The 57,671-nt window shown below is 29.2% G+C and carries 46 protein-coding genes, 4 tRNA genes and 1 riboswitch (2 of these 51 running past the window's edge); of the genes, 24 read left to right on the forward strand and 26 right to left on the reverse strand.

The features are described 5' to 3' along the window. The 13 genes from BMUR_RS07590 to BMUR_RS07645 all read right to left on the reverse strand — a co-directional run. Positions 1–528: the 5' portion of a PIN/TRAM domain-containing protein gene (locus BMUR_RS07590; RefSeq protein ID WP_013114019.1), read on the reverse strand. Its footprint begins 468 nt before the window's first position; the window shows 528 of its 996 coding nt (coding positions 1–528); it begins with the start codon at positions 526–528; the stop codon falls past the left edge of the window. 89 nt (positions 529–617) lie between these two features. After that, on the reverse strand, positions 618–1,193 hold the full coding sequence (locus tag BMUR_RS07595) for a CarD family transcriptional regulator (RefSeq protein WP_013114020.1): 576 nt from the start codon (positions 1,191–1,193) through the stop codon (positions 618–620). Between the two features lie 174 nt (positions 1,194–1,367). Continuing rightward, on the reverse strand, positions 1,368–1,463 hold the full coding sequence (locus tag BMUR_RS14635) for a MetS family NSS transporter small subunit (protein WP_013114021.1): 96 nt from the start codon (positions 1,461–1,463) through the stop codon (positions 1,368–1,370). A gap of 26 nt (positions 1,464–1,489) precedes the next feature. Beyond that, positions 1,490–2,983, reverse strand: a complete 1,494-nt coding sequence (locus BMUR_RS07600) for a sodium-dependent transporter (protein ID WP_013114022.1) — start codon at positions 2,981–2,983, stop codon at positions 1,490–1,492. A gap of 526 nt (positions 2,984–3,509) precedes the next feature. Next, positions 3,510–4,319, reverse strand: a complete 810-nt coding sequence (locus tag BMUR_RS07605; RefSeq protein ID WP_013114023.1) for a hypothetical protein — start codon at positions 4,317–4,319, stop codon at positions 3,510–3,512. Between the two features lie 253 nt (positions 4,320–4,572). Further along, positions 4,573–5,442: a hypothetical protein gene (locus BMUR_RS07610; RefSeq protein WP_013114024.1), complete on the reverse strand. Its 870-nt coding sequence runs from the start codon at positions 5,440–5,442 to the stop codon at positions 4,573–4,575. 445 nt (positions 5,443–5,887) lie between these two features. After that, positions 5,888–7,087 carry a bifunctional 3,4-dihydroxy-2-butanone-4-phosphate synthase/GTP cyclohydrolase II gene (locus BMUR_RS07615; protein ID WP_013114025.1) on the reverse strand — a complete coding sequence of 400 codons (1,200 nt, stop codon included), beginning with the start codon at positions 7,085–7,087 and terminating at the stop codon, positions 5,888–5,890. Positions 7,088–7,160: 73 nt separating this feature from the next. Further along, on the reverse strand, positions 7,161–7,814 hold the full coding sequence (locus BMUR_RS07620) for a riboflavin synthase (RefSeq protein WP_013114026.1): 654 nt from the start codon (positions 7,812–7,814) through the stop codon (positions 7,161–7,163). A gap of 176 nt (positions 7,815–7,990) precedes the next feature. Next, positions 7,991–9,097: a bifunctional diaminohydroxyphosphoribosylaminopyrimidine deaminase/5-amino-6-(5-phosphoribosylamino)uracil reductase RibD gene (ribD, locus tag BMUR_RS07625; protein ID WP_013114027.1), complete on the reverse strand. Its 1,107-nt coding sequence runs from the start codon at positions 9,095–9,097 to the stop codon at positions 7,991–7,993. A 142-nt stretch (positions 9,098–9,239) separates the two neighbouring features. Continuing rightward, a riboswitch (FMN riboswitch) is annotated at positions 9,240–9,379 on the reverse strand. A 55-nt stretch (positions 9,380–9,434) separates the two neighbouring features. Further along, complete coding sequence (locus BMUR_RS07630; protein ID WP_013114028.1) at positions 9,435–9,860, reverse strand: very short patch repair endonuclease; 426 nt, start codon at positions 9,858–9,860, stop codon at positions 9,435–9,437. A gap of 18 nt (positions 9,861–9,878) precedes the next feature. Further along, entirely contained in the window at positions 9,879–11,042 is a 1,164-nt protein-coding gene (locus tag BMUR_RS07635; RefSeq protein ID WP_013114029.1) for an NgoFVII family restriction endonuclease, read from the reverse strand. 18 nt (positions 11,043–11,060) lie between these two features. Further along, positions 11,061–11,996 carry a DNA cytosine methyltransferase gene (gene dcm, locus BMUR_RS07640; protein WP_013114030.1) on the reverse strand — a complete coding sequence of 312 codons (936 nt, stop codon included), beginning with the start codon at positions 11,994–11,996 and terminating at the stop codon, positions 11,061–11,063. 148 nt (positions 11,997–12,144) lie between these two features. Next, positions 12,145–14,085, reverse strand: a complete 1,941-nt coding sequence (locus BMUR_RS07645; protein ID WP_013114031.1) for a fructose-bisphosphatase class III — start codon at positions 14,083–14,085, stop codon at positions 12,145–12,147. Positions 14,086–14,233: 148 nt separating this feature from the next. Between BMUR_RS07645 and BMUR_RS07650 the strand changes: the two genes are divergently transcribed. The 6 genes from BMUR_RS07650 (at position 14,234) to BMUR_RS07675 (ending at position 16,714) form a co-directional block, all read left to right on the forward strand. Then, a tRNA-Pro gene (locus BMUR_RS07650) sits at positions 14,234–14,307 on the forward strand. Positions 14,308–14,309: 2 nt separating this feature from the next. Then, positions 14,310–14,383: transfer RNA gene (locus tag BMUR_RS07655), tRNA-Arg, on the forward strand. 82 nt (positions 14,384–14,465) lie between these two features. Continuing rightward, positions 14,466–14,541, forward strand: a tRNA-His gene (locus tag BMUR_RS07660). A gap of 82 nt (positions 14,542–14,623) precedes the next feature. Further along, a complete protein-coding gene (locus tag BMUR_RS07665; RefSeq protein WP_013114032.1) occupies positions 14,624–15,337 on the forward strand; it encodes an outer membrane beta-barrel protein in 714 nt (237 codons plus the stop codon). A 45-nt stretch (positions 15,338–15,382) separates the two neighbouring features. Next, positions 15,383–15,456 (forward strand) — tRNA-Arg (locus BMUR_RS07670). A 73-nt stretch (positions 15,457–15,529) separates the two neighbouring features. Further along, on the forward strand, positions 15,530–16,714 hold the full coding sequence (locus tag BMUR_RS07675) for a tetratricopeptide repeat protein (RefSeq protein ID WP_013114033.1): 1,185 nt from the start codon (positions 15,530–15,532) through the stop codon (positions 16,712–16,714). Between the two features lie 6 nt (positions 16,715–16,720). Here the strand turns inward: BMUR_RS07675 and BMUR_RS07680 are convergent, their stop codons facing one another. From BMUR_RS07680 to BMUR_RS07690, 3 genes are all read right to left on the reverse strand, one after another. Further along, complete coding sequence (locus BMUR_RS07680; protein ID WP_013114034.1) at positions 16,721–17,899, reverse strand: AAA family ATPase; 1,179 nt, start codon at positions 17,897–17,899, stop codon at positions 16,721–16,723. Positions 17,900–18,195: 296 nt separating this feature from the next. Beyond that, positions 18,196–18,864 carry a DUF4405 domain-containing protein gene (locus tag BMUR_RS07685; RefSeq protein WP_013114035.1) on the reverse strand — a complete coding sequence of 223 codons (669 nt, stop codon included), beginning with the start codon at positions 18,862–18,864 and terminating at the stop codon, positions 18,196–18,198. Between the two features lie 291 nt (positions 18,865–19,155). Continuing rightward, positions 19,156–21,432, reverse strand: coding sequence for a heavy metal translocating P-type ATPase (locus BMUR_RS07690; RefSeq protein ID WP_013114036.1), 2,277 nt, complete (start codon positions 21,430–21,432; stop codon positions 19,156–19,158). An 806-nt stretch (positions 21,433–22,238) separates the two neighbouring features. Between BMUR_RS07690 and BMUR_RS07695 the strand changes: the two genes are divergently transcribed. Further along, positions 22,239–22,634 carry a DUF4234 domain-containing protein gene (locus tag BMUR_RS07695; protein ID WP_013114037.1) on the forward strand — a complete coding sequence of 132 codons (396 nt, stop codon included), beginning with the start codon at positions 22,239–22,241 and terminating at the stop codon, positions 22,632–22,634. Between the two features lie 122 nt (positions 22,635–22,756). Then, positions 22,757–23,929: a peptidase M30 gene (locus tag BMUR_RS07700; RefSeq protein ID WP_013114038.1), complete on the forward strand. Its 1,173-nt coding sequence runs from the start codon at positions 22,757–22,759 to the stop codon at positions 23,927–23,929. Between the two features lie 282 nt (positions 23,930–24,211). Here BMUR_RS07700 and lon read toward each other — a convergent pair whose 3' ends face one another. The 3 genes from lon to BMUR_RS07715 form a co-directional block, all read right to left on the reverse strand. After that, the gene (gene lon, locus BMUR_RS07705) at positions 24,212–26,689 is read right to left on the reverse strand and encodes an endopeptidase La (RefSeq protein ID WP_013114039.1); all 2,478 of its coding nucleotides are present in this window, start codon (positions 26,687–26,689) and stop codon (positions 24,212–24,214) included. 863 nt (positions 26,690–27,552) lie between these two features. Then, positions 27,553–28,149, reverse strand: a complete 597-nt coding sequence (locus BMUR_RS07710) for an L-threonylcarbamoyladenylate synthase (protein WP_013114040.1) — start codon at positions 28,147–28,149, stop codon at positions 27,553–27,555. A gap of 6 nt (positions 28,150–28,155) precedes the next feature. After that, positions 28,156–29,178, reverse strand: coding sequence for a GGDEF domain-containing response regulator (locus BMUR_RS07715; RefSeq protein ID WP_013114041.1), 1,023 nt, complete (start codon positions 29,176–29,178; stop codon positions 28,156–28,158). A 177-nt stretch (positions 29,179–29,355) separates the two neighbouring features. Between BMUR_RS07715 and BMUR_RS07720 the strand changes: the two genes are divergently transcribed. From BMUR_RS07720 to BMUR_RS07730, 3 genes are all read left to right on the forward strand, one after another. Then, the gene (locus BMUR_RS07720) at positions 29,356–30,786 is read left to right on the forward strand and encodes an AAA family ATPase (protein WP_013114042.1); all 1,431 of its coding nucleotides are present in this window, start codon (positions 29,356–29,358) and stop codon (positions 30,784–30,786) included. A gap of 2 nt (positions 30,787–30,788) precedes the next feature. After that, positions 30,789–31,391 carry a hypothetical protein gene (locus tag BMUR_RS07725; RefSeq protein ID WP_013114043.1) on the forward strand — a complete coding sequence of 201 codons (603 nt, stop codon included), beginning with the start codon at positions 30,789–30,791 and terminating at the stop codon, positions 31,389–31,391. 89 nt (positions 31,392–31,480) lie between these two features. Then, entirely contained in the window at positions 31,481–32,839 is a 1,359-nt protein-coding gene (locus tag BMUR_RS07730) for an aspartate kinase (protein WP_013114044.1), read from the forward strand. Between the two features lie 350 nt (positions 32,840–33,189). On the opposite strand, the gene BMUR_RS07735 is transcribed toward BMUR_RS07730, so the two are convergent. From BMUR_RS07735 to BMUR_RS07765, 7 genes are all read right to left on the reverse strand, one after another. Continuing rightward, positions 33,190–34,419, reverse strand: coding sequence for an NAD(P)-dependent alcohol dehydrogenase (locus tag BMUR_RS07735; protein ID WP_013114045.1), 1,230 nt, complete (start codon positions 34,417–34,419; stop codon positions 33,190–33,192). Between the two features lie 233 nt (positions 34,420–34,652). Then, positions 34,653–36,095, reverse strand: a complete 1,443-nt coding sequence (locus BMUR_RS07740) for a nucleoside-diphosphate sugar epimerase/dehydratase (protein ID WP_013114046.1) — start codon at positions 36,093–36,095, stop codon at positions 34,653–34,655. Between the two features lie 1,387 nt (positions 36,096–37,482). Further along, positions 37,483–38,013 carry a hypoxanthine phosphoribosyltransferase gene (hpt, locus tag BMUR_RS07745; RefSeq protein WP_013114047.1) on the reverse strand — a complete coding sequence of 177 codons (531 nt, stop codon included), beginning with the start codon at positions 38,011–38,013 and terminating at the stop codon, positions 37,483–37,485. Positions 38,014–38,226: 213 nt separating this feature from the next. Next, on the reverse strand, positions 38,227–39,246 hold the full coding sequence (locus BMUR_RS07750; RefSeq protein WP_013114048.1) for an electron transfer flavoprotein subunit alpha/FixB family protein: 1,020 nt from the start codon (positions 39,244–39,246) through the stop codon (positions 38,227–38,229). Between the two features lie 32 nt (positions 39,247–39,278). Continuing rightward, on the reverse strand, positions 39,279–40,064 hold the full coding sequence (locus BMUR_RS07755; RefSeq protein ID WP_013114049.1) for an electron transfer flavoprotein subunit beta/FixA family protein: 786 nt from the start codon (positions 40,062–40,064) through the stop codon (positions 39,279–39,281). Between the two features lie 36 nt (positions 40,065–40,100). Next, the gene (locus BMUR_RS07760) at positions 40,101–41,246 is read right to left on the reverse strand and encodes an acyl-CoA dehydrogenase (protein ID WP_013114050.1); all 1,146 of its coding nucleotides are present in this window, start codon (positions 41,244–41,246) and stop codon (positions 40,101–40,103) included. A gap of 57 nt (positions 41,247–41,303) precedes the next feature. Further along, complete coding sequence (locus tag BMUR_RS07765; RefSeq protein WP_013114051.1) at positions 41,304–42,605, reverse strand: acyl CoA:acetate/3-ketoacid CoA transferase; 1,302 nt, start codon at positions 42,603–42,605, stop codon at positions 41,304–41,306. Positions 42,606–43,231: 626 nt separating this feature from the next. On the opposite strand from BMUR_RS07765, the gene BMUR_RS07770 reads away from it, so the two are divergent. The 13 genes from BMUR_RS07770 to BMUR_RS07830 form a co-directional block, all read left to right on the forward strand. Next, complete coding sequence (locus BMUR_RS07770; protein WP_013114052.1) at positions 43,232–43,846, forward strand: ATP synthase subunit E; 615 nt, start codon at positions 43,232–43,234, stop codon at positions 43,844–43,846. A gap of 11 nt (positions 43,847–43,857) precedes the next feature. Then, a complete protein-coding gene (locus BMUR_RS07775) occupies positions 43,858–44,697 on the forward strand; it encodes a DUF2764 family protein (RefSeq protein ID WP_013114053.1) in 840 nt (279 codons plus the stop codon). Positions 44,698–44,710: 13 nt separating this feature from the next. Continuing rightward, positions 44,711–46,474, forward strand: coding sequence for a V-type ATP synthase subunit A (locus BMUR_RS07780; RefSeq protein WP_013114054.1), 1,764 nt, complete (start codon positions 44,711–44,713; stop codon positions 46,472–46,474). Beyond that, entirely contained in the window at positions 46,467–47,789 is a 1,323-nt protein-coding gene (locus BMUR_RS07785; RefSeq protein ID WP_013114055.1) for a V-type ATP synthase subunit B, read from the forward strand. Before BMUR_RS07780 ends, BMUR_RS07785 begins: the two co-directional genes overlap by 8 nt. Before the next feature lie 21 nt (positions 47,790–47,810). Beyond that, entirely contained in the window at positions 47,811–48,410 is a 600-nt protein-coding gene (locus BMUR_RS07790; protein WP_008721418.1) for a V-type ATP synthase subunit D, read from the forward strand. Then, on the forward strand, positions 48,407–50,275 hold the full coding sequence (locus tag BMUR_RS07795; protein ID WP_013114056.1) for a V-type ATP synthase subunit I: 1,869 nt from the start codon (positions 48,407–48,409) through the stop codon (positions 50,273–50,275). Before BMUR_RS07790 ends, BMUR_RS07795 begins: the two co-directional genes overlap by 4 nt. A 76-nt stretch (positions 50,276–50,351) precedes the next feature. Then, positions 50,352–50,819 carry a V-type ATP synthase subunit K gene (locus BMUR_RS07800; RefSeq protein WP_008721414.1) on the forward strand — a complete coding sequence of 156 codons (468 nt, stop codon included), beginning with the start codon at positions 50,352–50,354 and terminating at the stop codon, positions 50,817–50,819. A gap of 692 nt (positions 50,820–51,511) precedes the next feature. After that, a complete protein-coding gene (gene gap, locus BMUR_RS07805; RefSeq protein WP_013114057.1) occupies positions 51,512–52,561 on the forward strand; it encodes a type I glyceraldehyde-3-phosphate dehydrogenase in 1,050 nt (349 codons plus the stop codon). A gap of 149 nt (positions 52,562–52,710) precedes the next feature. Next, positions 52,711–53,910 carry a phosphoglycerate kinase gene (locus tag BMUR_RS07810; protein WP_013114058.1) on the forward strand — a complete coding sequence of 400 codons (1,200 nt, stop codon included), beginning with the start codon at positions 52,711–52,713 and terminating at the stop codon, positions 53,908–53,910. A gap of 293 nt (positions 53,911–54,203) precedes the next feature. Then, the gene (locus tag BMUR_RS07815) at positions 54,204–54,596 is read left to right on the forward strand and encodes a hypothetical protein (RefSeq protein ID WP_013114059.1); all 393 of its coding nucleotides are present in this window, start codon (positions 54,204–54,206) and stop codon (positions 54,594–54,596) included. Positions 54,597–54,663: 67 nt separating this feature from the next. Continuing rightward, a complete protein-coding gene (locus BMUR_RS07820; protein WP_013114060.1) occupies positions 54,664–55,176 on the forward strand; it encodes a hypothetical protein in 513 nt (170 codons plus the stop codon). Then, on the forward strand, positions 55,169–56,356 hold the full coding sequence (gene argJ / locus BMUR_RS07825; protein WP_013114061.1) for a bifunctional ornithine acetyltransferase/N-acetylglutamate synthase: 1,188 nt from the start codon (positions 55,169–55,171) through the stop codon (positions 56,354–56,356). The genes BMUR_RS07820 and argJ overlap by 8 nt, the downstream gene beginning before the upstream one ends. A 76-nt stretch (positions 56,357–56,432) precedes the next feature. Next, positions 56,433–57,671 carry the start of a PD-(D/E)XK nuclease family protein gene (locus tag BMUR_RS07830; RefSeq protein WP_013114062.1) on the forward strand. Its footprint extends 1,863 nt past the window's final position, so only the first 1,239 of its 3,102 coding nucleotides appear in the window; the start codon lies at positions 56,433–56,435; the stop codon falls past the right edge of the window.

A 57,671-nucleotide genomic window follows, 5' to 3' on the forward strand; every position in this document is an offset into this window, starting at 1 on the left:
TCCTCTTATTCTTTTTTGCGGATCTCTAGCATCGCTTAAGAACTGTATTTCTTTTATTACAAATTCCGGAAGTACAAGAAGTCCGTCAAAAAATTTTTTTTCAGCAATATCATATATCCTTCCGTCTACTATCACAGAAGTATCAAGTATTTTTGCTGTTTTATTTTTATCTGGTTTTGTGAGATTAAGCATATTTGATATATTTGGTATAAATGCTGCTATAATACCAAAAGTCAGATATCCTTCTATAAAAAGAATGATTAATTTTTCATTTGTAGATAGTTTAATTCCTATCATATTAACAGTACTTATAGTGAGAAGAACTGTAAGTATAGTTAGAAAAAATGAAATAAAAAAGGCGAGAGTAATTTTAGAAGATTTCTTTCTTATAAGTAAAAATTCAAATAAAAATATCAAAACAGCACTCAGTAAAAATATCGATACAGTTTTATAATTAAAAGTTTTTGTAAAATAATAATCCATTAATGCTATTAAAAAAGATATAACAAAATATACTATTCTCCACATAATAGTTCCCCCTATAAACTATAATATATTTAGATATATTTATTTTTTTTATTTGAATAAATTTTTAGAAATATTGAAGATAAGAATTATCATTCTTTAGTATCTTTCTTCTTTTTTTTGGCATTGTCTTTATTTTCTTTTACCAATTTTTCTTTTTCTAAAGGTTTGGTTTTGAATTTTTTGGCAGATTTTTCTAAAGCATTAGATACTATATCTTCTATTTCATCTTTGTCTTTTTTTAAAGCTATGCTGATTTCATTAACTATAAACATATAAGCCTTTTCGTATAAACGTTTTTCGCTTGCAGATAGTTCTTTTAATTTGTTTCTAGTAAATAAACTTCTAGCCACTTCTATGGTATCTTTGATATTACCGCTTCTTAATTTTTCTTCATTTTCCTGATATCTTATTTTCCAGTTATTTTCTATATCCTGCGGTTTGGTTTGAAGTACATTAATCAGTTCATCGGCTTCTGCTTTTGAAATTATTTTACGTATACGATATTCTTTAACTCTATTTATAGGGACTTTTAATGTAATATTTTCGCTTTCGCATTCTAATACATAACATTCTACAAGATTAGAATTTACTTTACTATCAGATATACCTATAACTTTACATATACCGTACATAGGATATACAACATAAGTATTTAATTTATACATTACAAGCCTTTAAGTTAATTATTTATTCTCAAAATTTAATAATATACCTCTATCTATTATATATCAAGATTTTAAAAAATCAAGTGTTAGAAAATATTAATATATACTGAAAAAAGGCACAGACTTTTTATAATAAGTCTATGCCTTTATCAAATATTAATTTTATGTGTATTATTACATTTTTCTTAAAGCTATACTAAGAAAGAAAGCAAAACCTCCCCATATAGCTAGTAAACTAAGTCCCATAAATATAGCAGAATCTATTCCCATGATTTATCTCCTTTTTATAAAGATTATTAATTATTTATTTTAGGCTGTCTGTCTTTAAACTTAGCAAATAATATACCTACTATAAATGCTATAACAGGCATAGACCAGCCTAAAGCAATTAAAGCCCAAGTAGGATAGCCGCTGTAAGGGGTTTTAAAATCATTTATCAATTTTAATGAAAGCATTACAGCTAGGAATATAGGAGTTAAGAATTTCAAACAGAAATCCCACCAAACGCCTATTTTAAACTCACTTACAGCATTAATAGTCTCTTTAAATGAGCCAAGTTTATATACCCAAGCAACCAATATAATTTCTATAAGTCCGCTTACTACAATATTGTAATTGTTTACAAAAGCATCTACTATATCAAGTATAGAAAGTCCGCTTCCAGTAGCATATATCATAGATATGGCACCTTGTATTACAATGATGATAATACTTACTTTTTTTCTGTTAAAATGGAATTTATCTATGAATGAAGATATAACTACCTCAGCAAGCGAAATAGCAGAAGTAAGACCGGCAAACGAAAGAACTAAGAAAAATACTAGTCCGAATATTCCATTTAAACCCGGAAGAGAATTAATAGCTTCTGGAAATACTATAAATGCCAAACCTATACCGCCGCTTCCAGCTACATCAGCAACAGCTTTTCCTTGTGAATGAGCCATATAACCTATTATACTAAATACTGTTATACCAGCAAATAAACTAAAGCTAGTATCAGCAAAACCTGTCATAAATGCATTGTTTGCTATATCAGAATCATCTGGAAGATAGCTTGAATATGTTATCATTATACCAAAAGCAACAGACATACTATAAAACACTTGTCCGTAAGCATCTATCCAAATTTTAGGGTTAGTAAGTTTAGAGAAATCGGGCTTAAACATATAATCAAGTCCGGATAAAGCACCAGGTAAAGTTATGCCTCTGATAAGAATAATTACTACTAAAACAGCTAATAAAGGCATAAATATTTTATTCGCTTTTTCTATACCATCTTTAACACCGCCGATAACAGAAATAAGTATTATAACCCAAACAATAATTAGAGGTATTGCAACACCAATATTAAAATTACCAAGTGAGAAACCGCTTTGAAGTTTTAAATATTCATTAGTAAAAAATCCGGCTGTATCAGTTCCCCATTTTAATCCTTGAATAGAAAATAAACCGTAGGATAATGACCAAGCAATAATAACAGAATAATAAATAACTATTGCAAAACAGGTAAATACTTGCAGCCAGCCTAACCATTCCCAAGACGGATTTAATGCTTTTAAAGCACCAGGTGCACTTTTATGAGTTTTATGACCTATAGAAAACTCTAATATCATTATAGGTATGCCTGCTGTAAGCATAGCTATAAGAAAAACTATCATAAAAGCTCCGCCGCCATTAGATGCAACCATATACGGGAAACGCCATATATTACCCAAACCAACAGCGGAACCTATTGCAGCAAGGATAAAACCTGCTCTTGTTCCCCATTGTCCTCTATGATGATGACTCATCTTTTTTCCTCTCCTTTATTTTTATTTATTTCCATATTATATATTAAATTTATATAATATATGAAAATGATTTAAATATCAATACTTTGTATAGAATTTTTTTATTTTATTTTTCACATAAAAAGATATAATATGAATATCACAGTTATAATATTGTTCTTTATATTTTTTGTTTAAAATTATTATTAATCTTTTTTTAAGTGATTTATAATAATAAAAAATTTAGAAATATAATTTTATACTTATTCTTCAATAAATTAAATATTTTACTTATATAACTATTTTAGGATTTAATTATAAATATTTTTTTCTTTAGTAAAAATGCTATAAGTTATTAAATATAGTAATTGGGTTTGCCGAAAGTGATTAAATCAGCAGATAATTAATCATAATGCTTACAAAAAATACTAAATCTTTTATTTGAAGTATTTTTCAAATGCCAGTAAAAAATCAATTAATAGAGATACTAAGGTATGTATATTTTTATATTGCCGAACTTAGTAGGCAGCAGATACATTTTTCATTGCTATTCAAGTTTTATCTGTGAACTATGAACAAAGCCAAGAATCGTACCTTTGCCGTCACTATCATCAGGAGGTAAGTAATACACTTCAATCCAGTTTTTTTTCCAATCACTTAAATTACAGTTACTATCAACTAATAATAAAAGCCCCACATTATTAATCATATCGTTTTTCAAAATTTTTCCTATTATTTTTCCATTTGCTTTATCTCTTATATTCACATAATCATCTTTAGAATTATATTTAAGAATACTATAAATGGCTTCTCCTTTAAATTCATAATTATCCTTAGTAAAATACTCTGTTTTAATATCTCCTAATAGTTTGAAATTTACAAGCTCTCCATAAGCCTCTCTTCCTGCTTCGCCTTCGCCATAAAAAGAATAGTTTCTTATTGTTACCTCCGCTCTTACAGCTGATACTCCTAAAAATGCTTTATTCAAAGGAGATGGTAAATTTACATTTTTATCATCTAATAAAATACCGAAGTCTAATCTTTCAAATTCTTTATAATCATCTATATTATGGGAAGATGTACTAAATAGAAAAGGCAAATCAATATTATTATCAGGATAAAATCTTAAAGCATTATTAGTCTCAAAATCATCAGCTCTTTCAAGTACCCCTGTCAATGTAACCTCACCATCAAAATAAATTTGAGCAGCAGAATAAGTGCCGTCAAGTTTTTTTACTTTAAGTGTATTTTTTGCCATTTTACCATTATCACTTAAAAGTTCATTGAAGTATGCCGCATCAGGCGGAAATGCCCATAAAAAATTAATGCTTAAAAGAAATAAAATAATTTTCTTCATTTAATCCTCCCGTTCGCCTACGCTAATATAAGCCAGCAACTAAAGTTACTGGCTGCTACGGCTCACTTTTTTGTTATATATAGTTTTCAAAATCTTGTAATTTTTTATTTTGTTGTTATGTCACCCGTAATGGTGTCTTGCCTACGCCTTTTTATTATATATAAAAAACTTGTTCGTTACTACACTCACAAGTTTTTTATTTAGTTTACATAGTCTTCAAAGGCTAATAATTTTTTATTATTGCTATGCTCTTTTAATAGCCTCCGTTTTCAAGTTTTACCTGAGAACCATGCACAAAGCCATGAATTGCATTTTTTCCGTTTCCAACCACTGGAGGAAGATAAAATACCTCATACCAATTTTTTTCAAAATTTTCATAATTCATATAATCAATACCTGCTCCATTGATAGATAATAAAACTCCCCCATTATTAATCATATCATTTTTCAAAATCTTACCTATTATTTTTCCATTTGCTTTATCTCTTATATTCACATAATCATCTTTAGAATTATATTGAAGTTCGTTGTAATAAACATTTCCGTCATTATAATTATCTTTACTAAAATACTCTGTTTCTACATCACCTAAAGCCTTAAAACCTACAATATCACCGTAAGCCTCTCTAGATGCTTCACCTTCTCCATAAAAACGATAATTTCTAATTGTAACTTCAGCTCTTACCGCAGCAACGCCTAAAAATCTTTTATTTAAAGGTTCTGGTAATTTTACTTCAATATTTTCTAATAAAACACCGAATTCCAATCTGTCAAATTCAACGCCGCTAAAATCCCAAGAATCACCATATTTAGAAGCACCTTGATTTTTCAAATTCATTTCAGATGAAGCATATAAAAAAGGAAGATTTACATTATTATCAGGATAAAATCTTAAAGCAGTATAATTATCTCCCATATCTTCATTATCAGCTCTTTCAAGAACTCCTGTTAATGTAATCTCTCCATCAAAATAAACCATACCACCACTTTCTACATTATAGGCTTTAAGTGTATTTTTTGTTACTTTACCATCATAGCTTAAAAGTTCAGAAAAATACGCTTCACTAGGTGGAAATGCCCATAATAAATTAATGCTTAAAAGAAATAAAATAATTTTTTTCATTGCAATAGCTCCTTGTTTATAAATAACAATTATTCGATTCTTACTACTGATTAAAATTATAAGAATCAATAAATTTTATATTCTTTACAACTTTTTCCCGCCGCAAAAAGTTGCAAAAAGTGCATATTAAAAACCTATTTATTAAATGTAAAAACTTGTTAGTCTAAAGCTAGTAATTTTTTATTCTGTTGCTATGCCACCCGAAAGGTGCCTTGCCTACACCATAGGTGGACTTCGTCCGGTACGCAGAGTGTTGGTCGCCCACCGAAGTGACTACTTGGTCGCTAATATAAGCCAGCAACTAAAGTTACTGGCTGCTTCGGCTCACTTTTTCATTATATAAAAAACTTGTTCGTTACTACACCCACAAGTTTTTTATTTAGTTTATATAGTCTTCAAAGGCTCGTAATTTTTTATTATTAATTACTATTCTCGTATATATTTTTTAATCTAATATATGTCCCATACGCTCTTTTTTAGTCTTTAAATAAAATGCATCATACTCTGAAGCCTCTATTTGTATAGGCACTCTGTCTTTTATTTCAAGTCCGTAATTATTCAAATACTTTATCTTATCTGGGTTATTAGTCATTATTTTTATGCTCTTAATTCCCAAATTTTTAAGCATTTGATAAGCCTCATAATATTCACGCATATCATCTCTAAAACCCAAAGCTATATTCGCATCTACTGTATCAAGTCCGCTGTCTTGAAGCTCATAAGCTCTTAATTTATTAACAAGTCCTATTCCTCTGCCTTCCTGACGCATATATACCATTATACCTCTGCCTTCAGAAGCAATTTTTCTCATAGCATAATCATACTGCTCTCCGCAATCACATCTTTTAGAACCTAATGCATCGCCTGTCAAACATTCAGAATGCACCCTGCAAAGCACATCTTCTCCGCTTGAAATGTCTCCCATAGTTAAAACTACATGATGTTCTTTTGTTATTTTATTTACGAAAGTAAGTATTTCAAACTCTCCGTATTTAGTAGGCATTTTAGCCTTAGCATAAAGCTCCATCAAGTCTTCATTCTTTTTTCTGTAGTCTATCAAATCAGAAACAGTTATCATTTTAAGATTATGTTTTTTAGCGAAATCAATCAAATCATCTCTTCTCATCATATCGCCGTCATCTCTCATAATCTCGCAGCATAAACCGCATTCTTTAAGTCCTGCAAGTCTCATCAAATCGACAGTAGCCTCAGTATGCCCCATTCTTACAAGTACTCCTCCGTCTTTTGCAAGTAATGGAAACATATGTCCCGGGCGTCTGAAATCTTCTGGTCTTGCATTTTCATCAACTACTTTTAAAGCTGTGATTGATCTTTCTACTGCTGAAATACCAGTAGTAGTTTCAACATGGTCAATAGATACTGTAAAAGCTGTTTCATGATTATCAGTATTTTTTGTAACCATTTGATTTAAATTAAGTTTGTTTGTAAGCTCTTTACTCATAGGCATGCATATTAAACCTTTAGCATAAGTAGCCATGAAGTTTATATTTTCTGTAGTAGCAAACTCAGCCGCACAGATTAAATCGCCCTCATTTTCTCTATCTTCGTCATCGGAAACAACTATTATTTTTCCGTTTCTTAAATCTTCTAAAGCCTCATCAATAGTGCTGTAAATATTTTCCATTTGAATGCTCCTTTTCATTCATTTTTTAATTTTGTGCTTTTCCTAAATATTTTAAGCAAAAACACTAAAAGTATTAAAATCCGTTCTTAAGCAAAAACTCCATTGTGATATTGGATTTTTTACTGTCATTACTATTTTCTTTATCATCTTCTTTAAATGTTAAAAGCCTTTCAACATACTTGCCTATAACATCATTTTCTATATTAACCTTATCACCCTCTTTTTTATAATAAAGTACAGTTTCCTTTAATGTATGAGGAATAACAGCTATAGAAAAAGTATTATCAGTTAAACTTGCCACCGTCAAACTTATTCCATCAACAGCAACAGAGCCTTTCTCTACTATATATTTCATTAATTGTCTAGGTACTTCAATAGTAAGTATAATAGCATTATCATCTTTTTTCATAGACTTAATGCTTCCTACTCCGTCAATATGCCCGCTTACTATATGACCGCCGAATCTTCCGCTTAAAGTCATTGCTCTTTCAAGATTAACTCTGCTTCCGTTTTTTAAACTTCCCAAATTAGTACGGTTCAAAGTCTCCTGAGTAACATCAGCATTGAATATCTTATTATCAAAACTAGACACAGTTAAACAAGTACCATTAACAGCAACACTATCACCCAAATGCAAATCATCAAATATTTTGCTTGCTTCTATTGTAATAACTTTGCTTTGTACCGATTTAACAATTCCTATTTCTTCAACTATACCAGTAAACATTATTTTAATATAATCCTATAAAAAATTTATAAATTATAATCTTTTTGATGTCATTGAATACAAAATGGTCAAATGCAGTCCTTTTGCTTCTCGCCACAGGCGGGCTTCGCCTGGGTCACCAAAAGAAGTAGGGGTCTGGGGACTAGTCCCCAGTAATCAAATATTATATAAATTTATTAATTTATATAATACTCCAAAAATAAATCCTCATCTATTTTTGTTATATCTCCGCCTATAAGTTTAAAAGCATTATTAGGGTCATCTATACCTTCTCCGCCTATAGGGCTTTTTGCTTTAATGCCTCCAAATATCTTTGGTGCTATATAAACTAAAACCTTATTTACCAATCTTTCTTCTATCAAACTAGCATGCAAAGAAGCACCTCCCTCTACATACACACTATCAATATTTTTATCTTCACCTAATATTTTCATTAATTCTTTTAAGTTTACTCTTCCATTATCACTTTCTGTTTTTATTATTTCAATTCCTAAACTTTCAATCTCTTTTATTTTTTTTTCATCATTACTAATAGTAGCTATAAAAGTTTTTATTTCTTTTGCAGTTTTACAAATATTAGAGTTCAAATCTATTTTTAGAGAACTATCTAAAATTATCCTTATAGGGTTTCTAGTATTTGGAAGTCTGCAATTAAGAGTAGGATTATCTTCTATTACAGTATTTATTCCAACCATTATGGCAGAGTACTTATTTCTAAATCTATGAGAATGCTCTCTTGCTTTTTCTGAAGTTATCCATTTTGACTTTCCGCTTGACGATGCAATTTTACCGTCTATAGTCATAGCATATTTCATCACAACAAAAGGTCTTTTATTTGCTATATAATAAAAAAACACTTCATTTAATTTTCTGCACTCTTCTTCAAGTACATTAACTACCACCTCAATTCCAGCATCTTTTAATTTTTTTATACCGTTACCAGCAACTTTAGGATTAGAATCCACGCAGCCTATAATAACTTTTTTTATTTTATTTTTTATAATAGCATCAGCACAAGGAGGAGTTTTACCGTAATGCGAACAAGGCTCTAAAGTTACATATATAGCAGCCCCTTCAACATCTTCTCCTTTTTTTTGGGCATCAAGAAAAGCGTTAATTTCAGCATGATTTTCACCGTATTTTTGATGATAACCTATACCTATAATTTTATCATCTTTCACTATTACAGCACCAACCAAAGGATTAGGACTGGTAAAACCTTCTCCTTTTTTTGCCTCTTCAATAGCCATTCTCATATATTTTTCATGCGTATTTTGCTGCATAATACTTTTATACTCTTAAAAAAATAATTTTTTGTAATCTTTGGACTTTATTTTGGCGTATTTTTGACTATAAACAAAAAAACTCTAAATGTTAAAACATAACAAATAGAGCCTTAATTTTTGATATGTAGTAAGTTTACATTAACATCTTCTACCATCCAGACTTTAACTGTCGGTTTTGGAGTTTCACCAAATCAGCTGTTTCTGAAAAAAGAATAATTTTCAAAAAAGCTCGCGGACTTTACCGCCGGTATGGAATTTCACCTAGCCCCGAAGATTTATTATACTAATATTATAATACAAAAAAAATTCATTGTCAAGTATCAGTAATTTATTATTAATTATTATAATTTATTCTTATTTCTTCACATAATTTTTTAAGTCTTTCTTCTGCAATTTTATTTTTTAATTCACATTCCCAAACCACAATAACCTTCCATCCCATTGATTCAAGGTTCGCTATATTATTTTTATCTCTTTCTATATTACGTTTAATTTTAGGTATCCAGTAGTTTTGATTAGAAAGAGGCATTCTTCCTCTTGAGCAGTTATGCATATGCCAAAAACAGCCGTTTACAAAAATAATTGTATGATATTTTGGAAGTACTATATCAGGTTTTCCTGGGTATCTTTTATCATTCTTTCTATATCTGAACCCATTCTTAAAAAGATATTTTCTTACAATATTTTCGGGCCTTGTATTTTCACTTTTTATATTAGACATATTTTTGCTTCTTTCTTCATGAGTTTTATTATCAGCCATTTCATCCTCTATACAATATTAAATTTCATCTGCATTTAATTTTTCTGCAAATTTTTCATAGCTTCCCCAGCTTTGTACATCTATGGAATACTCGCCTTCTTTTTCTTTAGTAACTATTACAGAATCAATACCTAAAAATTCTAGTTTACTAATTGAAGCAAGCTCAAATTCTTTTAATTTTAACACATCTCTAAGAAGCCAATTGCTTAATGCTTTATTAGGATTTGTCATAAGAGCCTTGTTATTATCCTGACATACTTTAGCATTTAAGACTTCGCCAAGAGGAGTTTTAAGAATAAAAGGAATATCTCTTTCTGGAAAAAAATTTGGAAAATGATTTCTTACCAATGCAGGTATAGCTATATATACTTCATTAGGATCCCTTTTCCTTCCGCATGCATTCCATTGATTAAGTGCAGATCTTTCCTGAACTATTTTTATCTTATTTTTTACCGTATATAAAGGAAGAATAACATATTCTAGTTTTTGTTCTGACTCAATTGAAATTTTATCATAGTCAATTTCATCTATGGAAAGAAGAAGTTTAGCAGGATTTTCAAATATTACAGCTTCTGCTGTATGACAGTTTTGCGGTATATCAAATTTTCTAAACAATGTACTTTTTGAAAAATTAAATTTATACAAATGATTTCCATCTGTAAAATCTAAAGATTTTTCATTTTTACTGCCTTTTTCTTTTTCAATTCTTAAATTTGATATATCAATTTCATCATAATCTGTTTCAAAAAACAGCAGTAAATTTTTTCTTCTAGCTATAATATGATACTGAGACTGAGATATACCGTAAATATCTTTAGCAAGTTTAATTCTTTCATTTCTAAGATTTGCTAAAAACTCAGCAAGATCTTTATCATCTGTTTTCTCTCTAATCATACTTGAATTTTTATTAAATTCTGCTATTTTTTCAAAACTGTAATTCTTGTTTTCTCCTAGAAAAGTTTTTAATCCTATACCTGTATCATATATTTTGGCATCAAATGCAGTATCAGAACGGCTTAAATTTTTAGCATTGAAACAAAAGCAGAATAAATTTTCCATAGCTCTGTAATATATATAGGGACTGCTGCTGTCGCTGTATAGTCTTGAAAGTTTAGATACTGACTGTATTAATTTTACATAATTTTTATTTTCTTTCTTATCCAGTTCAAAAAAATTAATCATTTTATACCTCATTTTTGATTAACAGTCTATAACCTTAAGAATATTATCTGCTATTTTTTTTACTAAAGGATAAACTATTGAATTTCCCGCCTGCTTATATAATTTAGAATTTGATTGTTTAGGAAGTTTAAAATCTTTAGGGTATCCCTGAAAATTGAAGCATTCTCTAGGGGTTAATTTTCTTATACCATAATTGTCACGTATTATTGGAACATTATGTCCTCCTTCTCCCATATTGGCAGTTAAAGTAGGACAAAGATTTGATTTGTTTTCTCTTACATAATGTCTTCTCCATTGGTATACTGTATCTTTATTTATAATATTTTCATTAAAAATTTTATAATATTTTGTGCTGTTATAATAATATATATCATCCTGTTTTTCATGGTCTATAAAATCATGAATAGTTTTAGTAAGTTCTACAGGTTCAGGAAATTTAAAATTAGAATAACTGCATACTTTTTCTTTGCTGAAAGCTGCAATAAATATTCTTTCTCTATTCTGCGGTATGTTTGAATATTCTGCTGAATTTAATACTTTATATGAAACATAGTAGTTTAAATTTCTTAAAGTATTTATTATTGTTTTTAATGTATTTCCGTTATCATGGTTTTCTAAATTTTTTACGTTTTCAAGAAGTATAGCTTTAGGTTTATGATATTTTATTATTCTTGCTATATCAAAAAATAATGTACCTCTTGTATCATCAAAACCTTTTCTATATCCTGCTACAGAAAAAGGCTGGCATGGGAATCCTGCACAAAGTATATCATGTTCCGGAATATTTTTTTCATCTATCTCTGTAATATCTCCTTCAAGTACAGTATCAGGAAAATTTAATTTATATGTCTCTCTTGCATTAATATCTATTTCGCTTGCAAAAACACAATTTTCGGAATTAAAAGCTAAATGAAATCCTCCGACTCCTGCAAATAAATCAATAAATCTGTACATCAAAATATTTCCTACAATAAGTAATTTTTAACTATTCTCGGCTAATTATATTAAATTTGACACTTTATTATATAATCATAAATATTTTTGTCAAAAATTAATCATAAATATAATTATTTTTTATTTATGCAGCAAATATATAATGTTATTACATTTTTTCTTTTACTATACCGCTTCTGTATGCCGATAAAAGCTCATGCAAATCATCAATACGTTTTGAAAGCTCTTTGCCTATATCAGTTTCTCCAACTGTAATACGTCTTATAAAACGCTCTACAATTATAGATTTCGGAGTTAATTTAAATCCAGACTCTACAACCTCATTAAAAGGTCTATGCTCAGCTATCATCATCATATTTGAATTTGATATTAGAGTGTATCCACCTATTCCAGTGCTTTTATGATATGCCTTTGAAAGCCCGCCGTCTATAACTAAAAGATGCCCTCCTCCTTTTATAGGGCTTTCTCCTTTATGAGTTTTTACTGGAACATGCCCATTAACTATATGAGACATTTCTATATCAAGGTCAAATTCTTTTAATATATTTTCGCAGTATTCTTTTTTATCTATATAATAATAGTACGGATTGTAACTTTCTTTATGTATTTCTTTATCATCTATAAAATACCTTTCAAAAGTAGTCATTTTATTTTTACCAAAAAGAGGCGATTTAGGACCGCACCATAAATACCAGCAGTAATCAAGTGCATTTAACTGCTCCTCACTTCCTGCTTCACAGTAGAATGCTTTTCTTACTTTGTCTTCTACCTGTTTTAAATATTTTCTTCCAGATAAATACTGAGCGTCTATATAAACCTCATCAAAAGAGCCGTCATCTTTTGTAGGTATGCATCCATGGTAAAGAAGATTTCCATTAAATATTTTGTATATGCTTCCTTTAGCATACATATAATTAATATGTCTTTGTAAAGTATGGCTGTTCGCAAAAGAAAAAGCAAGAGTTTGTATCAATGTATTTTCGCCTTCACTAAGCTCAAATGGATTATTTTTATCTATAGTAGGGAAATTTTTATCTTTTAGCTCATAAGTTTTTGAGTTTATTGTAATTGTACCTTTATCATAATCAATTTTATCAAGGAGTATTCTGTCATCCATTCCATAATTAGGGTGTCTTTTAATAAGCTGACATTCAAGTTTAAATTGTATTATAGATATAGCCTTATGCATTTTGGCGGCTAAATCTTTATCAACTTCATCATAAATATTTTTGTCTAATGTATTAGGCTTAAATACTTCGCATGGATCATCTTTATAAACATCATTTGCAAAAGAAGATAGAGATCTTAAATTAATTCCATAACTGTATTCAAGCAAATCAAAATTATTATACCTTATAGCCAAACGCACAGCATTAGCAACGCAAATCAAACTTCCTTTAGCAGCCCCCATCCAATGTATATCATGATTACCCCAAGCAATATCCACTTCATTAAAAGTCATTATGCTTTCCATTACCTTATCTGGGTGAGGTCCCCTGTCATAAATATCCCCTACTATATGAAGCCTATCTACACTGCATTGCCTTATAAGCTGACAAAGTGCGGATATAAATTTATCAGCTGCTGAAACTTCTATAATAGAGTTTATTATTGAGAAGTAGTAATTTTCTTTATTTTCTTCAGAATCTGTCTGAAGCAGTTCATCTAATATGTACGCGAAGTTTGAAGGCATTTTCTTACGTATTTTGGATCTTGTATATTTGCTTGTAACAAGTTTGCATATTCTAATAAGTCTGTATATAGTAATTCTGCACCAATCAGCAAATTCTTTTTCAGATGATTTATTATTAACAACATTTTTTGTGTCTACAATTAATATTTGAAGCTCCACTCTGTCATGTTCAGGTAAAGTATTTCTAAAAAGAAGCTCTATTTTCTCGCGTATAACCCCAGAAGAAGTTCCAAGCAGATATTCAAATCCGTCAGATTCTCCATGAATATCACTTAAAAAATATTCTGTTCCTTTAGGAAGTTTTGAAATAGCTTCTAAGTTTATAATTTCAACAGAAGCGTCATCTATAGTAGGATATTTTTGCGATAATAATTCTAAATAGTCTCTATCCCTCATAAAATACCTCCAAGAAATGTTCTTACTATATAGTAGTATATATCAAAAAATATATAAAATCTATAATTAAGGTTAAAATAAATTAAAATGTATAAAATATGTTGACAAAAAATTATATTGATATATAATAGCGAAACATAAAAGTTCACGGGATGTAGCGCAATTGGTTAGCGTACCTGCTTTGGGAGCAGGGGGTTGTGAGTTCGAGTCTCACCATCCCGAATGCGCTAGTAGCTCAATTGGATAGAGCAACTGCCTTCTAAGCAGTAGGTTACAGGTTCGATTCCTGTCTGGCGCGTATATAAACGTCTTTATTACTTTTGTCAGCGTTTATAGTTTTTATATGATAAAAAAATAATAACTCTTTTTAATGTTTAAATGGCGAATGTAGCTCAGTTGGTTAGAGCGCCAGATTGTGGATCTGGATGTCGCGGGTTCAAGTCCCGTCTTTCGCCCTTATCTTTTTCATAATATATATACTTGATATTTTTCTATATTAATGTACCATATATGTAATTATTTTACAGAGGTATTATATATGAGAAAAATAATTCTAATACTTATTTTAGCGGTATCATTGAGCCATATCAATGCATTTGCAGCAAGCGGTTTTGAAGCCATATTAAATGTTCCTTTGGGACTTTCGGTTGGTATACCTAATGGTACTTATGAAACGGATGTTTTAAAAAGTCAGGCAGGTTTTGATTCTGGAATAACTGCTCAGCTTGGTTATATGATTGGTTTAGGCAAAATAGGTATTAGTATTTTGGGGGAACTTGGATATAGTTATGACAGTTATAGAATATATATGTCTTCATCGCTAAACAATAATAATAAAATGGACGTGTATGGAAGCATATATACACATAACTTCCAAATAGGAATACTGCCTAAAATAAATATAGGACAATTTGCTATAGGATTAGGAGCTGGTGTAAAAATACCTATATCAGCAGTTAATGAAGTGAAAACGGATTATACAATATTGGGTTTTGAAGATAGTTCAACTGTAAGTTCAAAATTAAATAGAAATGATATAGAAAATGGTTATGATAAAAACGTAATACCATATATTAAAGCTACTTTTGACTACTCTTTCTTCTTCACTTCCAAAATTGCCCTAAATGTTGGTGCTTATTTAGGATATGATTTCGGCTTGGCTAACAAAAATCCTATAGACGGAGAGTATACTGGAATAGACAGTTTTGATATAGGTTTGCAGTTGGGTTTGAGATTTGCCCCTAAATTGTAAACTATAGAGCATAATTGCCGATTATATATAAGTAAGTATATATTAGCGTCTGTGGCTTAATTGGATAGAGCAGCGGATTTCGGTTCCGTCGGTTGGGGGTTCGAGTCCTCTCAGACGCGTTTTAAAATTATTTGATTATTTCCCAAATTGTGATAAAATTAATTATTATATGGAGATAAGGGTATTAAGGGAATGAAAGAAAAAACTTTAAAAAAATTTAATTTTGCTATTCTAATATTATTTCCTATAATACTTCTTATATTTTCAGTTACTTTCAATATATACAGTGTCGGAACTAAAAACCGAATAAATAAAGAATTAGAAAACTTTACTAATTCGCTCTCTTTAAGAATGGAAAGCAAATATATGGATATGATGACGCTTTACTTTAAAGACGAGCTAAACAATTATGCAATAGCAAATGAGTTTACGAACCTTGTAAAAGAACAGGTAAGATTGGGAGTTACTCCTCATTTTAATTCTCTTAAATTTTCTATAGATTATACTATTAGAACAAATATAAGAAATACTACTTACGGACTTTTGTTTATATCAGTACTTATGTTTATACTAACACTAGTACTTAATTTTACAAATAACAGTTTTGTAAGCAGCAGCAGTAATATGAATGTAAGTCCTGCTGCAGACAATTCCAGCAATAAAACATCTGATAAACCGCAGGCAAAACCTATAAATAATGTAATAGATTCCTCTTCAAGTGAAAATATTAAAGCTGAAATAGAAGCTATGTATAAAAATCTTGTAAAAGAAATTAAAAGTTCTAGAGATGAACAGGCTTTGGAAATATTAGAAAAAATGTTTCAGTTAGATGACAGAAACTATCTAGCTTTAAATGGGGCGGGTGTTCTTCATACAAAGATATACAGCAGAGATAATGAAGAAGAGCATTTTAAAAAGGCTGATAAATATTTTGAATATGCTTTATCTTTATATAATAACAATGAAAATGTATACAACAATAAAGCTATACTATACTCTATAAAATATGAACTTAAAAAGTTAGAAGATGATTATGAAACTGCTTTGATAATATTTAATGATGCTCTCTCTTCAAATCATTTAGACCCTGAACTTCTTAATAATAGGGCTACTTTATACTCTGTAAAATATAAGATAAGCGGAGATGAAAATTTATTTGAAAGGGCTTTGAATGATTATGACGAACTTATAAAAATGGATTTCAATAATATTTATGCTTTAAACAACAGAAGTGCTATTTACTTTAATAAATATAAAAACTCAGGAGATAAAAAATATTTTGATAAATCAATAGAAGACTGTAATACTGCTTTTAAAATTAATTCTTCTGAAGCACTTTATGATAATAGAGGCTCACTCTATATATATAAATTCTAATAATTATTATCTTGATATTCCAAGATGATTTTTCCTGTACTCTCTCTCTAAATTGCTAATATTTAAATCTTTATTAATGTTTTTAAGCTCATCAGCTCTGTATATCCTTGTTATATTATTTTTTTTATTGATTAAAAAATAGTTAAAAAGCAGAGTATCATCAATGCTCATAAGTGTTATATCATGTGTAGATAGTATAAGCTGAGAAGTTTCTCTCTCTATATCATTAAATGCACCTTTTTTAAATAATCTAATAGTAAACTCTAATAATTCAGACTGCACTCCGTTAAATTCATCAACTATAGATAAAGTACCATTTATAATGGAGCTTAATATATATATCAAATTAATAGCATATACCTTACTTCCTTCAGACTCCACCTCATCAAAATCATTGCTGTAGCTGTCATGTCTTGAAACTAGTCTCTTATTATCAAGCATAAAAGAAAAATTGTTTGCATTTATACTGTCAACTATATTTAAATCATCAATATCCGTCATATAAAGCAATTTTTTATAGGTATCCCATATATTATACTTATTGAAATATTCAAAAATCTCTAATATAGCATAAGAGGAAAAATCAGATTCATTTGTAAATGGAAATAAAAAACATAGATTTTTGAATAGTGATATATAATAATTAATTTCTTCTCTATATTTATCTGCTTTCTCATTTATATCTTTTAACTTATTATTAAAAAAACTTAAAAAAGTATTTGTATCTGCTATACTATCATCATAATTAAATATACCGTCCGATATAGTATTTTTTTCTCTTTCAAAGATTACTTTATTATTTTTTTTAAATCTTTCTAAATGTATTCTTTTATTATTATTGTCTAATATTAATTCATAACTGCATATTTCATAATCATCATAAGAATAAAACTCTAAATAAAAACGGCTGTTTTCATTTTTGCCATAAATCATATTTGGGTCTAAAAGCCTTTTTATACTATCATCGCTTGATATGATATATCCATTATTAGAATAAAATATATATTTTAAAGCATTAAGCAAATTACTCTTACCGCATCCATTATAACCATAAAGAAGACATAATTTTGATATATACTCATTATTTATTTTTTTTGTATATATAGTGTCTTTATCAGCTATTAAATTGAGTTCTGCTTCATCATAGAATGATCTGTAATTTGAAATAGTAAATCTTTTTAGCATAATTATTTATTATCATTAAACTTGTTTCAAAACTCAGCTTCATATTATAATCTTATCAAGTACTTTTGAAACAAGTTCATTATTTATTTTCTTCATAATTTAATAACAAAAATAAAAGATTTTTGTAAAGCATTATTAAGAAAAAGCAGGTTTAAGTTTAGAGAAAATATGGTATTTATGATTTATCAAAACTTAATATTTTAAAATTATTTGCAGGGTTACTACCGCACAAATAACTAAAAAATATATTTTTATAAACTTAATCAATCGCATATTAAAATAAATAATGCCTAATTTTAAATTTGTTTACTTATCGTATTAACCTTATTTAATTTATTGCTTAATCTATGCAAATAGTAAGTAATAAATATAAAAAGTCCCATTATAGCTAGATGATCCATAAAGAAAAATATAAAAGCTTCTTCATAAGAAGGGACTTTTGTAACTGAAAACAGTCTAATATATATACCTCTTTTTATAAATGAAACTACTCCGTATATAGCTATTAATAAACCAGTTATCATATATATTTGTTTCTTTATATTTATCAATTTCTTACTCATATTTATAAATATACCCCAATGCATGCCTAAATGTACAGACATAAGTACAAGTCCCCAATAACAGCAAATTATATGCAGTCTTTTATTAAATACTTTAATGCCTTCAAGATTAAAAAATTCAACTACATTTCTATTAAATAATATTCCGCTTATAATTAATCCAAGCATGCATATAAAAAGCATAGAATTTATAAATGTATTTAATGTTCTATTGAAACTATATTTTCCTTTATTAAGATTTTTATACCAATGAAAATTCAGTATATGATGAAGTATAAAAAATATAAAAATTGAATAACCCAAATACTCATGTATAGTTCTGCCTGTAAAACGATACCCAATTAATACAAAAAAAAGAATAGTCATTGTTATATCTATAAGTATTTTAATTTTATTTTTCATATATAATTTTACCCCTATTGTGAAATTATTTAATTTTTAAGTTGTTATAATATAGCATGCTATTTAATATATTAGACGATTTTTATGATAAAAAGTTCCTTATAATTTATTTTTTAATAACTATTTTATAGAAAAACTTGTGAGCATTATATATTTTATGAAGTGTTAAGAGATTTATTATTTTTATACTACATAGATTATGAAATTGTAAGATCCATAGAAATAAAAATATAAAATTAAGTTTCTATGGATCTTGGAGTAAGTATGAGCTTTTATAACTAAATTGTATTTCTATTTACTTGGTTTAAAAAAGTTAAGTCTTAAAGCATTAGTAACCACTGATACAGAACTTAAACTCATAGCAAGAGCTGCAAATATAGGATTCAAAAGCAAATCCTTACCCATAATAGCAACTAAAAAATCTCCTATAGAAGAAGCTATTAAAGGCTCTCTAAATACATGCAAAACTCCTGCAGCTATTGGTATGCCTATAACATTGTAGCAAAAAGCCCAAAAAAGATTCTGTTTAATATCTCTCATAGTAGCTTTACTTAATTCTATTGCAGTTACTACATCATTAGTATTTGATTTTACCAATACTATATCAGCACTCTCTATCGCAACATCAGTACCGCTTCCTATAGCAATGCCCACATTAGCCTGAGTTAAAGCTGGAGCATCATTTATACCATCTCCTACCATAGCAGCAATATTTCCTTCGTCCTGAAGTTTTTTTACTTCTTTTGATTTCTCTTCTGGTAGAACTTCGGCAAATACTATATCAATACCTGCTTCTTTTGCAACCGAATTAGCTGTATTTTTATTGTCTCCTGTTATCATGGCAGTTTTTATACCCAATTTATGAAGTCTTCTTATAGCATCAATGCTTTCTTTTTTTAATTTATCAGCACAAGCTATAACACCTAAAAGTTTATTATCATAGGCAACATACATAGGAGTTTTGCCATCTTTTGAAAGGCTTTCCATATATGAATGATAACTCTCTGTATTAATATTTTCTTTATTCATAAGTTTATCATTACCCATTAATACTTTTTTATTATCAATGAATACTTCTATACCAAAACCTGCTATAGCTTTAAAATTTTCTATATCAAGGAGTTTAATATTTTTTTCTTTAGCCTCTCTTACTATGGCCTCCCCTAATGGGTGTTCGCTTCCGTTTTCAGCACTTGCCGCTATTAAAAGAAGTTTATCTTTATCATCAGAAATAATATCAGTAACATAAGGTTTGCCCTCTGTTAGGGTGCCTGTTTTATCAAACATTACAGCATTTATTTTTTGAGATACTTCCAACGCCTCAGCATTTTTAAAAAGTATTCCAAGCTCAGCACCTTTTCCAGTACCAACCATTATAGCAGTAGGCGTAGCAAGCCCCAAAGCACAAGGACAAGCGATAACCAGTACAGAAACAAATACGGTTAAAGAAAATACAAAATTATGCAAAGCTATAAACCATATAACAGCTGATATCAAAGCTATAGTAATAACAGCAGGTACAAAATACGAAGATACAACATCAGCAATATGTGCTATAGGAGCTTTTGAGCCTTGTGCATCTTCTACAAGTTTTATAATCTGAGCTAATGCCGTATCAGCACCCACTTTCTGAGCCTTAAACTTAAAACTTCCAGTCTTATTAATTGAAGCACCAACCACCTTATCACCAACACTTTTTTCAACAGGTATGCTCTCTCCTGTAAGCATTGATTCATCTACACTGCTGTATCCTTCTATAATCTCTCCGTCAACAGGTATCTTCTCACCCGGGCGTACCAAAACTATATCATCAACTTTTACTTCCGAAATTTTTATCTCTTTCTCTTCACCGTCTTTTATTATAGTGGCTGTTTTTGGCTGAAGTCCCATAAGTTTTTTTATAGCCTCTCCAGTTTTTCCTTTGCTTCTTGCCTCCAAATATTTACCAAACTGTACTAAAGTAATTATAACAGCTGCTGACTCATAATAAAGATTTTCACCATGCGGATTAAGCCCTATAAATGCCAAAATACTAGAATATACACTATAAACAAATGCAGCAGTTGTACCTATTGCTACAAGTGAGTCCATATTAGGCGAGCCTCTGAAAAGTGCAGGGTAGCCCAATGTGTAAAACTTATATCCTGATATCATAACAGGTACGCATAAAAGTATAGCTGCTATAGAAAAAACCTGCGGATTAATATGATGAACTAAAAAGCTAGGTATTGGAAACTTAACTATACTCACCATTGGTGCCATTGATATATAAAAAAGCGGTATAGAAAATACAGCAGATACTATTAATCTTATCTTCTGCTCTTTTATCTCTCTTTCCTTTCTCTCAGCTGGATCTTCCTCTTTACCTACAACTTGATATCCAGCCTTTACTACTACATTTACTATATCATTATATTTTAACTTCTTATCATCAAAATTAAGAACAGCTTTTTCTGTAGCTATATTGACATTGGCTTCTTCTATGCCTTCAGTTTTTTTTAATGCACGCTCTACTGCTCTAGAACAAGCAGCACAATGCATTCCGCCTATTCTTAAAGTCATTTTCATAAAATTAAATCCTCTATTATAAAAAATTAATCATTCAATTATACATGATTTAAATGTTAAAGCAATCTAACAATAGGATTATATCATATTCCGGATATTTTTTCAAGTAGGGTGTATGGGTATATACAAAAAATATTAATAAAAATTGGTAAAAAATTAATTACATGTCTAATATGATAAAATGAATAATTATATAAGAAATTATTTTTAGAATTTTCCTCTACGCACGCAGAACGAATTTTTAAAATATTAATTAATTTATAATTCTAATTTTTATTATTTATAAGAATAAAGTTAAACGTGCGTTGAAGAGTATTATAAATTTAAAAACCGCTTGGGTGGGCCGCCAGAATAACAGTTGAAGCTAAAGAAGAAAAATCATTTATAAATAACAGATAGTATTAAAAGATTTAGAGGGTGGGGGTGAGAATAAATTTTAAAACTTTATTTAAATTCCCGCCCTTTTAGATTTAAAGGCTTTATTTTTTATATAGGCTTTGATAAAATTTGTAATCCTTTACTTCAAAAAATACACCCGCCCAAGCGTTATTTAAATTTAAGACTTTCCTCCACGCACGCAGAGCTGATTTTATTATATCAATAAATTTAGTATTTTAATTTAATTTTATATAAGAGTTTAATTAAACGTGCGTTGAAAAACACCATATATGCAGCATTTGTTATTATATTTTTTATTGCTATACGCATAGCAGATTTTTATAAAAATATAAATATTATTGCAATTTTATTGATTATTTTGTAAAGTTAAAGTATAATTATTTCAAAAATTTTAGGAGGTTTTAATAATGGTAAAAGGTACCGTTAGAAGCATACCAATGCTTGTAGTATTAAATATCGTAACATGCGGTATTTATTATGCATACTGGCTTTATAAGACTACAGATGAGATTAAGAATTTTATGGAAAGAGAAGATATAAACCCAACATTAGAATTAGTATTATCTATTGTAACATGCGGACTTTATACTTTTTATTGGTACTATAAATACGGTAAAATACTTTATTTAGAGATGACTAAAAAAGCTGGAATGGACAATACAGAAGACAGCACAGTATTATTAATAGTATTAAATTTCTTTATGTATGTGATATCATGTGCTATATTTCAGGATAAATTAAATGCTATTTGGAACAGCATACCTGATTCAGAATTAATAGAATCTCAGAGCGATGATGAATAATTATTAATATAAAAAATTATAATTAAAAGACTTGCTATATTTCAGCAGGTCTTTTTTAATATTTTCTTTTATTTATTTTTTGTATTTTTCCGATACTTATAATTTATAAGGAGTAAGGAATAATGAGAAAATATTTATTATTAATATTATTTATTATAATCCATGCATTTGTTTTAAATGCATACGAAAGCCTAAATGAAGTTCTAAAGACTCCGGTAAGTTATAATATATATAAAGGCAAAAATACAGAAAAAGTATTTAATGCTGTAAGATATATAAATAATAATTATTCTAAAGAAATCATAAAAGCAAAAAATATATATTCCACATCTAGGATAGATATATATTTGGAGAACGGGCTTCAAGTAAATGACAGAGACTTGCAAAATATTATATTAGAAACTTCAAAAATCTATGAAATGGAAGAATATTTATACGGAAAATTAAAAGGTAAATTAACACTTTTAATAATGGATATTAACGGCGGATTTACTGGTGATAAGCCATATATGCAAGGGTATTCAATACTTGACGGACTTGACAAAATAAAAAATGATACAGAGAATATTATATTTTTAGATTATATAAACGGCTGGGAAAATATAGAATCTGTTGTAAATACAATAGCTCATGAACTTCATCATGTTATACATTATAGTTCTTTAGAAAATAAAAGTACCTCCTCATTTGATGTATGGGTAGATGAGGCATTATCAGAGGCAGCAGTTATAGCATACAGAGGAAAACTGCCTAAAAATAGACTTGATTATTATAATACAGATTCTATGTATTTAATAACTAAAGGTGATTATTTTGTAAATTGGAATCAGGGCTACACAGTTCATAAATATGCTACAGTTTCTCTTTTTATGTATTGGCTAGGTATTCATTCACAAAACGGATTTGAAATATATAAGGATATAGCTAATGCCCCTAAAGAATATAAAGGAACTTATATGGCTATACTTTATGCGGCAAATAAAAATATTAAAGAGTTTCAGGATTGGAGCGAGCTTTATGCTGCTTGGCTAAAGGCTAATTATAAAAATGATGCTAGTGGTATTTATGGGTACAAAGGGCTTATTACTACAAAACCAAAAATTATAACTACACAATATAATTGTCCTATGGCACCGGGTTCTGCTATTTATGTTAAGGGTGATTTTATGTCTGATGATAAACTTTTAAGATATGCAGAGCTTGGTGATGATACGTATGTAGTTTATAACCCTGATGTAAATACTAAAGGCAAAGACAGATACTTGATAGTAAACTCATCTTTTTACGGATATTAATAATTTAGAAGAACTTTTTCAGCTATTTTAATAACTCCTAAAAATGAGTATATGGGAAATTTCTCATGCATGTCTTATGCTTGATATGCATGAGATTTTTATAAATATAATTTTAATATTCAGTATAAAAAGTGTCTTTGTTAATTGTTATTATTTTATCCGTTTGTATAAATATTACTTACCGAAGCAAGTATATATAAATTAAGATATAATTGTTTGAATTAAAATGGGGGATTAAAATTAAATTATTTGAAGCCCCCATTTAATATTTTTAACAGTTAATTATTTTTTTAGATTTTTCTTTTTTGTTTTTTTATTTAGCCCATTTAATTTAAACATAAAATCAAAAACTTCGTCTGCACTTTTTACAGGGTGAAAAGTTAAACCTTTTTTTACGTTATCAGGTATCTCGTCCAAATCTCTAATATTTTCATAAGGTATGATTATATGTTTTATAAAGCCAAGTCTTTTTGCCGCTATAGTTTTTTCTTTTAATCCGCCTATAGGAAGTACCTTACCGTTTAGGGAAAGTTCACCTGTCATAGCAGTATCGTTTCTTATAACTTTATTCATAGCAAGAGAAAGCAAAGCAGTAGCCATAGTAATACCAGCAGAAGGTCCGTCTTTAGGAGTGGCTCCTTCTGGTATATGAAGATGTATTACAGCATCATTAAAGTAATTTTCACTTACACCATAGTTTTGAGCAACACTTCTTACATGGCTGTATGCTATCTGTACACTTTCTGTCATAACATCGCCAAGCTGTCCTGTTACATTAATAGTGCCGGCATCTTTCTTTTCTGATACCCTTATAGATTCTATTGTAAGAGTAGCTCCTCCCATAGAAGTCCAAGCAAGCCCTATAGCATTACCGGGTTTCAAATCCCTCTCTGTAAAATCTTCTGTAAATATAGGCTTTTTCAAATACTTTTCTAAATCTTTATCATCTACTATAATATCATAAGATGTTTTATTATTTGAAACTATATCAGCGGCTATTTTTCTGCATATTCTCTCTATTCTTCTTTCAAAGTTTCTTACTCCAGCCTCTCTTGCATATCCTTCTATTATGCTGCTTATAGCCTTATTCGTAAACTTTATATTTTTTATATCAAGACCATTAGCTTTAACTTGTCTTGGTATAATATATTTTGAAGCTATTTTTAATTTCTCTTCCATGATGTATCCAGAAAGTCTTATAACTTCCATTCTGTCAAGAAGAGGTCTTGGTATAGTATCAAGAGTATTGGCTGTGGTGATGAAAAGAACATTAGATAAATCAAAAGGTAAATCAAGATAATGATCTCTAAAAGATGAATTCTGCTCTGGGTCTAAAACCTCAAGTAATGCACTTGAAGGATCTCCCTGAAAACTTGTACCTAATTTATCTATTTCATCAAGCATAAGCACTGGATTTTTGACCTTTACTATTTTTAAAGCCTCTATAATTTTACCGGGCATTGCTCCTATATATGTTCTTCTGTGACCTTTAATTTCTGCTTCATCACGCATTCCTCCTAAAGAAAATCTAAAGAAAGGTCTGTTTAATGCCTCTGCTATGCTTTTTCCTATAGAAGTTTTACCCACTCCCGGAGGACCTACAAAACATAGTATTGAAGACTTTTTATCTGGATTTAATTTTCTTACAGCCAAAAATTCGTATATTCTCTCTTTAACATCTTCAAGCCCATAATGATCTCTGTCTAATATTTTTCTGCTTTTATCTATATCTTCGCGTTCTTTATTTTCTTTATTCCAAGGCAATGCAAATAAAGTATCCAAATAGTTTTTTGAAACTGTATATTCTGGAGAATGTGTATCTATTGAAGAGATTTTCTCTATTTCACTTTGCATTCTTTCTTTAACTTCTTCTACAACATCAAGTTCTTCAAGAGCTTTTTTATATTTTTCTATATCTTTTTGTTTTGGATCTGTATCGTATCCTAATTCTTTTTTGATTTCTTTGAGCTGTTCTTTTAGGAAAAAGTCTCTCTGCTGTTTCTGAACTTTAGCATTAATACTTCCCTGTATTTTCTGCTGTATTTTGGTTATTTCGCTTTCTTTTTGAAGCAAAAGAAGAACCTTTTCTAAACGATCCTGAACATCAAAAGTTTCAAGTATTTCCTGCTGACTTGCTCTGTCGGCATTTATCATAGAAGTAACGAAATCGGATAATTTACCTGGGTCATCTACATTTACCATAGTAAGACGCATCTCTTCTGTAAATAGAGGATTATTTTCGCTTAATGTTTTTACTTCTGAAAGCAAAGCTCTTGTATATGCCTTTATCTCTTTTGAATCTTTATCCCCCTGAAATGAATCCTCTATATATAGAGGCTCAGCTCTTATAACAGTATCTGTAGTTGTAAATCTTATTATTTTATATCTTTTGATAGAATTAATAAGAAGATTAAGTCCGCCGTCTGGAAGATTAAGTTTTTTAAATACTTTTACTACAACACCAACTTTATAAATATCCTCTACAGAAGGTGTTTTTCTATCTGGAGGATTATCAGATATATATAAATTAAGACCTAAAAAACCGTCATTTTCTGCTATAGCTTTATTTACTGCCTCGGCATGCTGCGGCGGTATTGGAAATGGGGCATAAAGACCTGGAAACAATGGCTTTCCCATTACTGGTATAATTATAAGTCTTCTTGGTAATTTGTCTTCCACTATAGAAACTTTACTATCCTCTTTTTTATTTTCTTTATTATCGCTATTTTTATCTATATCTTTATTTAATTCATCACTCATTTAATACTCCTTATGATAATCATTACTTGAATGATAATTTATAAAACATATCATACTATTATCTGATAATATAAATAATAAAAATATTTTATAATTTTAAATTCATGCAAGAAATATACCAAAAAATAGTGTTCAAATTACTTCATAATGCATTTAAATTATAAAAAAATAATATACTTATACATCAAATATGTTTTATAATAAAACACTATATAAAATAAATATGTAGAAATTTCATTCATATTTTATTAAAAAAATATTATTTTTATATAAAAAAATACAGCTTGTTATATGGAAGTATTAAATTTTTTGTATTGTTTCTGATTACTTACAAATTTTTTTCTAAATTTACAGTTTATTTAACTCACGAATAGCTTAATAAAAAATATATATACAAATTAATAAATTAAAATTTATTATTAAGGATAGCGTGCGTTAATAAAACAAAAACAACTAAAATTTATTTTATTATGTATAAAAAATATAATATTAAAAAATGCTTTATATGTAAAATATTAATATATTTTTTTACATATAAAGTATTGATATAAAATGTATTTTCATATATAATTGGTTTATTCTATTAGAGAATGATAGAGAATGAAAGTTAAAATCCTTCGCTGAGTTTTATATTTTTTGTAAATATGATGAAGTCAGGATAACTTATATTAAAAAAATAATTAAGATGAATGTGCTATGTTATATATAGGCATTCTTTTATAATGTATTGAAATATTTTTTATAAAGCTTTTATTAATATGAAAACTCAATTAATTCTCATACATAAATAAACCAAATATCTAAAATGGGGGAATGTTTAAAAACGTTCCCTCAAAATTTTTAACTCAAAAAAACATTTATGATTAAATATTTAAATGAACACTTCCTTGACGAAGTATTTTATTTTCTATGCAGTTGTATAATGTTGAAGGCATCTTGTTTTCTATTATTCCAGCATTGATTATTAAATCGGCTTTATCTTCATATAGTTCAGCAAGTTTGTTACCGTCAAGTATCTCGCCTGCACCGCTAGGATTTGCAGAAGGAGCTGCAAGAGGTTTGGTATTGTTTAATATAAGCTGCATGTATTTATCTTTAGGTACTCTTAAGGCTACAGTATTTTTTAGATATAAAAAATTTTCTTTTAATGAATCGGATAAAGGCATAATAAATGTAAGCTCGCCGGGTATATTTTTTTTTACTATATCAGGTATTTCCATTTGGGAGAAATATTTAGAATATTCGGCATTTTTTATTAGTATTAAAAAAGGCTTATTTTTTTCTCTTTCTTTTATTTGGTATATACGTTCAACAGCTTCTTTATTAAAAGCATCAGCAAGCATTCCGTAAACTGTGTCAGTAGGGGATACAACTATTCCGCCTTCATTTATAACTTTTGAAGCTTCATCTGCTGCATATTTTATACTTTCTTCGCTATTTTTATCGAGATTAATTATCATAAACAATTACCTTTTTATAAGGGTAGGGTGTACAAATAAACTAGCATATCCTCTTCTTTTGGCATTATGTAGTGCTAAAAGTACAGGTGCTATTTCCTTATCCATACCTTCTATATGATAATTTTTTTTGTAGGCTGTATATGATATTCCAACTGATATTGTATATTTAATTATCATTCCGTTATATTCTAATTCATTTTTATCTACAAAGCTTCTTATTTCATCTACCTTTTTGTCGTATAATTTTATATTCATTCTATTGAAAGCTACCATAAATTGGTTATTGTCAAATCTAGCGATTATATCTTCTCTTCTAGTAGTTCTTCTTAGCACTTCAGTGAATTTTAGCATAATCTCTTCGGCCGCTATAATTCCGAATTCGCTAATAATATTGTCAAGTCCGTCTATAGAAAAGCATGCCAGAACAATAGTTTCTTCATGTCTTACTGTTTCATAAAGCAGTCTTGTAAATTGTTCATAAAACTCTTTTTTATTCCAAAGTCCTGTTTCCAAATCTACATTTAATATATCATCATATTTTTTTTGAGCTTCCTTATATGACTGATAATTTCTATTTGAAACTTCTGTCATATCATTTAAAGAGTTTTGAAGATAATCGGCCTGCTTAATTAATTTCTGATGCTCTAAATATAATCTTCTGTATTTAAGACAGCTATTAACTCTTACAATAAGCTCCATTTCATCGAAAGGTATAAATATAAGACCGTCAATTCCAAGATTTAATGCTTCTTCTATAAACTCCATTTTCCTGTAAGGCGTACTTAAAAGAATAATAGGAGTACCTTTAGTAGAATCCTGATTTTTGAAAGTATCAAGAAGCTGAAGTCCCTGCGAGTCTCCTATATCAGCATCTAAAAGTATTAGGTCTAATGTACTTTCATTCGATATATTAACAGCCTGCGAACGTGATTTTGTAGCTATAGGATTATAATGTCTAGCCCTTAAAATATCGACAAATCTGTCTAAAAGGTCTGTTCTATGTTCTACTACTAAAATATTTTCATTCATAATTAAATTACATCTTCAAAGTATATAAATATTATATTAAAGTATCGTAAATTTATAGAATATATTGAATAAAAAATAGGCTCATATAGTTTTATAAACTTGACAGAATATGCATGTTTATAATATAATAATTTCCGAGAATATGAGAAAATATAATAATTTACAGTTATTTTAAATATGCAGGAAACAAATAGAAAATACCCAACTATTTATGTTAAGAATTTCGCCAAAATCAAAGAGGCAGAAATAGAGTTATCACCGTTTACGCTTCTTGTAGGCAGCAATAACAGCGGAAAGAGTTATTTAATGACTTTGGTATATGGTCTAGTAAAATATCTTGGTAATATTATAGATATAATATTTAAAGATGAAAAAAACTTAGAAGAATTAGAAGAATATAAAAGAGCTAAAAATATTGTAGATAATTATATTAAAACTTTAGATTTTGATAAATCTGTTAATATGTCTGTAGAAGAAATAAATATTTTTATAGATTTATTTAATAAATTGTTAAATAAATATTCTAATGAAGTGATTAACTATATATTTAATTCAAATAATGAAATTGTTTTAGAGTATATAGAATTGATTTTTAATTATGATAATGGAAGTAAACCTTTAAAAATACGTAAGAACAATGATGAAGAAAAACCTTTACTTATTATTAGACATAATAGGTTTATTAGACCAATAATGATTAGAAATCATATAAAGTATATTACAATTATAAAAACTATAATTAATTTTTTTATAACTAATTATTTTACAAGTTATTATTTTGGTAATTTTGCTAGTATAAGAAATATACCAATATTTTTACCTGTATCAAGAACAGGGTTTTTATTATCAAGAAATGATATAGCTAGTTCAGCAATAATTGATAAATTTGACAGATATGTTGAAGAAAAAAATAATGAATATTTATCAAGACCTGTAATTGACTTTTTAAATAATTTGAATTCCTTAAATAATTTGAACTACTTATCCAAAGAAAATAGGAAAATGGTTGGTTATTATAAATTTATAAAAGAATTAAATAATATAATTCAATTTTTTGAAGAGAATTTAATTTCTGGAAAAATAAATATTAATGCTGAAACAGGAAATATTTATTATAAGCCTAAAAATGTAAATACAGAATTTCAAATGTATTTATCTTCTGCTGTTATTACGGAATTGGCTCCTTTGTATTTGTTTTTGAAATATGGAATTATAAATGGTGATTTGTTAATGGAAGAGCCTGAAATCTCTCTTCACCCAGAACTTCAGCAGCAGTTAACTAGAGTATTCATTAAATTAGTTAATAGTAATATCAATATTCTAATAACAACTCATAGCGACACAATTGTTCAGCATATAAATAATATGATTAAATTAAATTCAAATAATGAAGAAAGAAAAAAATATTTGATGAATAAATACGGATATGATGAGAACGATCTGATTTCAGAAGATAAGGTGAGAATGTATCAGTTTGATATTGAAGAAGACGGATTTACAAAAGTTACTGAATTAGAAAGTTCAGAGTATGGTTTTGAAGTTCCTACTTTCAACAAGGTATTAAAAAAAATATCAGATGAAATATACGATTTTCAGGAAGAATTATAATAATGAAATGGTATGAAAAGTATCCTGAAGAGTTTAGAGAAGTTTTGAGTAAAGTATTTCGTAATAACTTTTTTGATGATTATAATGACAAACAATATATATTAACTGATCATGGTGTATCTGTAACTATAGAAGTTCTTGAGAATTCTTTATCTATAATAGAATTAGAAGGAGATAAATCATTTCTATATTTGAAAAATAAAAAATGTGCTGATAAAGTTATTATTCAAAAAGAAAGTGAAGAAGTTTATAATATGCACATTTTTGAATTTTCTAAAAGCAGAAAGAAAAATGATGAATTGATAGAACAGCTTGAAGGTGCTTGTTTGAGGGCTATAGCAGTATTATCTTATTTTAAGAATGTTACAATTAATAGAGTATATTTATTTTTTGTAAGAAAAGATATCATTACAAACCCCATATATTATAGACGAGAAATTTCAAATAAAAAATTATCAGTTAACAGTAATGAATTTGTGGAATTAGATAATTCATCGTATATATTTATAGAAGATAAATTAAAAATAAAACTTCTTGAACATAATCAAACATACAGTATAAAAAATCATTCAAATGAATACGGACTTAAACTCTCTTTTTTATAAAAAACTTTATTAATTTAATTGAAATAAAAACTGCTTTATGTTATCATATATAGTAATTTTTACTAGAAAAAATGGAGGATTTAAGTAAAATGAAAGTAGCAAAATTTGGAGGCTCTTCAGTTGCAAATGCAAGTCAAATAAAAAAAGTTGTGGATATAGTTCTAGCCGATAAGGACAGAAGAATTGTAGTAGTATCTGCTCCGGGTAAGAGACTTAAGGAAGACACCAAAGTAACCGATTTGCTTATTACTCTTGCTGAAACTATTATTTCTGGTAAGGACGGAAAATTAGAATTAAAAATTATTATAGAAAGATTTAAAAATATCATAGATGAACTTGCCCTCTCCCATGAACTTTTAGAAGAGATGCAAAATGATATTTTAAATAGAATAGCAGAAGATAAAAGCCTTCCTACAAAGTTTATAGACGGAGTTAAGGCTTTGGGTGAGGATTTATCTGCAAAAGTAATTGCGGCATACATTAACTCTATAGGTGTAAAAGCTAAATATGTTAATCCTAAAGATGCAGGGCTTTTACTTTCAGAGGAGTTTGGCAATGCTGCTGTGCTTGAGAAGTCTTATGCTAATTTGGCTAAATTAAAAGATGAAACTGCTTTGGTAATATTCCCGGGATTTTTCGGATATACTGAAAAAGGCGATGTAGTAACTTTCCCTAGAGGAGGAAGTGATATTACTGGTGCTATTTTGGCTAAAGCTGTAAATGCCGAAGTATATGAAAACTTTACTGATGTTGACGGAGTATTTGCTGCAGCTCCAAATATAGTGGATAATCCTAAACTTATAGATGAGTTTACATATAGAGAGATGAGAGAGTTAAGTTACGGCGGTTTTAATGTTCTTCATGCAGAAGCACTGCAGCCAGTTTATGAAGCTAATATTCCGGTACATATACTTAATACTAATAATCCATCTGCTAAGGGAACAAGAATAGTAGCAAATAGAAATAAAAATATCAATCCTGTAGTTGGTGTTTCTGGGGAAAATGATTTCTCTTGTCTTTATGTTAGTAAATACTTGATGAACAGAGAAGTAGGGTTCGGAAGAAAACTTTTAGAGATAATAGAAGATGAGAATATACCTTATCAGCATGCTCCTTCCGGAATAGATAATATATCAGTAATTGTTAGAAACTCTGCTATTACAGAAGAAAAAGAAAAACGTATATATGAACGCGTACGTGATGAGCTTAATGTAGATAATATTTATTTTGAACATGGACTTGCTTTGATAATGCTTGTAGGGGAGGGTATGCAGCAGTGTGTAGGTGTTTCTGCTAGAGCTATGCATTCTATGGAAAAATCTAATATCAATATTGAAATGCTAAACCAAGGCATAAGTGAAGTAAGTATTATGATAGGAGTAAAAGACACTGATTTGAATAGGGCTATAAAAAGCATATATAAATCTTTCTTTGAAGAGCAAATATAAAGCAGATATTAAAAAAAATAAATAACATTGATTTAATATAAAGGCAGGCTTATTTGATAGGTCTGCTTTTTTATTTTAATTTTTTATTACAATTGTTTTGAAACAAGTCTAATAGATATTGATACTATTTTATAATTAGACTTTGCAGTCGTGAAAATTTATTTTCTAATGTCATGCTTGCTTTTTTATATAAGGTATGCAAAATAATAAATTATCAAAATTTGTATATAATTTTGTCAAGTACTTTTAAAATAAATCTATTTATAATGGAGTTATATGTATTAGGTTATTGTATTATTATAAAAAAATCTGCAGAAGTTATATTTACTCCTGCAGATATAAGAGATTAATTAATTATTATTAAGAGTTTTCATGTCTATTACATATCTAAATTTTACTTCACCATTAATAACTTTATTGTAAGCATCGGATATAGCCTCAGCATCGGCATTAATTATTTCTACAGGAGGATATATATTGTTAGCCACAGAATAGTCAAGCATTTCCTGAGTTTCTTTTATTCCGCCTATTAGAGAGCCGAATATTTTTCTGCTTCCATTAAAAATAACTAAATCTGTTATATCTAGTGAAGGGCTGTCATTATGAGGCGGTATTCCCAAAACACACATAGTTCCATTTCTTTTTAATATATTCATATACATATTAAGGTCATAATTGGCGGGTATTGTACTTATGATATAATCTAAAGTATTATTAATATTTTCTAAATCTGAAGGATTATTAATATTAACATATTTAGAAGCTCCCATATTTAAAGCATCTTGTCTTTTATCTTCCGTGATATCAAATACAGTAACGTCTGCCCCCAATTTAACGGCATATTGCAAAGCCATAGAACCCAATCCTCCAAATCCAGCTATTCCAACTTTATCTCCCTTTTTTATATTCATTGCTTTTATAGGAGAATAAGTAGTAACTCCTGCACAAAGTAAAGGTGCGGTTTTATCTAGTTCTGCATTATTAGGTATCAGTATAGCAAAATTTTCTGAAACAACTATATTATCAGAATATCCTCCTTGGGTTATTTCATTATTATGGAATCTGTCTTCAGAGCCGTAAGTAAATACTGTTCTATTTAAACAATACTGTTCCTGATTATTTAAGCAATTAATACATTCTCCGCATGAATTAACCATACAGCCTACCCCGGCAAGATCGCCTACTTTAAATTTTGTTACAGCACTTCCTACCTGCACAACTCTTCCCGCTATTTCATGTCCTGGTACAAATGGGTGTACAGCTTCTCCATGTTCTCCGTTAACTGCATGAATATCACTATGGCAAATTCCTGCATAAAGTATTTCTATAAGTACGTCATTACTTCCTACAGCATGTCTTGTAAACTCTCTTTTTTCAAAATCCATATTTGTAGAAATAGCCATAAATCCTATTGAATTTATCCTGCCGTCATTATTAGTTGATATATTGATTGGGGATTGAATGATGTCATTATTGACTGACACAGAGTTTGAAGTCTCTTGATTTGAAGTTGATTTAGGATTATTGCTGCATGAAAAAGATAATGTGAGAATCGATAAAAATAAAATTATATTTTTCATAAATTATACTCCTTTTATTTAATTTTTGTAAATTATATCATTGGAGTTCACTCTAATGTCAATATGATTTTATGATTATTATTTACATTATTCTTTAATTTTAGGTATTGTTATATTATAAATGGTGTTATACTAAGGATAAAAACTTTGTCTGAGTCTGGGTAAAAAAGCTGATAATTCTATATAAAGGTGTATCAGTTTACAAAATAAAATTGTTCAAATATATATTTGCTTTATCCCGTATATTCTTCTATATATTTACGCATAAGCATTTTTATAGTTTCTTTATCGGCATCAAGAGAAGCTATATCAAAAGCATCAATCATAACTTTCCTCTCTTCAGGAGTAAGGCATTTAACTGGGTCTTTTGCTATAAATAATTTTTTGTACTGAGAAGGTATTAATGTTTCATCGTCCATTAAAATTTCTTCATAGAGTTTTTCCCCCTCTCTAATACCAGTAAAAATAATTGGAATATCTTTTTCAGTAAGTCCATACATTTTTAGCATGTTTCTAGCCAAGTCCAAAATTTTAACAGGCTTTCCCATATCCAAAGTAAATATTATACCGTCATTTAAAGTGCAGGCTTTGATTACAAGTCTTGCAGCTTCTCTTATAGACATGAAAAATCTTACCATTTCTGGGTGTGTAACGGTTAATGCTTTACCCTCTCTTATCTGTTTTTCAAATACTGGTATAACGCTTCCGCTGCTTCCTAAAACATTTCCGAATCTTGTTATTTTGAATGCTGTATTATTTTGTTCATGCGACAATGACATTATCATTCTTTCGCATATTCTTTTACTTGCCCCCATTAATGAAGTAGGGCGTACTGCTTTATCTGTTGATATAAATACAAAGTTTTTTATATTATTTTTTATAGCAAGTGTTGCAATATTTTCTGTGGCTAATATATTATTTTTAATTGCTTCTTCTGGGTAGCTTTCCATAAATGGAAGATGTTTATGAGCTGCTGCATGAAAAATTATATCTGGTTTTTCTTCTTTTAAGATTTTATCAACTTTAACATAGTCTCGTACATTCGATATTATATACATAAATTTATGTTTATGTTTTTCATTGTTTCTGTCATTTAAAGACATTATAAGATTATGAACAGCACTTTCAGAATTATCCAAAGCCATAACTTTTTTTACAGGAAGTGTAATTAACTGCCTTACAAGTTCGCTTCCTATAGAGCCTCCGCCGCCTGTAACTAGTATAGTTTTATTCTTATAGTATTCTGATATTTCTTTTTCATCAAAACCAATTTCCTCTCTTCCAAGCAAGTCCGAAGGTTCAAGATTTCTTATATCTTTTATAGAGGCATTGCCTTTTATTATTTCAAAGAATCCGGGAAGTATTTTATATCTTATTCCAGTAGGATATATTATATCAAGTATTTCAAGAAGTTCTTTTTGTTTGAGGGTGGGGATTGCGATAATAATTTCTTCTATATCTATATTTTCATTTTTATATTCTTTTATAATATTTTCTATGTCTTTTACTTTTCCCTTAACTTTTATAGATTGATTTTTTACATTAACTTCTTTTTTATTTTTATCATCATCTAAAAAGCATAGTATATTATATTCGTTATTATCATCAGAAATTAGTATTTCAGATGCAAGAGTTTCTCCTGCATTTCCAGCCCCAATTATCACTATATTTTTCATTTATCAAAGTCCAAAAATAAATATATAATAAGGCTTATAGTATATATTTTTTTTATTTATTATACAAGGATTTTATTATATATTGTTTATTTTAGAAAAAGTTTTTATTTAAAAATAAATTGTAAATAAAATATTGACATTAATAATTTGATATTTTATAATATTATTATGAAAGGAATATTTACTTTATTAAATAATACACTCGACACTCGACACTCGACACTCGACACTCGACACTCGACACTCGACAAATAATTTAAATCTTTCAAAAAATTTAATATCATATAAAAATAATAATAATTCTAAAAAAATACATCTTTCTTTATTTAACTTTAAGCCAGCATTTGTATTGCAAATAATTTTAAAACTTTATATATATAATTTAATCAAAAGACAATCAGAAATAATAAAAAACTACATAAATTTTATTATTACATATTTTCTTAATTTTTTGAGAGTATTTTTTTACTATGATAAAAGCATTTTAAACAATGTTTTTTATAAAAATTATAATTTACACAAGGAGTTCTAATATGAACAAAAAAACTATTATATATTCTTTTTACTTTATTTTTAACCGGTATTTTATCTGTAAGCTGTTCCAATGCGGATAAAACAGGTGCAGAAGAAACAATTAATAAATATAAGGGTACTATATATCACTCTGAAAATAATGATGGGCGTTATGTTTCAATAAATGAAGATGGTTCTATAACTATTAAAGTAAATGATACAGCTGATGAATTTCCAAAAGATTTAGTAAAGCATTTATCTGGAACTAAATATACATATACTCCTGAACCTCAGTTTGAAGATATTTATACAATAGAATTTCTTGATAATGGCAGCAGAATAGTATTAATATACGGCTCTAAAGATCATCCTTTATATTTTAAAAAGTAAATAATTTTTTATACAATTAATATTGATGCTATTTTATCAGATTTGCAATATTTTATTAAAATTTATTTAACGCACGGTGAATGAATTTATATAAATAGTTTAAATTAAAACTCACAATCAGCTTATTTCGTGCGGTGATTAGGCATTAAATTTAAATAACACTAGGGCGGGCTTCTAAACAATAAAGAAAGTTAAAAATTATAACGGTATATTAAAATTATAAATCTATATGGTGGGAATTAGTATAAAGCAAAAATTTTATTCTCACTCCCCGCCCTTCAGAGTTTGTTATTTTACTTTGGATTTTAGTTGGGTACTGTTTTGATATTTAAATAACATCTATTAGCCCCCACCCAAGTTTTTTTTAAATTTTTGAATTTTATTTTACGCACGTATAACTTTATATTTTTATATAGTGATATTAGAATATTAAATATATTTTTTATAAAAAGTTTATTCTGCGTGCGTAGGTTTTATTTTTATATTATTCGACAACACCGATATAAGGAAGGTTTCTGTATTTTTGGGCATAATCAATACCATATCCCACAACAAACTCGTCTTCTATATCAAAACCATTATAGTCTATTTTTATATCTACTTTTCTTCTTGAAGGTTTGTTTAGAAGAGTGCATATTTTAAGGGATGCAGGATTTCTAGTCTTTAATACCTCGCATATTTTCTCTAAAGTACAGCCTGTATCTATAATATCTTCCACTATTATTACATCTCTTCCAGTAAGAGGTACATCAACATCTTTTAGTATTTTGATTTCAGAACCTATTTTATTATTTCCATAGCTTGATACTATCATAAAATCAATTTCTACAGGTACATCAATATATCTTGTAAGGTCTGCAATAAACATAAATGAGCCCTTGAGAAGTCCTATAATACATGGGATATTTTCTTTATTTTTAAGATCATTAGAGATTTCTTCGGCTAATTCTTTAACTTTATTATTTATATCTTCTTGAGAGATAAGTATCTTTGATATATGCTCGTATTTGTTCATAGATTATTCCTTAAGTTTTTATTGGATATTTATTTATATATTATCGTATAGAAATAATGATTTAATTATATGATAAAATGGGAAAATGATTATAGCTTTTAATAATCTTTAACTTAAATAAAATAATAGAGCAGGTATAGAAATTTTATTTTCAGCACCTGCTCTTATTTATTAAAAAATGTTTCTAAATAATTTTATTACTTAATAATTTTATTACTTAGCTTTTTTAGCTTCTATTGCTTTTGCTAATTCTTCAGCTAAAAGAGGAAGTACTTTGTTTACATCACCCACTATACCTAAATCAGCAATACCAAACATAGGAGCATCTTTATCTTTGTTTATAGCAATGATGTATTCTGATTCTTCCATACCAGCCATGTGCTGAATAGCTCCGGATATACCGCAAGCGAAGTATATATCAGGTCTTACAGTTTTACCAGTTTGTCCAACTTGTCTTGCTTGTTCTATAAATCCGGCATCAACTGCTGCTCTTGAAGCAGAAACTTCAGCACCTATTTTTGAAGCTACAGATTCTAAGTTTTTGAAGTTTTCTTTAGAACCTACGCCTCTTCCTCCAGATACTAATATTTTAGCTTCTGTAATGTCAACTTTTTTAGAAGTTTCTTTTACTATATCTAAGATTTTTACTTTCATTTTAGAAGTATCTATATTTACAGGAAGTACTTCAATTTCACCTTTTCTTCCTTCTTCTCTAGGAAGTTTCTGCATAACGCCTGGTCTTACAGTAGCCATTTGAGGTCTGTGGTCTGGACATACGATTGTAGCCATTAAGTTACCGCCGAAAGCAGGTCTAGTCATACCGAATACATTTGTAGCTTCGTCTATGTCTAATTTTGTACAGTCAGCAGTAAGTCCAGTATTCATTCTTGAAGATACTCTAGGAGCTAAGTCTCTTCCTAAAGTAGTTGCACCTAATAATACTATTTCAGGTTTTTTAGCATCTATTACTGCTTTGAATGCCTGAGCATATGCTTCAGTATCATATTGTTTTAGATGTTCATTATCCATTACTACTACTATATCAGCACCATATTCTATTAAAGTTTGAGCTAAATTTTGTATATTATGTCCCATTAAAGCTACTGTTACAGGTGTTTTTAATTGAGCTGCGAGTTTTTTTGCTTCCCCTATTAATTCTAAACCTACATTTTGAAGTACGCCGTCTCTTTGTTCAGCAAATACTAATATTCCTTTATAATCACTTAAATTCATTATTCATCTCCTTTGTTTAAGGTTCTTTGTTATTATATAACAAATTTTTCTTTTAATTTTTCAATTATGATATTAACAGCTTCTTTAGTATCAACTTCAAATACTTTACCAGCCTGTTTAGCTCCTTTAGTAAATGCTTTTTTTACTTTAGTAGGAGAACCAGTAAGCCCTATTAATGAAGGGTCTATTTTAATAGTTTCAGATGTCCATATTTCAACTTCTTTGTCATATGCTTCCACTATTCCTTTAACTCTCATGTATCTAGGGCTGTTAGCTTCTGATAATACTGTTACTAGAGCAGGTAGTTGAACATTTAGTAGGTAGTATCCATCTTCTATCATTCTTTTTACAGTTAATGATTTATCAGCTTCGTTATACTGTATTTCTTTAGCATAAGAAATCTGTGGTATTTGTAAGTGTTCAGCTGTTTGCGGACCAACTTGAGCAGTATCTCCGTCTATGGCTTGTCTTCCAGAGATTATAAGATCATATTCTAAAGTTCTTAGAGCGGCAGCCAATGTATTAGAAGTAGCTAAAGTATCAGCACCGCCGAATTTTCTATCAGTTATAAGAATAGCTCTGTCAGCTCCCATAGCAAAAGCCTCTCTTAATATAGCTTCAGCCTGAGGAGGTCCCATTGTTATTACTGTAACATGAGCACCATATTTATCTTTTAATTTTAAAGCTTCTTCTAATCCGCTTTTATCATCAGGGTTCATTATACTAGGAACACCATCTCTTATTAATGTACCTTTAACAGGGTCAAGTCTAATTTCAGTTGTATCTGGCACCTGTTTTACACAAACTACTATTTTCATTTCTATTCCTCCATAAATGTTTATTTACTAATTATATTATTTTAAAAGGCTTCCTGCGATTACCATTCTTTGAACTTCTGAAGTACCTTCATAGATTTCTGTAATCTTAGCATCTCTCATCATTCTTTCAACAGGATATTCTCTTGTGTATCCGTAACCTCCATGAAGCTGAACGGCTTTAGTTGTAACTTCCATTGCAGTTTCTGAAGCAAATAATTTAGCTCTTGCTGCATCTACAGAATAAGGAAGATGATTGCTTTCTCTCCAAGCAGCTTTATAAACTAAAAGTCTTGAAGCTTCTACTTTTACTTCGAGGTTAGCTAATTGGAATTGAGTATTTTGGAAATTAGCAATAGTTCTTCCGAATTGTTTTCTTTCTTTTACATAAGCTACAGTTTCATCAAGAGCACCTTGAGCAATACCTAAAGCCTGAGAAGCAATACCTATTCTTCCTCCGTCAAGAGTCATCATAGCAATTTTAAATCCTTTTCCTAATTCGCCTAGTAAGTTGTCTTTTGGTATTCTTGCATTTTCAAATATTAATTCGCAAGTAGCAGAACCTCTAATACCTAATTTTTTCTCTTTTTTACCAATAGAAAATCCCGGAGCAGTTGATTCTACTATGAAAGCAGATATACCTTTTAATCCTTTTGATTTATCAGTCATAGCAAATATAACATATACATTAGCATAACCAGAGTTTGTTATAAATATTTTAGAACCATTAAGAACCCACTCTTGAGCAGCTTCATCTAATACAGCAGTAGTTTGCTGACCTGCAGCGTCAGTACCAGCATTTGGTTCAGTAAGACCGAAAGCACCGAGCCATTCTCCGCTAGCTAGTTTAGGTAGATATTTTTGTTTTTGTGCATCAGTACCGAATTGTAATATAGGCCAAGTTCCAAGAGAAGTATGAGCAGAAAGTATAACACCAGTAGTACCGCAAACTCTTGATAATTCTTCAACAGCCATAGCATACATTAGATTGTCTCCGCCTGCACCGCCGTATTCTTTAGGTATAGGTATACCCATAAGCCCTATTTCAGCCATTTTTTTTACAGTTTCAACAGGGAATCTTTCTTCCTCGTCAACTTCTGCAGCTAAAGGTTTTACCTCTTTTTCAGCAAATTCTCTGATCATTTGTCTGAAAAGTTCATGTGTTTTAGACAAATTAAATTCCATTATCTAATCCTCCTAATAATTATAATAGTGTATTTATCAATATTTTTAATTTTAGATTTATCTTATTTTTTCATTAAGAATTCTAAGTTCCCCATTTTCAACACCTATTTTTAATCCTCCAGTTGTAAAAGTACCTAAAAATACAACTTCTTTTGCATTTTGTGTTATATTAATAAAACCTCCGCATCCTGCGATCTTTGGTCCAAATTTAGAAACATTAATATTTCCAACTTCATCACATTGTGCAAGACCTAAAAATGCCATATCCAATCCGCCTCCGTCATAGAAATCAAATTGATAAGGCTGGTCAACTATTGCAGTTGCATTAAAAGTAGCTCCAAAGCTAAGTCCGCCCATAGGAGTACCTCCAATTGCTCCCGGCTCAACTGTAGGTGTGAAGTATTGTTCCTGACCTTCTTCATTTACTACCATTGCTATAACTTCAGGCATTCCTATACCGTAGTTAAGTATTTTTTTATTTCTGTCTAAAAGCATTGCACATCTTCTTGAAATTATTTTTCTTTCATCAAGCTTTACTTCTTTAAGGCTGCCTTCTACAACAAAATGATTTTTTACATATCCTTCATTAAAATATTCGCCAAATGTCTGCATATGATTTTCAGGAGTTTCAGATATAACTACATAATCTACTAAAATTCCCGGTATTTTTACTTCTTTTGGCTGTATGCTTCCTCTTTTAACTTTTCTTTTAACTTGTACAATAACTTTTCCGCCATTATTTTTAGCTGCTGTTGCTACAGATAAGGCTTCAAGTGTAAGAGCTTCTTCTTCAAAAGAGATATTGCCGTCTTCATCTGCTGAAGTACCTCTTAATATGGCGTAATCTAGTTTTGGAGCATGATAAAATAATAAATCCTGCCCTTTAAATTTACATCTTTCAACTATGTCTTCAGTCGTTACACTATTAAGTTTTCCGCCCTGAAGTTCCGGATCTACAAAAGTTCCAAGTCCTACATGTGAAAGTATTCCGGGTTTTCCTGCTGCCATTTCTCTAAACATTTGAGAAATAACACCCTGAGGAAGATTATATGCTTCAATTTCATTATTATTAGCTAATTCTCCAAGTCTAGGAGCTAATCCCCAGTGCCCTGCTATAACCCTTTTTACAAGTCCTTTATGACCTAAATGTCCGGCTCCTCTTGTTTTACTGTCCCCAATTCCTGCTGCAAATATAACTCCTAAATTATTAGGAACACCTTTTTCTAAAAATGAGTTTTCAATTTGAGTTAAAACCTCTTCAGCAGAACCAATACCTACAAATCCGCATAATCCTATAAAGGAATTATTTTTGATAAGTTCTGCAACTTGATTTGGTTTTATGAATTTTACCTTATCCATATTATTAATACTTTCTTAAAAAAGAATTTAATTTATCTCATAGTTAATTATATGACATTTTTTTGTAAAAATCAATTCATAATGTGATAAAAATAACTTTTTGTTTAATATTAAAACTAAAAATAAAATGGAAGAAAAATATATTGTGTTTAAGTACTCTTAATCTTTTAATATATCAAAATGATTTTATTTTTTATTTTAAAAAAATATATAATGCATAAAATTATGTTTTTATATAAATTAAATCAAAATCTGTATACGTTTTAATTTTCTTAAATGCCTCTAAAGCTATATTTTTTTTCAATTTTTTGGTTTTAAAGTTACGCTGCTAAAATTTTTTTTTAATAAATTTTGTTTTGTCCGTATTCTTGTATTTTGTTAATATAGCAGTATTTTTTATAGTTTGAAAAAAATTGATTTTCTTATATTTATTTTAATATAGATTGAAAAATTTTCTATGTCATAAAAAATTCTTAGAGTATAGTAAAAGTTAATACTATAAGTAATATTTTTTTTATTTTGCTTGATTTTTTTCAAAATACTGGTAAACTATAAAGATAGTGTTTTTTTGGAGAAAATTTTTTAAATTTCTATAAATCAATTTATAAAAACGTTAAGGAGTTATTATGGCTGAAGAGAAAAAATTAGACTCCCTTCTTGAACGTATATATCAAGATGGTGTTGAAAAATCCAACAAAAAAGCTGATGAAATAATCTCAAATGCTAAAAGCGAAGCTGACAGAATAATAAAAGAAGCAGAAGCTAAATCCGAAGAAATTATTAAAGAAGCCGAAAGAAAGTCAGAAGAGCTAAAGAAAAATACAATAACAGATGTACGTATGGCAGGCGAGCAATCAATTAGTGCTTTAAAACAAAGAGTAAAAGAATTGGTAACAGCTAAAGTACTTGAAGAAGGCTTGAAAGGAGCTTTTGCAGATACTAGCTTTTTAAAAGACTTAATTCTTGAAGTAGTAAAAAAATGGGATATATCTTCTACTAATTCAGATGTAACAGTGTATTTCCCAGAATCAAAAAAAGCTGATATAGATTCAGCATTTGAAAAATCTATAAAAGCAGCTATAAAAAATGCTACTATCAACTTTGATAAAAAATTATCTAATGGTTTTAAAATCGTACCTGAAGGCGGAAATTATCAGCTTCAGTTTACAGATGAGGATTTTGTAGAGTTTTTCAGTGATTATATAAAAGCAAAAACGGAAGAAGTAATTTTTAGTAAATAAGAGGGGTGAGTATGGGATCATATTATTATCTTATCTCAGGTCTTCCCGAAGTGAAACTTTCTGATGCTAAGGCTAAGTATGATATTAATGAAATTACTCAAAGCATATTATCTAGTTTAAGTGCCAAAGATGCTAAATCTTTTAGTTATCTTATATATCAAAATGATAATAAAAATTTAGTAAGTGCTATAGCTAAGCAAAAAGGTTTATTCAGTCCTTATATAGAGCATATAGAACCTTCAATATTCAGTAAAGAAGAGATTCAGAAGTACAGTACAATTTCTAATTTGCCGTCATATATGAGTAAATTTTTAGAAGATAATAAAAATGTTGAATGGGAAAATGTAAGACATATAGAAAATGCTTTACTTGCTTTGTATTATGAAGAGATGATAAAAAGCGGCAATTCATTTATAAGAAGTTATGCTTCATTTATGCGTGATTTGAAAAATATATTGGCAGCTTTAAATGGAAGAGCTTTAGGGTTTTCAAGTGAAGAAATATCTAAAGAGTTAATAGGCGACTATTCATTAATATCCGCTTTAACTAAATCTACCGCTTCAGATTTCGGAGTAGGTAAGGAGATGCCTTATATAAACAGTATTATTGACACATTCAATTCTTCAGATAAAGCAGACCCATACAATATGGAAAATATTGAATGTTCTTTAGTAAAAGAGTTTTTGGATAGAGCTACATCTATAAAATCTTTTACCACAGATAATGTTTTTGCTTACTATATAAATCTTACTTATGCTGTTAGTATAAACGGAAGGAATGAAGAGGAAGGTAAAAAGCATTTGGAGACGCTAATTAGTTCTTTAAAATCAAAAGCGTCTGTGTATAATTAATTAGGAGATAGAAATGACTAAAGGTAATGTAACTGCTATTATATCAAACCTAATTTCAATAGAGGTAGACGGTCCTGTTTCACAAAACGAGATATGTTATGTATCTTGCGGTAATGCGAAACTTATGGCTGAGGTAATTAAAATATCTGGTACTAGTGCTAGTGCTCAGGTATTTGAATCTACTAGGGGTGTAAAATTAGGTGATGCCGTAGAGTTTACTGGTTCAATGTTGGAAATTGAATTAGGACCTGGACTTTTAGGTAAAAACTTTGACGGACTTCAAAATGACCTTGATAAATTACAAGGCGTATTCTTGGAAAGAGGTAAATATAACAATCTTTCTGAAGACAAAGAATCAACTTATGACTTTACTCCAATAGCTAAAGCTGGAGATGAAGTAGCTGCAGGCGACTGGATAGGTGCTGTAAAAGAAGGCTGGATTGACCATAAAATAATGGTTCCTTTCAAGTTTCAAGGTAAAGGCGTTGTTGAAAGCGTAGCATCAGCTGGTACTTATCATTTACAAGACACATTAGCTGTTATTAAAACTGCTAACGGCGAAAAAGTTAATGTAACTATGATACAAACTTGGCCTGTAAAACTTACTATTAAAGCATATAAAGAAAAACCAAGACCATTTAAATTGTTGGAAACTGGTGTTAGAACTATAGATACATTCAACCCTATAACTGAAGGCGGTACTGGATTTATTCCTGGACCATTCGGAGCAGGTAAAACAGTATTACAGCACGCTTTGGCTACTAACGCAAATGCTGACTTGATTATAATGACAGCATGTGGGGAAAGGGCTAATGAGGTAGTAGAAATATTTACTGAGTTCCCAGAACTTATAGACCCAAGAACTGGAAGAAGTTTGATGGAAAGAACTACTATCATCTGTAACACTTCAAACATGCCGGTAGCTGCCCGTGAAGCTTCAGTTTATGTAGGTATGACTATTGCTGAATATTACAGATCAATGGGACTTAAAGTTCTTCTTCTTGCTGATTCTACTTCTCGTTGGGCTCAGGCTTTAAGAGAGATGTCTAACCGTCTTGAGGAATTACCTGGTCCGGACGCGTTCCCTATTGACTTGCCTGCTATTATTTCTAGTTTCTATGCTAGAGCAGGTTTCGTATACTTAAATAACGGAGAAACAGGTTCTATTACATTCATAGGTACAGTATCTCCTGCAGGCGGTAACTTGAAAGAGCCGGTAACAGAGTCTACTCGTAAAGCAGCCAGATGTTTCTACGCTTTATCACAAAAACGTGCCGACAGTAAAAGATATCCTGCTGTTGACCCATTAGATTCTTATTCTAAATATATTGAATATCCAGAGTTCATAGAATTCTCTGATACTAATATAGAAAAAGGCTGGTCAGAAAAAGTTATTAAAGCTAAAGATATTGCAAGAAGAGGACAGGAAGCTAATGACCAAATAAGCATTCTTGGTGATGACGCAGTACCTCTTGAATACCATCAGCGTTTATGGAAAGCTGAGCTTATAGACTTCGTTATCTTACAGCAAGATGCTTTCGATAAAGTAGATAAAAACTGTCCTATAGAAAGACAAAAAGAATTATTAAATCAAGTTATGAAAGTTGTAGAAGCTGATTACAGATTTGATGATTACAGCGAAGTAGGTACTTATTTCAAAAGACTTATTAACGCATTCAAACAAATGAACTATTCTGTATATCAGTCTGATGATCATAAAAAATACACAGCTGAGATGGAATCAATATTTGCTGAAAGGAGTATAACACATGCCTAAAGCATTTCAAAAAGTATATACAAAATTAGTACAGATTACTAAAGCAACTGTATCTTTAAGAGCAGAAAATGTCGGTAACGATGAAATGGCTCTTGTAGCAGGAAGACCTGCTCAGGTTGTAAAAATGATTGGAGATATTGTTACACTTCAGGTTTTCCAAGGTACTGAAGGTATACCTACTAACGCTGAAGTAGTATTCTTAGGCAGACCTCCTAGACTTAAAGTAAGCGAGCTTCTTGCTGGAAGATTCTTTAATGCTTACGGTGAGCCTATTGACGGCGGTGCTGAAGTTGAAGGTAAAGAGGTAGAAATTGGAGGTCCTTCTGTAAACCCTGTAAGAAGAAAACAGCCTTCTGAACTTATTGCTACTGGTATTGCTGGTATTGACCTTAACAATACTCTTGTTACTGGACAGAAAATACCGTTCTTCGCAGACCCAGACCAGCCTTACAACGCAGTTCTTGCTCAGGTAGCATTGAGAGCTGAAGCTGATAAAATCATACTTGGCGGTATGGGACTTTCTAACGATGACTACTTATCATTTAAAAATACATTTACTGAAGCTGGTGCTTTGGATAAAATTATATGTTTCATCAATACTACTGATGACCCTCCAGTAGAAAGACTTTTGATTCCGGATATGGCTTGTACAGCTGCTGAATATTTCGCAGTTGAGAAAAAAGAGAAAGTGCTTGTTCTTCTTACAGACATGACTCTTTATGCCGATGCTTTGGCTATAGTATCAAACAAAATGGATCAAATTCCTTCTAAAGACTCTATGCCGGGTTCACTATATTCTGACCTTGCTAAAATATACGAAAAAGCAGCTCAGTTCCCAGATGGAGGTTCTATTACTATTATTGCTGTTACTACTCTTAACGAAGGTGATATTACTCACGCTGTACCAGACAACACTGGTTACATCACTGAAGGTCAGCTTTATTTAAGACGTGATTCTGATATAGGTAAAACAATCATCGACCCATTCAGAAGTCTTTCACGTTTGAAACAGTTGGTTATAGGTAAGAAAACTAGAGAAGATCACCCTGCTGTAATGAACACTTTGGTTCGTCTTTATTCAGATGCTGCTAATGCTAAAATGAAAAAAGAAAACGGTTTCGACTTGACAGAATACGATGAAAGATGTTTAAAATATGCTGCTGAATATTCTGAAAGATTACTTGCTATAGATATTAACATCAAAATTGATGAGATGTTGGAAACAGGCTGGGAATTGATGGGTAAGTATTTCAGTAAAGCAGAAGTGGGTGTAAAAGAATCATTGGTAGAAAAATACGGCAAATGGTCAAACTAATTTAAAAAAGTAGGTAAAAATATGGCATTAAAGTTTCAATACAATAAAACGGCTCTTCAAAACCTAAGACGCCAGCTTACTATTCGTGAGAAAGCTCTTCCTACTTTGAAAAGTAAAGAGGCAGCTTTACGTCTTGAGGTTAGAAAGATTACCGCTGAGATTGAATTACTTAAAGAAGAATATCAAAAATTAGTTAAAGAAAATCAAAACTACAATGGATTTTGGACTGATTTCCCAGAAATAGTAAAAATCAAAAAAATCAATTCAGAATTAAAAAACATTGCAGGTGTTAAAGTTTCTATACTATCTGATATAGACTTCGCTATTGAAAATGTCAGCCTTTTTAATATGCCTTCTTGGATTAGACTTGCTATCAGCATGTTTGAACGCCTTATGACTATTCAGGTAAAAATTGAAATGACTGAGGCTAGACTTAATGCTTTGGCTTATGCTAGGAAAAAAACTACTCAGAAAGTTAACCTCTATGAGAAAGTTCAAATCCCAGAATATAAAACTGCTATAATCAAGATTAAAAGGTATATGGAAGACGAAGACAATTTAAGTAAGTCTTCTCAAAAAATAGTTAAAGAAAGAAACAGAGCTAAGGAGGCGTCTTTATGATTAGAAAAATGAAGAAACTCTCTCTCTTTGTCTTTCATGAGGATAAGGAAAAAACTTTAAATGATTTAGCTTCTCTTGGGCTTGTGCATATAGAAATTGCAAATGGTGTTTCCAGCGAAGAGATAGATAATATCGCTGCTAAAAAACATGATGCTTCAAGAGCTAAAACTATCATTAATAATGCTTTGGCTGATGCTAAAAAAGCTAAAAAAGATGTTTCTAATGTTAAAGCTGAAAATACTTCTAAAAAAGCATCGGAAGTAATAGAAAATGTTATTAATACTTCTCAGGCTTCTGATAAATTAAAAACTGAAAGAGATACGCTTAAAAAAGAATTATCTGTTATAGCTCCTTTCGGTAATTTTAGCTTTGACAAATTGAATGACTTAAAAGAAAAAACTGGATATAATACTTTATTCTATAGTGCTAATGCTAAAGAATATAATGATTATAAACTTTCAGACCTTAAAGATATATTTACTTGCACTATCAAAGAAGAGGGCGGAAAAGTTTATTTTGCTGCTTTCAAAAAAGAAGGTACTGAAGAAACACTTCCTTTTGATATTATCAATATGCCTTCAAAATCTTATAATGATATAAATGCAAGAATAGCCGAACTTGATAAGGAAATCGAAAATAATGAAACAGAGATTATCAAAAATCAAGTATATATAGAAGCTATTGATAAAGAAATAGATACTCTTAATATATCTAATCACTTTGAAGAGGCTAAAGAAAGTTTTGTTGCTAGCGAAGGTACTGAAGGCAAAATACTTTATGTAGAAGCTTATGTACCTAAAGATAAAGAAAGTGAAGTAAAATCTTTATTAGATGCTAAAAATATAGCTTATATATTGGAAGACCCTAGTAAAGATGATAAAGTACCTGTTGAACTTAAAAACAATAAATATTCAGGTGCTTATGAGCTTATTACTAAATTATTCCAATTGCCGAATTATTTCGAGATAGATTTAACTCCTATGATAGCTGTTTTCTATCCGTTATTCTTTGCTTATTGTTTCGGCGATTCTGGTTATGGTGTAGTATTAACTATAGTTGCTTTGATAGGCTTATTCACTGTATTAAAGGGAAGTTTAAGAGGAGTAGGTATACTTGCTCTAACATTGGGTATATGTACTACTATTATGGGTATCATTAATGGAGGAAGTGTATTTGGTGTAAGCATACCTGCCAACACTCAAATACCTTTATTTGCTGCTTTAAGTAAATATTTGATTATTACTGATACTAAAGAAAATTGGTTCTTAACTCCATTTAATACTGCATTGCTTATAGGCGTACTTCATATATGTTTCGCTTTGGTTGTTGGTGTTGTAGACAGAATCAAAACCAGCTCTATAGGCGATATATTTGGTGCTATAGGTAAACTTCTATTTATACCGGGACTTGTTTTATGGTTCCTTGGCGATATGCAGAAAATGGAAGTTATTAAACAATTCAGCACTATATATTATGCTTTAATAGTTGTTGGTTTGGTATTCTTAGTAATACTTTCTAATGTTGGTAAAAAACCAGATGTGTTAAACTCTATACTTGGTGTGTACTTCGCTGCTACTGGTATAATGGGTGATACACTTTCATACATACGTTTGTTTGCTTTAGGTGCTTCTGGTTCTATATTAGCATTGGTAATAAACCAAATAGGTATGAGTTTCAAAGCTATACCGGGTGTTGGTGTGGTAATAATGGTGGTATTCCTTGTAGTAGGTCATATTGCTATATTCTTACTAAACATACTTGGTGCTTTGGTACACCCTTTGAGATTAACATTTGTAGAGTTCTACAATAACGTTGGTTTTGAAGGCGGCGGTAAAGAGTATAAGCCTCTTAAAAAAGCGGCTTGATTTAGTTTTAAGTTTTTTATAAATAAAAATTAATATAAAAATTATATTTCATTAATCTAAAAAAGGAGATTTTATTATGGGTTTTACAATGAACACAGCACTTTTATTAGGATATTTAGGTGCAGGCTTAATGGTAGGTATGTCTGGTATTGGTAGTGCGGTTGGTACTTCTATTTCTGCTATGACTACAGTTGGTGCTTTAAAGAAAAACAAAGATGCTTTCGGCAGCTGTCTTGTTTTAAGTGCTTTGCCTGGTACACAAGGTCTTTATGGTTTTGCTGCTTTCTTCATTATGCAGCCTTATTTGACAGCTGATATAAGCATATTCCAAGGTGCTGCTATATTAGGTGCTGGTATTGCTGTTGGTTTAGCTTGTATGGTTTCTGCTATATTCCAAGGTAAAGTTTGTGCTAATGGTGTTGAAGCTATAGGTAATGGTTATGATGTATTTGGTAACACTATCATCGTTGCTGTATTCCCAGAACTTTACGCTATCGTTTCTTTCGCTACTGCATTCTTAATCAGCGGTGTTTTAGGTGCTTAATTAAGTAATTAATAAAAGTGAATAAATAGAAATCCGTAGGAGTTAATCCTGCGGATTTTTTATTTGCATTATATTTTATTAAAATGAATATTAGATTTATTTTTAAACCATAAAATCAAATTCACTTCAATTTATTAACTGATAAAATAATAAAAATAACTATGAAATATAATCTTGTTATATACACACTTCTTATTAAATTTTTTACGTATTATAAATAATGCTAAAAAATTAAAAAAATTTGTTTAATTATAAATGGGGCGGGTGGGCGGGGTAATTAGATTTTAAATAAAATTTATATTCTATTTTTATACGGCATATTTTTATAAAAAAAACTTCTCTCTATAAAAAATCATAAAAAAATCGCTATTTTAGGCTTATTTTGTTAAAAAATAAAATTTTTTAAACTATTTTATAAATATTATTATTTTTGCTTTTTATATAAGTGTTAATATTTAATTTATGCATTAAATCATTCCATATGCATGTTTAAATTGTGCTTTGGGCTTTGTAATAAAAATCATTTTAATATTAAAATATAAAAATATATAAATATATAAACTTAAAAATTTTTAGTATATCTGCAATAATAATGAATAAAATCTTGACTTAATCTTTTATTTATGTTAGCATAATAGCTATATTTTATATGTTCGCATTATAGAATATTATTTTAATTTAGGAGTATATTTATGGCTGTAAAAGTAGCAATAAATGGTTTCGGACGTATCGGACGTCTAGTTTTTCAGGCATTGGTAGAACGCGGTTTATTAGGCAAAGAAATTGATGTAGTTGGTGTAGTAGATGTTAGTACAGACGCACAGTACTTTGCTTATCAATTAAAATATGACTCAGTTCATGGCAGAATGAAAGCAGACATTAGTCATGAAGGTGAAGATGTATTGGTAGTTAATGGAAATAAAATAAAATGTATTAAAGCAGCTCCATTAAATCAGTTAGAACAGCTTCCTTGGAAAGATTTGGGAGTTGAATTCGTTATAGAATCTACTGGTCTTTATACAGAAAAAGAAAAAGCAGAAGGACACATTAAAGCAGGTGCTAAAAAAGTTATTATTTCTGCTCCTGGTAAAGGCGATTTAAGAACTTTTGTTTATGGTGTAAACCATGAAGAATATGATCCTGCTAATCATCATGTAGTATCTAATGCTTCTTGTACTACTAACTGTTTAGCTCCATTAGTACATGTACTTCTTAAAGAAGGTATCGGTATAGAAACAGGTCTTATGACTACTATACACTCTTATACTGCTACTCAAAAAACAGTAGATGGTCCTTCTAAAAAAGACTGGAGAGGCGGACGTGCTGCTGCTGTAAACACAATACCTTCTACTACTGGTGCTGCTAAAGCTGTTGGTGAAGTATTACCTTCTACTAAAGGTAAATTAACAGGTATGAGTTTCAGAGTTGCTACTCCGGATGTATCTGTTGTAGACTTAACTTTCAGAAGTGAAAAAGAAACTTCTATCAAAGAAATTGATGCTTTAATGAAAAAAGCTTCTGAAACTTATATGAAAGGTGTTTTAGGTTATTGTGATGAAGAGCTAGTATCCAGCGACTTCATACATGATAACAGAAGTTCTATCTATGACTCTTTAGCTACTACTCAAAATAACTTAAAAGATGAAAAAAGATTCTTCAAAATCGTTTCTTGGTATGACAATGAATGGGGTTATTCTAACAGAGTAGTTGATTTATTATTATATATGTATAACAAAAAATAATTATATAAGTTATAATAATTAATTTATTAAGCTATAAGGAGGGTGTTATATTTAATTATAGCACCCTTTAAATTTTTATAGATATATGACACTAAATATTTTTTCTGCTTGTTATATATTTATAAGCAATAATAATAAAGGATTAAAACATGAAAAAAACAGTAAAAGATATTGATATTAAAGGTAAAAAAGTAATAATGAGAGTGGACTTTAATGTACCGCTTGATAAAGAAACTAGTTCAAAAATTACAGACACTACAAGAGTAGACGCTGCTATGCCTACTATAGAATATATACTTTCTCAAGGTGCTTGCCTTATACTTATGAGCCATTTAGGAAGACCTAAGGGAGAGCCTAATCCTAAATATTCTCTTAAACCAGTTTATGATTATTTGAAAACTAAACTTCCGAATAATAAAGTAGAATTTGCTAAAGACTGTATAGGAGAAGAAGTTAAAAAACAGGCTTCTGAACTTAAAGCAGGCGATGTACTTTTACTTGAAAACTTAAGATACCATGCAGAAGAAGAAAAAAATGATCCGGCATTCTCAAAACAATTAGCTGATTTGGCTGATGTTTATGTTAATGATGCTTTCGGTACTGCACACAGAGCACATGCTTCTACAGCTGGAATAGTATCTGCTAAAGCTGGTATGCCTGCTGTTGCCGGATTCTTAATGGAAAAAGAAATTAAATATTTAGGCGATGCTGTTGCTAATCCTGCTCGTCCTTTTGTTGCTATAATAGGCGGAGCTAAAGTTTCTTCAAAAATTTCTGTACTTAAAAACTTACTTAACAAAGTTGATACTTTAATAGTTGTAGGAGGTATGGCTTATACTTTCCTTAAAGCTCAAGGATTGGAAATAGGTTCTTCTTTATGCGAAGATGATTATATATCTACTGCTAAAGAGATTATGGATAAAGCAAAAGAATTAAATAAGACTTTATATTTGCCTGTTGATAATGTTATAGCTGATAAATTTGATAATGATGCTAATATAAAAGTAGTAGATTCTAATGCTATACCTGCAGGCTGGATGGGTATGGACGTTGGACCTAAAACTTTGAAAGAGCTTGAAGATATACTTAAAAATGCTAAAACAGTTGTTTGGAACGGACCATTAGGTGTGTTTGAAATGTCTAATTTTGCTAAAGGTACATTTGAAGTAGCTAAATTTATAGCTAATTCTGATTGTGTAAGCATTATCGGCGGAGGTGATAGTGTATCTGCTGTTAATAAATCAGGTGTTGCTGATAAGATGACACATGTATCTACAGGCGGCGGAGCTTCTTTAGAGTTCCTAGAAGGAATTGAATTACCAGGTATCGCAGTATTACAGGACAAATAATATATTATAGTTAGATTTGAGTAAATTAAAATATTGAGCCCGTAGTAACTTTAGTTGCTGCGGGTTTTTTAGCGAACTATTTTTTAATTAATAAAGATAGTATCATATAAATAATTACAGTATTATTTCTTTAGTTTTTATATATGTTTTATTGACTTTTATTATAAAAATGTTAAATTATAGAAATTAATATTGGTATACATTTTTTTAAAATTGAATGTATTTATACTTGACAAAAAAAACTTATGTATTATCATAACTTAAAAATTATACGAATTATGGAGTAAATGAAAATGGAAGAGTTAGAATCTATGAATTTATTAGATGAATTATTAAATAATAATGGTTATTTTGCAAAGTTTGATGATGATGAAGATGACTATGATAATGATGATTATAGTGATGATGATGATTTTGATGATGATGATTATGATGACGACTATGACGACGATGATTTTGACGACGATGATTTTGATGATGACTACGATGATGACGATGACGACTATGATGATGATTATGACGATGATGATGACTACGACGATGATGACGACTACGACGACGATGATGATATAGATGATTTTGATGACGATTTTGACGATGATTTTGATGATGATGATGATTACGATGACGATTATGACGATGATGATTTTGACGACGACTATGATGATGACGACTATGATGAATAATTAATTTTTATAATGTATAAAGCAATACTGATAAATTAGTATTGCTTTATTATAAAAAGGGCTATTGATGTCAGAGAAAAAATTCAGAAAATTTAATAATAATAACAATAAAGAAAACAGCAGCAAGAAGTTCTACAGCAGCAATAAAAAAAATAAAAATAATTTTTATAAAAAAAAATACAATCATAATAATCAGTATAAATATCATGAAAAAACTATAGAGGAATATGAGAGAAATTATTTAAAAAGACGTATGAAAGAGGACGTTGAAAGACCGCTTTGTCCTATATGTAATGAGCCTATTTATATTATAGAAGAAGCAATAAGACATAATGCTAGCGGAGAATTAGCACATTTTGAATGTATATTAAATGAGATTAAAGAAAATAATTCATCAGAGATGGAAGATGAAGATAAAATAGTTTATCTTGGTTCAGGTACATTCGGCATTATACAGGAAAGACAAAACGGAAAGAATACTAGATTTTTTGTTCGTAAAAGAATAAATTATGAGAATAAGAAAGTAAAAAGAGTAGAAGATGATACAGATCCGGAAGAGGAGGAATTATTTAATGTATGATATACCTCTGGGGTTTTCATCTGCTGCTGTAAAATCTGGTCTTAAAAATAATGATTATGATTTGGCTGTTATAAAAAGCGAGCCTCCTAGTGTGGTATCAGCACTTTATACTCAAAATAGTTTTCAGGCTGCTCCGATTATTTTTTCAAAAAAGAATGATAAAAATAATATAGATTTACTTATAGTAAACAGTAAAATAGCAAATTCTCTTACAGGAAAAAAAGGCTATGATGATGTATTAGATATAGCTAAATATGCTTCAGAAGTTTTTAACATAAAAAAAGAAAATATATTAACGGCTTCTACTGGAGTTATCGGCGAATATCTTGATACAAAAAAAATCAAAGAAGGAATTAAAAAAGCAAGTAATTCTATGAAATTTGATTTTGATAACATTGCAAGAGCTATTCAGACCAGAGATAAATTTAATAAAATATACACTTCAAGTATGGAAGTATCAGGTAAAACAGCAAGATTTTATGCAGCTGCTAAAGGAAGTTCTATAGTTCACCCTAATATGGCTACGGTTTTACTTTTTATATTTACTGACTTGAATGTAGAAAAAACGGCACTTGGTAAGGCATTTAAAGAGGCTGTGAATAAAACGTTAAATAGAATATCTATAGACGGTGAAACTTCTACTAATGATATGGCACTCATTATGGCTAATGGTGCTTTAAATAATAAGCCTATCACTGAAAGAAATAAAAAGCTATTTAAAGAATTAAAAAATAAATTAGATGAAATTTGTGCATATCTTGCCAAAATGATAATACTTGACGGCGAAGGTATGACAAGAACTATAATCGTATCAGTAAAAAGGGCTAAAACGCAGAATGATGCTTTTTATGCAGCTCAGAAAATAGCTGTTTCAAATTTGGTAAAGATATTATTTCTTTCTAAAAATCCTAATTTTGAAAAAATATTATCTGTTTTGGGAAATATTAATATCAATATAAATAATTTATCACTACAGGTTAATGATGTTTATATATATAGAAATGGGGTAATTAATAAAAATAAAGAAGATATAGCAAAGCTAAAAAAAGATATTGATAGTGAAAGAAAAGAAAATTATATAACTATAGATTTGGGCTTCAATACCAAATATGAAGATTATTATTATTTTACCGATTTAACTCAGGAATATATATCAATACATTCGTCTTACAATATATAATCTTTTATATTCTTAAAAACAAAATTGACAAAACAGCTTCATTTTAGTATAATAAAATAAAAAAGTGATTTTTGTTATGCTAGAATTAATTTTATTTCCAAATTATAAAGCAAAAAATAATTATCTTAAAGATAAATTCAAAAAATATACAATGGATATAAGCAATTATCAGATACTCCATAGATATTATAAAGATAATAAAGAAAAGTTTTTTATAAGCTACAGAATAGATAATCAAAAACAATATATAGATGAATCAATAGCAATAATCAATATTCATAATATATTAAACGAATACAAATATAATAATAAAAACTCTGTAATAGCAAAACAAAATATTACATATGAGCTTGCATACACTTTATACAAACTTATAGAAGAAATTACTTTAGCTAAATTTTATGGTTTTGATTTGAATAAATATAAAGAGCTTAAAGAGATAAATACAGTTATAAGGCATTATAAAGAATATAATAAACAAAATGATCTTTTAGATGAGTTCGATATATTTGAGCTTTTTATAGAGGCTATAAAAAATAGAGAGCTTGATTATTTGAATGAGTATAATAGTATAATCATTTATGGTTTTGAAAAGATACCGCCTTTGCATTTAATATTTTTAGAGAGCCTTAAAAAATATTATAATATAAATGTGAAAGTGGAACTTCCTTATGACATGAAAAAATATTTTTATGATTATAGATCATTTTATCAGGGTATTGATAATTTTGATATTAGTACCAATTCGGATTTTTCAAAGTCGCTTATAGATAAAACTAATTTAACTAAATATAAAGAAAGAATAAAGTTTATAGCTGGTTTCGGAGCAAAACAGGAAGTTGACACTGCAGTAGATGAGATAATAAAATTAATAAAAAATGGTACTCCTTTATATGATATAGGTATAATATTTTCGGATATTCAAAAATACAGCGATATAGTTTCAAGAAGATTAAAAGAATGTTCTATCAAGTTTAATGAAAGAAGGGCTAATTTTGTTTGGAAAGTGCCTATAATACCAGTGCTTACTTCTATATTTTCTATACTTGATAAATATAATGGTGAGCTTAATATAGACGCTTTAATAAAGGTTCTCTCCTCTTCATATATGAAAAATCTTGATGGATTAAATCCTTATAATATAAGAGACTTGATTTATTCTTATGATAAGTATGATAAATATAATTCAGTAGAGATATATTCAAAGATGGCTTTTAATGATTTCAAAGATAAAATAGCGAGAAAGTTTAATAACAATAATACTTCAAAAACTATAATAGAGTTTATTGATTTACTTAATATATTGGTATCAAAG

The organism is Brachyspira murdochii DSM 12563 (assembly GCF_000092845.1).
GTDB classification, from domain to species: domain Bacteria; phylum Spirochaetota; class Brachyspiria; order Brachyspirales; family Brachyspiraceae; genus Brachyspira; species Brachyspira murdochii.

What these genes read in the sequence shown, in the direction of transcription:
- BMUR_RS07595 (WP_013114020.1), bottom strand. Translation starts at nt 1,193, where the DNA reads ATGTATAAATTAAATACTTATGTTGTATATCCTATGTACGGTATATGT.
- BMUR_RS14635 (WP_013114021.1), bottom strand. Translation starts at nt 1,463, where the DNA reads ATGGGAATAGATTCTGCTATATTTATGGGACTTAGTTTACTAGCTATA.
- BMUR_RS07600 (WP_013114022.1), bottom strand. Translation starts at nt 2,983, where the DNA reads ATGAGTCATCATCATAGAGGACAATGGGGAACAAGAGCAGGTTTTATC.
- BMUR_RS07605 (WP_013114023.1), bottom strand. Translation starts at nt 4,319, where the DNA reads ATGAAGAAAATTATTTTATTTCTTTTAAGCATTAATTTTTTATGGGCA.
- BMUR_RS07610 (WP_013114024.1), bottom strand. Translation starts at nt 5,442, where the DNA reads ATGAAAAAAATTATTTTATTTCTTTTAAGCATTAATTTATTATGGGCA.
- BMUR_RS07615 (WP_013114025.1), bottom strand. Translation starts at nt 7,087, where the DNA reads ATGGAAAATATTTACAGCACTATTGATGAGGCTTTAGAAGATTTAAGA.
- BMUR_RS07620 (WP_013114026.1), bottom strand. Translation starts at nt 7,814, where the DNA reads ATGTTTACTGGTATAGTTGAAGAAATAGGAATTGTTAAATCGGTACAA.
- ribD (WP_013114027.1), bottom strand. Translation starts at nt 9,097, where the DNA reads ATGCAGCAAAATACGCATGAAAAATATATGAGAATGGCTATTGAAGAG.
- BMUR_RS07630 (WP_013114028.1), bottom strand. Translation starts at nt 9,860, where the DNA reads ATGGCTGATAATAAAACTCATGAAGAAAGAAGCAAAAATATGTCTAAT.
- BMUR_RS07635 (WP_013114029.1), bottom strand. Translation starts at nt 11,042, where the DNA reads ATGATTAATTTTTTTGAACTGGATAAGAAAGAAAATAAAAATTATGTA.
- dcm (WP_013114030.1), bottom strand. Translation starts at nt 11,996, where the DNA reads ATGTACAGATTTATTGATTTATTTGCAGGAGTCGGAGGATTTCATTTA.
- BMUR_RS07645 (WP_013114031.1), bottom strand. Translation starts at nt 14,085, where the DNA reads ATGAGGGATAGAGACTATTTAGAATTATTATCGCAAAAATATCCTACT.
- BMUR_RS07665 (WP_013114032.1), top strand. Translation starts at nt 14,624, where the DNA reads ATGAGAAAAATAATTCTAATACTTATTTTAGCGGTATCATTGAGCCAT.
- BMUR_RS07675 (WP_013114033.1), top strand. Translation starts at nt 15,530, where the DNA reads ATGAAAGAAAAAACTTTAAAAAAATTTAATTTTGCTATTCTAATATTA.
- BMUR_RS07680 (WP_013114034.1), bottom strand. Translation starts at nt 17,899, where the DNA reads ATGCTAAAAAGATTTACTATTTCAAATTACAGATCATTCTATGATGAA.
- BMUR_RS07685 (WP_013114035.1), bottom strand. Translation starts at nt 18,864, where the DNA reads ATGAAAAATAAAATTAAAATACTTATAGATATAACAATGACTATTCTT.
- BMUR_RS07690 (WP_013114036.1), bottom strand. Translation starts at nt 21,432, where the DNA reads ATGAAAATGACTTTAAGAATAGGCGGAATGCATTGTGCTGCTTGTTCT.
- BMUR_RS07695 (WP_013114037.1), top strand. Translation starts at nt 22,239, where the DNA reads ATGGTAAAAGGTACCGTTAGAAGCATACCAATGCTTGTAGTATTAAAT.
- BMUR_RS07700 (WP_013114038.1), top strand. Translation starts at nt 22,757, where the DNA reads ATGAGAAAATATTTATTATTAATATTATTTATTATAATCCATGCATTT.
- lon (WP_013114039.1), bottom strand. Translation starts at nt 26,689, where the DNA reads ATGAGTGATGAATTAAATAAAGATATAGATAAAAATAGCGATAATAAA.
- BMUR_RS07710 (WP_013114040.1), bottom strand. Translation starts at nt 28,149, where the DNA reads ATGATAATTAATCTCGATAAAAATAGCGAAGAAAGTATAAAATATGCA.
- BMUR_RS07715 (WP_013114041.1), bottom strand. Translation starts at nt 29,178, where the DNA reads ATGAATGAAAATATTTTAGTAGTAGAACATAGAACAGACCTTTTAGAC.
- BMUR_RS07720 (WP_013114042.1), top strand. Translation starts at nt 29,356, where the DNA reads ATGCAGGAAACAAATAGAAAATACCCAACTATTTATGTTAAGAATTTC.
- BMUR_RS07725 (WP_013114043.1), top strand. Translation starts at nt 30,789, where the DNA reads ATGAAATGGTATGAAAAGTATCCTGAAGAGTTTAGAGAAGTTTTGAGT.
- BMUR_RS07730 (WP_013114044.1), top strand. Translation starts at nt 31,481, where the DNA reads ATGAAAGTAGCAAAATTTGGAGGCTCTTCAGTTGCAAATGCAAGTCAA.
- BMUR_RS07735 (WP_013114045.1), bottom strand. Translation starts at nt 34,419, where the DNA reads ATGAAAAATATAATTTTATTTTTATCGATTCTCACATTATCTTTTTCA.
- BMUR_RS07740 (WP_013114046.1), bottom strand. Translation starts at nt 36,095, where the DNA reads ATGAAAAATATAGTGATAATTGGGGCTGGAAATGCAGGAGAAACTCTT.
- hpt (WP_013114047.1), bottom strand. Translation starts at nt 38,013, where the DNA reads ATGAACAAATACGAGCATATATCAAAGATACTTATCTCTCAAGAAGAT.
- BMUR_RS07750 (WP_013114048.1), bottom strand. Translation starts at nt 39,246, where the DNA reads ATGAATTTAAGTGATTATAAAGGAATATTAGTATTTGCTGAACAAAGA.
- BMUR_RS07755 (WP_013114049.1), bottom strand. Translation starts at nt 40,064, where the DNA reads ATGAAAATAGTAGTTTGTGTAAAACAGGTGCCAGATACAACTGAAATT.
- BMUR_RS07760 (WP_013114050.1), bottom strand. Translation starts at nt 41,246, where the DNA reads ATGGAATTTAATTTGTCTAAAACACATGAACTTTTCAGACAAATGATC.
- BMUR_RS07765 (WP_013114051.1), bottom strand. Translation starts at nt 42,605, where the DNA reads ATGGATAAGGTAAAATTCATAAAACCAAATCAAGTTGCAGAACTTATC.
- BMUR_RS07770 (WP_013114052.1), top strand. Translation starts at nt 43,232, where the DNA reads ATGGCTGAAGAGAAAAAATTAGACTCCCTTCTTGAACGTATATATCAA.
- BMUR_RS07775 (WP_013114053.1), top strand. Translation starts at nt 43,858, where the DNA reads ATGGGATCATATTATTATCTTATCTCAGGTCTTCCCGAAGTGAAACTT.
- BMUR_RS07780 (WP_013114054.1), top strand. Translation starts at nt 44,711, where the DNA reads ATGACTAAAGGTAATGTAACTGCTATTATATCAAACCTAATTTCAATA.
- BMUR_RS07785 (WP_013114055.1), top strand. Translation starts at nt 46,467, where the DNA reads ATGCCTAAAGCATTTCAAAAAGTATATACAAAATTAGTACAGATTACT.
- BMUR_RS07790 (WP_008721418.1), top strand. Translation starts at nt 47,811, where the DNA reads ATGGCATTAAAGTTTCAATACAATAAAACGGCTCTTCAAAACCTAAGA.
- BMUR_RS07795 (WP_013114056.1), top strand. Translation starts at nt 48,407, where the DNA reads ATGATTAGAAAAATGAAGAAACTCTCTCTCTTTGTCTTTCATGAGGAT.
- BMUR_RS07800 (WP_008721414.1), top strand. Translation starts at nt 50,352, where the DNA reads ATGGGTTTTACAATGAACACAGCACTTTTATTAGGATATTTAGGTGCA.
- gap (WP_013114057.1), top strand. Translation starts at nt 51,512, where the DNA reads ATGGCTGTAAAAGTAGCAATAAATGGTTTCGGACGTATCGGACGTCTA.
- BMUR_RS07810 (WP_013114058.1), top strand. Translation starts at nt 52,711, where the DNA reads ATGAAAAAAACAGTAAAAGATATTGATATTAAAGGTAAAAAAGTAATA.
- BMUR_RS07815 (WP_013114059.1), top strand. Translation starts at nt 54,204, where the DNA reads ATGGAAGAGTTAGAATCTATGAATTTATTAGATGAATTATTAAATAAT.
- BMUR_RS07820 (WP_013114060.1), top strand. Translation starts at nt 54,664, where the DNA reads ATGTCAGAGAAAAAATTCAGAAAATTTAATAATAATAACAATAAAGAA.
- argJ (WP_013114061.1), top strand. Translation starts at nt 55,169, where the DNA reads ATGTATGATATACCTCTGGGGTTTTCATCTGCTGCTGTAAAATCTGGT.